Origin of the sequence: Mesorhizobium kowhaii (assembly GCF_003253745.1) — a bacterium.
GTDB lineage: Bacteria > Pseudomonadota > Alphaproteobacteria > Rhizobiales > Rhizobiaceae > Mesorhizobium > Mesorhizobium kowhaii.
This window is the reverse complement of the sequence record NZ_MZXV01000080.1, coordinates 1-57242: the sequence shown is the minus strand read 5'-3', so window position 1 is coordinate 57242 and position 57242 is coordinate 1. Positions and strand designations below refer to the sequence as shown.

At 63.4% G+C, this 57242-nt stretch carries 51 protein-coding genes (1 of these 51 running past the window's edge); 20 read left to right on the top strand and 31 right to left on the bottom strand.

The annotated features are described in order from the left end of the window. Window positions 1-1236, top strand: partial view of a glutamate synthase subunit beta gene (locus tag B5V02_RS35760; protein ID WP_111548672.1) — the 3' portion only. Its footprint begins 219 nt before the window's first position; 1236 of the gene's 1455 nt are visible here — the last part of the coding sequence; its start codon lies beyond the left edge, outside the window; its stop codon occupies window positions 1234-1236. Window positions 1237-1258: 22 nt separating this feature from the next. Here B5V02_RS35760 and B5V02_RS35755 read toward each other — a convergent pair whose 3' ends face one another. Together B5V02_RS35755 and B5V02_RS35750 are read right to left on the bottom strand one after the other, a co-directional pair. Next, window positions 1259-2479 (bottom strand): SGNH/GDSL hydrolase family protein, encoded by a 1221-nt coding sequence (locus B5V02_RS35755; RefSeq protein ID WP_111548671.1) that lies wholly within the window; start codon window positions 2477-2479, stop codon window positions 1259-1261. Window positions 2480-2606: 127 nt separating this feature from the next. Then, a complete protein-coding gene (locus tag B5V02_RS35750) occupies window positions 2607-3830 on the bottom strand; it encodes a lytic murein transglycosylase (RefSeq protein WP_111548942.1) in 1224 nt (407 codons plus the stop codon). 212 nt (window positions 3831-4042) lie between these two features. On the opposite strand from B5V02_RS35750, the gene galU reads away from it, so the two are divergent. Next, window positions 4043-4948: a UTP--glucose-1-phosphate uridylyltransferase GalU gene (galU, locus tag B5V02_RS35745; protein ID WP_111548670.1), complete on the top strand. Its 906-nt coding sequence runs from the start codon at window positions 4043-4045 to the stop codon at window positions 4946-4948. A gap of 154 nt (window positions 4949-5102) precedes the next feature. Here galU and B5V02_RS35740 read toward each other — a convergent pair whose 3' ends face one another. Continuing rightward, the gene (locus tag B5V02_RS35740) at window positions 5103-6905 is read right to left on the bottom strand and encodes an outer membrane beta-barrel protein (protein ID WP_167458804.1); all 1803 of its coding nucleotides are present in this window, start codon (window positions 6903-6905) and stop codon (window positions 5103-5105) included. 239 nt (window positions 6906-7144) lie between these two features. Here B5V02_RS35740 and B5V02_RS35735 point away from each other — a divergent pair, with 239 nt between their 5' ends. Both B5V02_RS35735 and B5V02_RS35730 read left to right on the top strand, forming a co-directional pair. After that, window positions 7145-8146 carry a KpsF/GutQ family sugar-phosphate isomerase gene (locus tag B5V02_RS35735; protein WP_111548668.1) on the top strand — a complete coding sequence of 334 codons (1002 nt, stop codon included), beginning with the start codon at window positions 7145-7147 and terminating at the stop codon, window positions 8144-8146. 170 nt (window positions 8147-8316) lie between these two features. Further along, a complete protein-coding gene (locus B5V02_RS35730; protein ID WP_146606214.1) occupies window positions 8317-8925 on the top strand; it encodes a hypothetical protein in 609 nt (202 codons plus the stop codon). A 45-nt stretch (window positions 8926-8970) separates the two neighbouring features. Here B5V02_RS35730 and B5V02_RS35725 read toward each other — a convergent pair whose 3' ends face one another. From B5V02_RS35725 to B5V02_RS35665, 12 genes are all read right to left on the bottom strand, one after another. Further along, a complete protein-coding gene (locus B5V02_RS35725) occupies window positions 8971-9435 on the bottom strand; it encodes an NfeD family protein (protein WP_111548666.1) in 465 nt (154 codons plus the stop codon). Between the two features lie 13 nt (window positions 9436-9448). Further along, window positions 9449-10399, bottom strand: a complete 951-nt coding sequence (locus B5V02_RS35720) for an SPFH domain-containing protein (protein ID WP_111548665.1) — start codon at window positions 10397-10399, stop codon at window positions 9449-9451. Between the two features lie 282 nt (window positions 10400-10681). Then, the gene (gene hemH / locus B5V02_RS35710; RefSeq protein ID WP_111548663.1) at window positions 10682-11746 is read right to left on the bottom strand and encodes a ferrochelatase; all 1065 of its coding nucleotides are present in this window, start codon (window positions 11744-11746) and stop codon (window positions 10682-10684) included. A 137-nt stretch (window positions 11747-11883) separates the two neighbouring features. Next, window positions 11884-13959: a bifunctional metallophosphatase/5'-nucleotidase gene (locus B5V02_RS35705; protein WP_111548662.1), complete on the bottom strand. Its 2076-nt coding sequence runs from the start codon at window positions 13957-13959 to the stop codon at window positions 11884-11886. A gap of 188 nt (window positions 13960-14147) precedes the next feature. Continuing rightward, window positions 14148-14525 (bottom strand): outer membrane lipoprotein Omp10, encoded by a 378-nt coding sequence (gene omp10, locus B5V02_RS35700; RefSeq protein ID WP_111548661.1) that lies wholly within the window; start codon window positions 14523-14525, stop codon window positions 14148-14150. A gap of 85 nt (window positions 14526-14610) precedes the next feature. Beyond that, entirely contained in the window at window positions 14611-16056 is a 1446-nt protein-coding gene (locus tag B5V02_RS35695; RefSeq protein ID WP_111548660.1) for a homospermidine synthase, read from the bottom strand. A 128-nt stretch (window positions 16057-16184) separates the two neighbouring features. Beyond that, a complete protein-coding gene (locus tag B5V02_RS35690) occupies window positions 16185-17123 on the bottom strand; it encodes a heme-dependent oxidative N-demethylase family protein (RefSeq protein ID WP_111548659.1) in 939 nt (312 codons plus the stop codon). Next, window positions 17120-17407, bottom strand: a complete 288-nt coding sequence (locus B5V02_RS35685) for a YciI family protein (RefSeq protein ID WP_111548658.1) — start codon at window positions 17405-17407, stop codon at window positions 17120-17122. The genes B5V02_RS35690 and B5V02_RS35685 overlap by 4 nt, the downstream gene beginning before the upstream one ends. Before the next feature lie 13 nt (window positions 17408-17420). Beyond that, window positions 17421-18083 carry an aminotransferase class IV family protein gene (locus tag B5V02_RS35680; protein WP_111548941.1) on the bottom strand — a complete coding sequence of 221 codons (663 nt, stop codon included), beginning with the start codon at window positions 18081-18083 and terminating at the stop codon, window positions 17421-17423. Then, complete coding sequence (locus B5V02_RS35675; RefSeq protein ID WP_111548657.1) at window positions 18032-19177, bottom strand: aminodeoxychorismate synthase component I; 1146 nt, start codon at window positions 19175-19177, stop codon at window positions 18032-18034. Before B5V02_RS35675 ends, B5V02_RS35680 begins: the two co-directional genes overlap by 52 nt. A 201-nt stretch (window positions 19178-19378) precedes the next feature. Beyond that, a complete protein-coding gene (locus tag B5V02_RS35670) occupies window positions 19379-20104 on the bottom strand; it encodes a proton-conducting membrane transporter (protein WP_111548656.1) in 726 nt (241 codons plus the stop codon). 372 nt (window positions 20105-20476) lie between these two features. Then, a complete protein-coding gene (locus B5V02_RS35665) occupies window positions 20477-22309 on the bottom strand; it encodes a M3 family oligoendopeptidase (protein WP_111548655.1) in 1833 nt (610 codons plus the stop codon). Between the two features lie 177 nt (window positions 22310-22486). Between B5V02_RS35665 and B5V02_RS35660 the strand changes: the two genes are divergently transcribed. The 3 genes from B5V02_RS35660 (at window position 22487) to B5V02_RS35650 (ending at window position 26752) form a co-directional block, all read left to right on the top strand. Beyond that, window positions 22487-24046, top strand: a complete 1560-nt coding sequence (locus B5V02_RS35660; RefSeq protein WP_111548654.1) for a sigma-54-dependent transcriptional regulator — start codon at window positions 22487-22489, stop codon at window positions 24044-24046. A gap of 472 nt (window positions 24047-24518) precedes the next feature. Next, the gene (locus B5V02_RS35655) at window positions 24519-26381 is read left to right on the top strand and encodes a peptidoglycan L,D-endopeptidase MepK (RefSeq protein WP_111548653.1); all 1863 of its coding nucleotides are present in this window, start codon (window positions 24519-24521) and stop codon (window positions 26379-26381) included. Window positions 26382-26560: 179 nt separating this feature from the next. Then, on the top strand, window positions 26561-26752 hold the full coding sequence (locus B5V02_RS35650) for a hypothetical protein (protein WP_111548652.1): 192 nt from the start codon (window positions 26561-26563) through the stop codon (window positions 26750-26752). Between the two features lie 71 nt (window positions 26753-26823). Here the strand turns inward: B5V02_RS35650 and B5V02_RS35645 are convergent, their stop codons facing one another. Then, a complete protein-coding gene (locus B5V02_RS35645) occupies window positions 26824-27462 on the bottom strand; it encodes a 2-dehydro-3-deoxy-phosphogluconate aldolase (RefSeq protein ID WP_111548651.1) in 639 nt (212 codons plus the stop codon). A 191-nt stretch (window positions 27463-27653) separates the two neighbouring features. Between B5V02_RS35645 and trhO the strand changes: the two genes are divergently transcribed. The 4 genes from trhO to B5V02_RS35625 all read left to right on the top strand — a co-directional run bounded on the left by trhO (window position 27654) and on the right by B5V02_RS35625 (window position 30772). Next, the gene (trhO, locus tag B5V02_RS35640) at window positions 27654-28583 is read left to right on the top strand and encodes an oxygen-dependent tRNA uridine(34) hydroxylase TrhO (protein ID WP_111548650.1); all 930 of its coding nucleotides are present in this window, start codon (window positions 27654-27656) and stop codon (window positions 28581-28583) included. A gap of 130 nt (window positions 28584-28713) precedes the next feature. Next, window positions 28714-29445, top strand: coding sequence for a tellurite resistance TerB family protein (locus B5V02_RS35635; RefSeq protein WP_111548649.1), 732 nt, complete (start codon window positions 28714-28716; stop codon window positions 29443-29445). 195 nt (window positions 29446-29640) lie between these two features. Then, entirely contained in the window at window positions 29641-29997 is a 357-nt protein-coding gene (locus B5V02_RS35630) for a hypothetical protein (RefSeq protein WP_208647191.1), read from the top strand. Window positions 29998-30016: 19 nt separating this feature from the next. Next, the gene (locus B5V02_RS35625) at window positions 30017-30772 is read left to right on the top strand and encodes an SDR family oxidoreductase (protein WP_111548648.1); all 756 of its coding nucleotides are present in this window, start codon (window positions 30017-30019) and stop codon (window positions 30770-30772) included. Here the strand turns inward: B5V02_RS35625 and B5V02_RS35620 are convergent, their stop codons facing one another. Together B5V02_RS35620 and B5V02_RS35615 are read right to left on the bottom strand one after the other, a co-directional pair. Beyond that, window positions 30773-31147: a YciI family protein gene (locus B5V02_RS35620; protein WP_111548647.1), complete on the bottom strand. Its 375-nt coding sequence runs from the start codon at window positions 31145-31147 to the stop codon at window positions 30773-30775. A 51-nt stretch (window positions 31148-31198) separates the two neighbouring features. After that, the gene (locus tag B5V02_RS35615) at window positions 31199-32383 is read right to left on the bottom strand and encodes a pyridoxal phosphate-dependent aminotransferase (protein ID WP_111548646.1); all 1185 of its coding nucleotides are present in this window, start codon (window positions 32381-32383) and stop codon (window positions 31199-31201) included. A gap of 83 nt (window positions 32384-32466) precedes the next feature. Between B5V02_RS35615 and B5V02_RS35610 the strand changes: the two genes are divergently transcribed. From B5V02_RS35610 to denD, 4 genes are all read left to right on the top strand, one after another. Further along, entirely contained in the window at window positions 32467-33153 is a 687-nt protein-coding gene (locus B5V02_RS35610; protein WP_111548940.1) for a GNAT family N-acetyltransferase, read from the top strand. A gap of 30 nt (window positions 33154-33183) precedes the next feature. Then, a complete protein-coding gene (locus B5V02_RS35605) occupies window positions 33184-34170 on the top strand; it encodes a cation diffusion facilitator family transporter (RefSeq protein ID WP_111548645.1) in 987 nt (328 codons plus the stop codon). An 83-nt stretch (window positions 34171-34253) separates the two neighbouring features. Continuing rightward, window positions 34254-34466 carry a hypothetical protein gene (locus B5V02_RS35600; protein WP_111548644.1) on the top strand — a complete coding sequence of 71 codons (213 nt, stop codon included), beginning with the start codon at window positions 34254-34256 and terminating at the stop codon, window positions 34464-34466. A gap of 12 nt (window positions 34467-34478) precedes the next feature. Then, window positions 34479-35456: a D-erythronate dehydrogenase gene (denD, locus tag B5V02_RS35595; protein WP_111548643.1), complete on the top strand. Its 978-nt coding sequence runs from the start codon at window positions 34479-34481 to the stop codon at window positions 35454-35456. Between the two features lie 25 nt (window positions 35457-35481). Here the strand turns inward: denD and B5V02_RS35590 are convergent, their stop codons facing one another. From B5V02_RS35590 to B5V02_RS35575, 4 genes are all read right to left on the bottom strand, one after another. After that, the gene (locus B5V02_RS35590) at window positions 35482-36681 is read right to left on the bottom strand and encodes a nickel/cobalt transporter (RefSeq protein WP_111548642.1); all 1200 of its coding nucleotides are present in this window, start codon (window positions 36679-36681) and stop codon (window positions 35482-35484) included. Further along, window positions 36678-37346 (bottom strand): DUF1007 family protein, encoded by a 669-nt coding sequence (locus tag B5V02_RS35585; protein WP_111548641.1) that lies wholly within the window; start codon window positions 37344-37346, stop codon window positions 36678-36680. Before B5V02_RS35585 ends, B5V02_RS35590 begins: the two co-directional genes overlap by 4 nt. A 174-nt stretch (window positions 37347-37520) precedes the next feature. Further along, window positions 37521-38420 (bottom strand): LysR family transcriptional regulator, encoded by a 900-nt coding sequence (locus B5V02_RS35580; RefSeq protein ID WP_111548640.1) that lies wholly within the window; start codon window positions 38418-38420, stop codon window positions 37521-37523. Between the two features lie 2 nt (window positions 38421-38422). Next, window positions 38423-39619, bottom strand: a complete 1197-nt coding sequence (locus B5V02_RS35575) for an amidase (protein ID WP_111548639.1) — start codon at window positions 39617-39619, stop codon at window positions 38423-38425. A gap of 540 nt (window positions 39620-40159) precedes the next feature. Here B5V02_RS35575 and odc2 point away from each other — a divergent pair. Further along, window positions 40160-41293, top strand: coding sequence for an ornithine/lysine decarboxylase (odc2, locus tag B5V02_RS35570; protein WP_111548638.1), 1134 nt, complete (start codon window positions 40160-40162; stop codon window positions 41291-41293). Window positions 41294-41390: 97 nt separating this feature from the next. Further along, window positions 41391-41993, top strand: a complete 603-nt coding sequence (locus B5V02_RS35565) for a GNAT family N-acetyltransferase (RefSeq protein WP_378922139.1) — start codon at window positions 41391-41393, stop codon at window positions 41991-41993. 91 nt (window positions 41994-42084) lie between these two features. Here B5V02_RS35565 and B5V02_RS35560 read toward each other — a convergent pair whose 3' ends face one another. The 6 genes from B5V02_RS35560 to B5V02_RS35535 form a co-directional block, all read right to left on the bottom strand. After that, window positions 42085-42369 carry an SCP2 sterol-binding domain-containing protein gene (locus B5V02_RS35560; RefSeq protein WP_111548938.1) on the bottom strand — a complete coding sequence of 95 codons (285 nt, stop codon included), beginning with the start codon at window positions 42367-42369 and terminating at the stop codon, window positions 42085-42087. Window positions 42370-42573: 204 nt separating this feature from the next. Continuing rightward, window positions 42574-43089, bottom strand: a complete 516-nt coding sequence (locus B5V02_RS35555) for a hypothetical protein (protein WP_111548637.1) — start codon at window positions 43087-43089, stop codon at window positions 42574-42576. A 67-nt stretch (window positions 43090-43156) separates the two neighbouring features. Further along, entirely contained in the window at window positions 43157-43582 is a 426-nt protein-coding gene (locus B5V02_RS35550; RefSeq protein ID WP_111548636.1) for a hypothetical protein, read from the bottom strand. Between the two features lie 97 nt (window positions 43583-43679). Next, complete coding sequence (locus tag B5V02_RS35545; protein WP_111548635.1) at window positions 43680-44222, bottom strand: rod-binding protein; 543 nt, start codon at window positions 44220-44222, stop codon at window positions 43680-43682. A gap of 293 nt (window positions 44223-44515) precedes the next feature. Beyond that, the gene (locus B5V02_RS35540) at window positions 44516-44956 is read right to left on the bottom strand and encodes a lipid-binding SYLF domain-containing protein (RefSeq protein WP_111548634.1); all 441 of its coding nucleotides are present in this window, start codon (window positions 44954-44956) and stop codon (window positions 44516-44518) included. A gap of 324 nt (window positions 44957-45280) precedes the next feature. Continuing rightward, window positions 45281-50110 carry an nSTAND1 domain-containing NTPase gene (locus B5V02_RS35535; protein WP_245446369.1) on the bottom strand — a complete coding sequence of 1610 codons (4830 nt, stop codon included), beginning with the start codon at window positions 50108-50110 and terminating at the stop codon, window positions 45281-45283. A 109-nt stretch (window positions 50111-50219) separates the two neighbouring features. On the opposite strand from B5V02_RS35535, the gene B5V02_RS35530 reads away from it, so the two are divergent. Next, window positions 50220-51134, top strand: a complete 915-nt coding sequence (locus B5V02_RS35530) for a DUF1194 domain-containing protein (RefSeq protein ID WP_111548632.1) — start codon at window positions 50220-50222, stop codon at window positions 51132-51134. Between the two features lie 331 nt (window positions 51135-51465). Here B5V02_RS35530 and B5V02_RS35525 read toward each other — a convergent pair whose 3' ends face one another. From B5V02_RS35525 to flhA, 3 genes are read right to left on the bottom strand one after another with little or no spacing between them, the layout of a single operon-like run. Continuing rightward, window positions 51466-51849, bottom strand: coding sequence for a hypothetical protein (locus tag B5V02_RS35525; protein WP_111548631.1), 384 nt, complete (start codon window positions 51847-51849; stop codon window positions 51466-51468). 2 nt (window positions 51850-51851) lie between these two features. Then, the gene (fliR, locus tag B5V02_RS35520) at window positions 51852-52604 is read right to left on the bottom strand and encodes a flagellar biosynthetic protein FliR (protein WP_095084533.1); all 753 of its coding nucleotides are present in this window, start codon (window positions 52602-52604) and stop codon (window positions 51852-51854) included. Further along, window positions 52601-54688, bottom strand: a complete 2088-nt coding sequence (gene flhA / locus B5V02_RS35515) for a flagellar biosynthesis protein FlhA (protein WP_111548630.1) — start codon at window positions 54686-54688, stop codon at window positions 52601-52603. Before flhA ends, fliR begins: the two co-directional genes overlap by 4 nt. 120 nt (window positions 54689-54808) lie before the next feature. Here flhA and B5V02_RS35510 point away from each other — a divergent pair, with 120 nt between their 5' ends. Beyond that, window positions 54809-55108, top strand: a complete 300-nt coding sequence (locus B5V02_RS35510) for a putative quinol monooxygenase (RefSeq protein ID WP_111548629.1) — start codon at window positions 54809-54811, stop codon at window positions 55106-55108. 191 nt (window positions 55109-55299) lie between these two features. Further along, a complete protein-coding gene (locus B5V02_RS35505; protein ID WP_111548628.1) occupies window positions 55300-57081 on the top strand; it encodes a chloride channel protein in 1782 nt (593 codons plus the stop codon). Window positions 57082-57242: the final 161 nt, after the last annotated feature.

The following is a 57242-nucleotide window of genomic DNA, read 5'->3' as shown; positions in this document are numbered from 1 at the left end:
TACAATGGCGACTGGGACAACGCGATCCGCAACCTGCATTCGACCAACAACTTCCCGGAGTTCACCGGCCGCATCTGCCCCGCGCCCTGCGAGGAAGCCTGCACGCTGAACCTCGAGGACATTCCCGTCGCCATCAAGACGGTCGAGCAGGCGATCGCCGACAAGGCCTATGAGACCGGCCATATCAGGCCCTATCCGCCGGAGAAGAAGACCGGCAAGCGCGTCGCCGTCATCGGCTCCGGCCCGGCCGGCATGGCGGCTGCCCAGCAGCTTGGCCGCGCCGGCCACGACGTCCATGTCTATGAGCGCGAAAGCCGGCCGGGCGGGCTGATGCGCTACGGCATTCCCGACTTCAAGATCGAGAAGCACTATATCGACCGGCGCATCGAGCAGATGCAGGGCGAGGGCGTGACCTTCCATTGCGGCGTCAATGTCGGTGTCGACAAGAAGGTCAGCGAGCTGCTCGCCGAACATGATGCCGTGCTCTATTGCGGCGGTTCCGAAACGCCGCGCGCGGCCGGCATTCCCGGCGACGATCTCGGCGGCGTGCATGATGCGATGCCCTATCTGGTGCAGCAGAACAGACGCGTCGGCGGCGAGCCGATCCAGTCGGTCGCCTGGCCGTCGCATCCGATCATCGCCGGCGGCCAGCATGTCGTCGTCGTCGGCGGCGGCGATACCGCGTCCGACTGCGTCGGTACTGCCTTCCGCCAGGGTGCGGTGCGCGTCACCCAGCTCGACATCCGCCCGCAGCCGCCGGAGAAGGAAGACAAGCTTTCGGTCTGGCCCTACTGGGCGACCAAGATGCGCACCTCGTCCTCGCAGGCCGAAGGGGCGGAGCGTGAATTCCAGGTGGCGACACTCGAATTCATCGGCGAGGAAGGCCAGCTGACCGGCGTCAAGTGCTGCGAGGTCGACGAGAAGCGCAAGCCGATCCTCGGCACCGAATTCGTCATCCGCGCCGATCTCGCTTTCATCGCCATCGGCTTTGCCGGCCCGACGACCGCCGGCCTGGTTAAGGAATTGGACGGCCAGATGAAGATCGTCACCGACAGCCGCCGTTCCAGGAATGTCGAAGCCAATGACCGCGACTACAGGACCAGCGTCGACAGGCTCTATGCGGCGGGCGACGTGCGTCGCGGCCAGTCGCTGGTCGTCTGGGCGATCCGCGAGGGCCGCCAGGCAGCGCGTTCGATCGACGAGGCGTTGATGGGGTCGACCGTACTGCCCAGCTGAGCCTCAGAGCGCTCTGCGATACCTAAGGGTTGATCGCTGTTGTCGTGTCGGGTGCGGCTGCCGCCGCAGCAGGCTGCGTCCGGGGTGGCCAGGAGAAATCGTCAGCGCGACCGGGCGAGGCATTCGGTGCCTTGCCCTCGACCACCAGTTTTTCGCCGGGCAGATCCGGATTGGCCTTTGCCGGCGGTGCTGCGCCCAGAAGTTCGGAACCGCCATCGAGCGCCGGATCGCTGAGCAGCATCGGCGCGGTGCGGTCGATGACGATGGGCGCGGCAGCCGGCCCCGGCGCCTCGACGGGCGCGCCCGCCGGCGCGGTCGCCGGAGCCACGCCTCCGGGCGCGGCGAGGCCTAGGATCTTCATCAGCGGCTTTTCGGTATAGAAGGCGAGTTTGCGCTTGCCGGCCTTCGACACGTTGATGCCGTCATCGGCACGCAGCCGCACCGGCTGACCGTTCATGTCGGGACCGCTGGTGACGAAGGCGCCGTTCTCGTCGACAAAGCCGTCCCAGACGTCGACGAATTCGCCGCCATGGCTTTCGGCGGCCTGATGGTAGATGTCGTTGAAGGCGAGCATGTCGGAGGTCATCTTCGGCACCCGAAAGGCCGGCATGCCAACCCACAGGAAGGGCACCTTGGCGTCGGCGATGGCCTTGCCGAGTGCATCGGTGCGGCGCTCATATTCCTTGGTCCAGTTCTCGGACCGGGGCTGCTCGCGCACATCCCCCACCTTCATCTGCTGACGGTCGTTGGAACCCAGCATGACGACCACGGCGGCTGGTTTCTCGGTCTCGATCAGCGTCTTGATTTGTTCGGGCCAGTTGTAGAAATCATCGCGCACGAAGCCGGACGAGCCATTGCTGCGAGCCACGATCCTGATGCCGGTGTTTTCGGCAAAGGCGGTGTCTAGGCCTTCGGCGAGCCCGGACGCCATGAAATCGCCGACCACCAGGACGGTGCGGGCATCAGGGACTTTCTCGGCGATCGGCATTTGCGGCTCGGCCGGCGCACGCGGGACGCGGGGTTTGCGCGGCTTTGGCTTCGCCTTCTGGATGTTCAGCGGCGGCTCGATCCGCTCGCTGCGGCGTGGGAACAAAAGGTCGCGCAACGACCAGCGGTATTGTTGCTCCTGCGCCATGGCCGGCGCATGGAAGGCGCCAGCCACGCCGACGGCGAGCACGACGACGGCCAGAATCAGAACCGGCATGCGACGAACAAGCCCTGCGATGCGCGCAGCCGAAGCCAATCGTTTCCTCCATCCCGTGGCACACTGCTTTGAAAAGTCGCGTCGACTTTTCAAAGGTCATTGCACCAAACAGATTGCTACAGTGTCCTTTGCGCGTCCGAAAGGCCGCGCGGCACCGCAGGTGGCTCTATTTCTGCCGGAGCCACTTCAGCACTTCCATGCTCGGATAGCCGTCCTGGGTCAATCCGGCCTTGGCCTGGAAGGCCATGATGGCGGTCTTCGAGCCGTCGCCGATCTTGCCATCGAATTTGCCGTCGTAGAGGCCGTGCTGGGAAAGCCGTTTCTGCAGCTCCTGCCTTTCCTCGAAGGTGAGCTTGGTGAAAGGCCGCTTCCAGTCCTGCACGAGACCGCTGGAACCGGCGATTTCGTCGGCAAGAAGACCGACGGCAAGCGCATATTTGTCGGCATTGTTGTAGGCCTTGATGACCGAGAAATTCTTGATCATCAGGAAAGCTGGCCCGCCGCGGCCATCCGGCACTTTCAGCGTCGCCTTGTCGCCGCCGTTCTTGAACGGCTTGCCGTTGGCCCTGACGACGCCGAGCGCCTGCCATTGCGACAGCGTCTTCGAGCCGCCGGGAAGTTTGCCGGCAGGCAGAGTGACCTCATAGCCCCAGGTCTTGCCGGCCTGCCAGCCATTCTTCTTCAACAAATTGGCGGCGGTGGCCAGCGCATCGGGGATCGAATTCCAGATGTCGCGCTTGCCGTTGCCGTCCATGTCGACGGCATAGTGCAGATAGCTGGTCGGGATGAACTGGGTGTGGCCCATGGCGCCGGCCCAGGATCCACTCAGATGGCTTTCGTCGATGTCGCCGGTCTGCAGAATCTTCAGTGCGGCGATCAGCTGGGTACGGGCGAATTTCGCCCGTTTCGGATCGGCATAGGCCAGGGTCGCCAGCGAGCGCACGACATTGCGCATGATGTCGTCGCGCTTGAGGATCTCGCCATAGCTCGATTCCATCGACCAGATGGCGAGCAGAATGTAGCGGTCGACGCCGAACCTCGCCTCGATCCTGTCCAGCCACGGCTTCCATTTCTTGGCCATCTGCTGGCCGACGGCGACAGACTGGTCATGGACGCGGTTGTCGAAATAGTCCCAGGCAGGTGCGGTGAATTCAGGCTGCGTACGTGCCTTTTCCAGCACCACCGGGTCGATATTCTTGATGTCCCTGAAGGCCTGGTCGTAGAGGGCACCGGAAACGCCGCTCTGCACGGCGGTGGCGCGGAAGCCGGCGACCCACTGCCGGAAACCGGCATCGGCGAAAGCGGGGCCGGCAGGCATCAGCAGGGCGAGCGAGAGGCTGGCTGCCGCGATGACGCTGGTAAAACGTTTTGCGGCACTGCGAACGGACATCTTTTCCTCCTTCTCTGTGTCAGGAAAGACCATTCATCGCCGAACCAGGTTAGGAATTAGTTTACCATAGGTGCCGCTGGGAACGAAAAGACGCCTCAAAGCTTTACCGGTGAACGTTCCCCCCTCACTCGTCCAGTAATCCTCAATTCCGGCGTGAAAATGTCTTGAAAAGGGGGATTGCGGAGCAGGCCATCAAACGGATAATTGACAGCATGAAGAGAGTTCGCAAGGCAGTCTTCCCGGTCGCCGGTCTCGGCACACGGTTTCTCCCGGCCACCAAGGCCATCCCCAAGGAAATGCTGACCGTTGTCGACCGGCCAGTCATCCAGTATGTGGTGGATGAGGCGCGCGAGGCCGGCATCGAGCATTTCATCTTCGTCACCGGCCGCAACAAGGCCGTCATCGAGGACCATTTCGACGTCCAGTTCGAGCTCTATGACACGCTGGCCCAACGCGGCAAGGACGACCAGCTCGCCCGCCTGCAGCGCCTGCAGCCGGCGCCGGGGCAGACCAGCTTCACCCGTCAGCAGGTGCCGATGGGGCTCGGCCATGCCGTCTGGTGCGCGCGCGAACTGGTCGGCGACGAACCCTTCGCCCTTTTGTTGCCCGACATGATCATGCAGTCGGAAAAGAGCTGCATGAAGGAGATGGTCGAGCTTTACCAGGAAACCGGCAACAACATCATCGCGGTGCAGGAATGCGACCCGGCCGAAGCCCACAAATATGGCATCGTCGGCCGCGGCGAGGACACGCATCATGGTTTCCGCATCACCGAGATGGTGGAAAAGCCGAAGACCGGCACGGCGCCATCCAATCTCTACATCAACGGCCGCTATATCCTGCAGCCCGAGATCTTCAAGATCCTCGAAGGCCAGGAAAAGGGCGCCGGCAACGAGATCCAGCTCACCGACGCGATGCTGAAGCTGGAAAAGCAGCAGCCCTTCTATGGCTACCACTATCAGGGCCGTACCTTCGATTGCGGATCGCCGGAAGGGTTCGTCGAGGCCAATGTCGCCTTCGCGCTGTGGCGCAGCGACATGAACGAGAACATGGCCGGCGTCATCCGCACGCTTCTCGACGAGCTGAAGCCGTCAGAGCGCCGCAGCTCCGCCTTCTAGAGGCTATGTCGACATTCAGGTGCCGGCCTGCGAGCGACGGTTTCCTGCGCTTCCCTGCTCACCTACCCAAACGTACGCTCCGCTCCGGTTCTCGAAATCCATCGCTCTCGGCGCGGCCTGATCTGAATCTCAACCTATCCTTGGCGTGCAGGCCTTAGCGCTGCACCTTCACGCCGAGGAAGATGCTGTTGGCGGTGTAGTCGCGGCCCGGCAGGTTGCTGGTCAGCTTCTCGGTCCTCACCCGGGTGGTCAGGCCGGCATAGCGGTTCAGCCACCAGGTCAGGCCGGCCTCGGCGCTCAAGGTCATGTCATGGCCGTCGACGCCGATATAGTCGCGCCAGTCCAGGCCAAGAGCCGCATTTCCGGTGAGGTTGGCGCGGATCTGCCGCTCGCCCGTCAAGCGGCCTGAATAAAGGATATCGCCGCTTTGGTCGGCGGTGGTGGTGGGCTCGACGGTGGTCTGGCCGGTCAGGCCGATCGTGGTGCCGCGTTCCGGCGACCATTTGAGGTCGGCGTTGACTGTCGCACCTGAGATCGCCTCCAGGCTGTTGTCGTCGATCGCCTCCCTCAGCCAGCCGGCGGAGAACTCGCCCGCCAGCTTCTCGCCCATGTCGAGCTCAAGGCCGGCGCGTGCGCCGAGCCGCGTCGAGGAGCGCTCGAAGCCTTCATTGTCGATGCGTTGATCATAGGTCCGGCGGCCGACCTCGATTTCGGTGAAGGGGGTGAGTGCGGGAGAAATCTCGTAGCCGGTGCGCAAGGTCGCCGTGTAGAGCGTGGAGTCGCGATCCTTCTGCGACAATGAGGTGCCGTCCGAGAGCTCGGCGTCGCCAAAGAAGTCGTGCGTGACCGCGCCGGTCAACGCATAGTGCATCTTGCCGGCTTCCTTCTCGATGCCGAGGCTGCCGTCGACGGTCTGCCGCAGCGGCTGCGTGTTGACGCCCGCAATGGCGTCCGGCGAGGAGGCCGATTCCGGCACGGCCTCGTAGCCGAGCTTGGCGATGGCGCGCAGCTCGTTGTCGAGGTCGACGTTGAGCTGGCCTTCGATGCGGCCCTGCTCATTGTGAACCGAATAGCCCGATACGGTCTCGCGAAAAAGGCCATAGCCGTCGATCGTCGCCGAGTTCTCGCGCCAGTCGGAGATGGCGGAAAAGCGCAGCGCCGTCTCCGACAGCAGCGCCGACGTGCCGGCACTGCTCGCATCGCCGTTCGAGGTGGCGGTCAGGCCCTGTTCGATCGTCGGCCGAATGACGAAAGAGCCCCATTTGACGCCGGTGGCAGCAAACGGATCGTCGTCGGCCTTCTTGTCCTGGCCTTCGATGGAGGCGGTGCGTTCGGCGCCCGGGTCGAGCTTCTGCCGGTCGACGCTGTCGATGGTGACGGCGCGGCGGTTGGCCGCCTCCTGATCCGCTTCGGTGGTGTCGGCGTCATCCGTGGTAGACGCAGTGGTGTCCGTGGTCGCGGCGCCCGTAGTCGCGGTGGCGCCCGTGGTGGAAGTCGACTTTTTCTTCTTCGACTTGTCGGCCGCCTTGTCCTTGGCCTGATCCGCCGCATTTTGGCGGGCAGTCGATGGTCGGCGACGAGGCTTTGGCGGTGCCGGAGTGTCGGCGGAGGTATCGTCGGTGGCAGAAGGCGGATCGAACACGCTGCCTGTCGCGGCGTCGGTGTCCGTGTCGTCAGGCACCGCGCCGGCGCTGGCCGGCAGGTAGGTTCGTGCCGGTGCATTGTCTTGCGCGGCGCTGGTCGGCGCCTGCTGGCCTTGGGCTGCCAGAGCCAGCTGTCTCGCCTTGCGCTGCTGGTCGGTCAGGATCGCCGTTTCGGAGACCTCGCCGCGCAGCTCCGTTTCCTGGGCATGGAGCGCCGTCGGGCGCAGCAAGGCAAGCATGCTGGTCGCCAGCAGCAAGGCGCAGGCAGCCTTGCCCTTTCGTCCTCTTGATTTTTCTGGCTGGCCCCCGGACATCGTCACCACTGCTTGCGCGGCGCACGCGCGCCATACTTACCGAACCGTAAACGGGGATGGTTAACGGAGGGTTGAGGTGGCCGCCCGTCAGCGGCCTCAAGCGCCGATTTGCAAAGGGTTTCATGCGGCGTGCGTTAAGCGTTTTGTTTGCATGCTTGTCGTTGTCTCGAACCACCGGTGACAAGCGTGGGGCCATTTCTGTTGGACAGGCGGGCGGCAACGCGCTAATCGCATCAGCCATGCATGCGGGATCCCTGGATAAGAAGCCTTTGGACAGGCAAGCGTCGATCGCTTCGGCGCTGAGAACGGTGGCAACGGAGCAGGCTGGTGTCGCAGCCCTTGCCGAGGCGCTCGAGAACGGGCTGGCCGGGCCTTTCGCCCAGGCCGTCGAGATGATCTCCAAGATCGAGGGCCGGCTGATCGTCACCGGCGTCGGCAAAAGCGGCCATATCGGTTCGAAGATCGCGGCGACGCTGGCCTCGACCGGCACGCCGGCCTTTTTTGTCCATCCCGCCGAAGCCAATCACGGCGATCTCGGTATGATTGCCAGGGACGATGCCATCATCGCCATGTCATGGTCGGGCGAGAGCAGGGAATTGATGGGCATTGTCGCCTATTCCAGACGCTTCTCCATTCCGCTTATCGCCATCACCGCCGGAGAGACCTCGGCGCTGGCGCGGGCAGCAGACGTCGTGCTGCTGCTGCCGCGCGCAGCGGAGGCCTGCCCGCACGGCCTGGCGCCGACGACCTCGACGCTGCTGCAACTGGTCGTCGGCGATGCGCTGGCGATCGCCCTGCTTGAAGCGCGCGGCTTCACGCCAGACCATTTCCGCACCTTTCACCCGGGCGGCCAGCTTGGCGCCAACCTGACGCAGATCCGCGAGATCATGCATGTCGGCGACAGGCTGCCACTGGTGGTCACGGGCACCGGCATGCAGGATGCTATCCTGGAACTGTCGCGCAAGGGATTTGGTTGCGTGGCGATCACCGACGCCGACGGCGCGCTGGTCGGCATCATCACCGATGGTGACATCCGCCGCCACATCGGCAGCAATCTGCTGGCGATGACGGTGGATCAGGTAATGACAAAACGGCCGAAGACGGCAACGCCGGACACGTTGGTGGCGACGGCGCTGCAGACGATCAACGATTCAGCCATCACCAGTCTGATGGTGGTGGAAGGCAGACGGCCGGTCGGATTGATCCACCTGCACGACCTGCTGCGCATCGGCGCGGCCTAGTCTAACTCAAGCCGCTCTGGACGACTTGATACAGCCTATTGCGATCGGCAATGATTGCTTGCAAAGCCTTAGCTCACGATTGCCGTTGAAGAGGTCAGATGTTCTCCAGCCTAATCGAAAGGTTTCGTCGGCGGCCGGACTTCAGTCGTCCGCCCCAACGTGGAAAAGTGTTGGGCGACATCGTCGCTGGAGCATTGGAAGGCAGCTTGGCGCCTGATTTTCAACGAGTGGGCGATCTGTCCTGGGTTGGAAGCTCGACAGATCATATCCGTTATCTGCTGAAATTTCAGGCGATGAAAGGGATGACCTTCTCTGCCTGCTGGGGCCTCTCAGTCGACTTTGTTCCAATTTTCAGAGGCGGAAGCTTACGGTGGAAAAGGACAGCGAAGTCGGCAAACTTTGATCTCTGCATCGACCCCATTGACTTATCAGGCCGGATCCCTAGCTGGTGCTCGTTTTACAGCAATGATCTCGACAATCGAGTTGCACACGCCGCCTTGAAGGTGCTCGATGCGGCACGACAAGACTGGTCCGGAATCACTGCGCTAAACGACGTTGCTGATAGTTTCGAACGACGATCGAAGATGGAGTCTCGACGCTTTTCGTTGGAAAATTATGTGCAAACGGACCTTGCGTGGGGCTTGGTCCTCATCGCCATCGGAGAGGCGGAAAGGGGCCAGAACCACCTCGATGCGTATTGTGACAGGTTTGCAGTTGCGCGGGACGATGCCGTCCTGACAAAAGCGAGGAACGAAGCGGCCACAATCGCGACTGGATGACATTTTCCAGCCACGCTCGGATTTCCCAAAACCGATGCTTCGATATCAGACCCGCTCCACGGTCAGTTCCAGATCCGTGTCGGCCGCAGCCGTCACCCGCACTTGCGTGCCGGCCGGCAGGTCCGGGCCGGAGACACGCCAAAGCGTATCGCCCAGCTTGATGCGTCCACGCCCGTCCCGGATCGGTTCGGCTAGCGTTGCCATCTTGCCGACCATCTGCGCGCCGCGCCGGTTGAGCAGCGGCTGGTCGGTCGGGTCATTGCGACCACCGACCAGTTTCTTGCCGACATAGGCCGAGACCAGCGACAGTGCCAGGAAGGCGAGGACCTGGACCTGCCAGGACCAGAAACCGGCATCCCAGATCAGCAGCGACACGGCGCCGATGATCAGGGCGGCGATGCCGATCCACAGCATGAAGATGCCCGGCGCGATGATTTCCATCACCAGAAGGACGAAGCCCAGAACCATCCAGTTCCACGGGCCGAGTTCGGAAATGATGCGGTCCAACATGGGAGTGTGTCCCTCAGTTCTCGCTCGGGCGAACCACGGGCGGGCGGGCGGCTTGCCGGGCGGCACCGGCCGTGCCTTCGCTGCGGAAGACTTCCTTGGCGATTTCGCCGATACCGCCAAGCGTGCCGATCAGCGACGAGGCTTCCATCGGCATCAGCACGATCTTGCTGTTGGTGGCCGTGCCGATCTTGCCAAGCGCTTCGGTGTATTTCAGCGCCACGAAGTAGTTCAGCGCTTGCACATCGCCCTTGGAGATCGCTTCCGACACCACCTGCGTGGCGCGGGCTTCGGCTTCAGCCGAGCGTTCGCGCGCCTCGGCGTCGCGGAAGGCGGCTTCCTTGCGGCCCTCGGCCTCGAGGATCTGCGACTGCTTGAGGCCTTCGGCGGCGAGAATCTGCGCGCGCTTGTTGCGCTCGGCCGTCATCTGCCGGCCCATCGATTCGATGAGGTTGGCCGGCGGGTTGATGTCCTTGATCTCGACGCGGGTAATCTTGATGCCCCACGGATGCGCCGCTTCGTCGACGACGCGCAGCAGGCGCTCATTGATGGCGTCGCGGTTCGACAACAGCTCGTCGAGGTCCATCGAGCCCATGACGGTACGGATGTTGGTCATCGTCAGGTTGAGGATGGCGTTCTGCAGGCCGGCAACCTGGTAGGCGGCCTGTGCCGCATTGAGGATCTGATAGAAGGCGATGCCGTCGACGCCGACGATGGCGTTGTCGCGGGTGATGATTTCCTGGCTCGGAACGTCGAGCACCTGCTCCATCATGTTCATCTTGGCGCCGATGCGGTCGACGAAAGGCGTGATGAGATTGAGGCCTGGGCTCAGTGTCTTGGTGTAACGGCCAAAACGTTCCACCGTATAATTGTAACCTTGCGGGATTGTCCTGATGCCTTTGATCAGAAGCACCAATACCAGAAGGGCAAGCGCACCAATTGCAATGCCGAAACCACTGAAATCCATTTGGCTCTCCCTCAGACGCAGGCCGCGAAAGCCATTCTCGCGCGGCCGGCTTCACCAAAGACTTAAGTCTGTTTCAGATGCGTTACAATCAGGTGACGAGGGATTGTTTGTGGGTTTGCGATCAGCGGTTGAAGGCAAACAGCCTTGCATCCGTGTCGTCCAGCCCATTGATCGAAGCCGACACAATCTCGGAAGCGATCTGCGAGAAGGCGAAGCCGTTACCGCCATAACCATGACTCCGGAAGTGCTGCTCAACGCCCCGGAGCTTGTGTTGTTCCGGTCTCAGACCCAGCCGGACAGTTCGCGCCGCACCATTGCCTCGATCACCGCCATGCCCTCGGCGCTGTCGTTGAGGCAAGGAATGTGGGCGAAGTTCTTGCCGCCAGCATGGTGAAAGGTCTCGGCCGCCTCGCGACCGATCTCGTCCAGCGTCTCGATGCAGTCGACCGAAAAGCCGGGATTGACGATGGCGATCGACGTGACGCCGTCCCTGCCCAGTTTCTCCACGGTCTTGTCGGTGTAGGGCTGCAGCCATTCCTGCGCGCCGAAGCGCGACTGGAAGGTGATGATCAGCCTGTTCTCGCTCCAGCCGAGCTTTTCGCGCAGTAGCCGCGTCGTCTCGAGGCAATGTGCCTGGTAGGGATCGCCCTTGTCGGAATAGGGTTTCGGGATGCCGTGATAGGAGGTGATGACCACTTCCGGCTCGAAATCCAGCGTCGCCAGATGCCGCTCGATCGAACGGGCGAGCGCTTCGATGTAAACGGGCTCGGCATAGTAAGGCGGCACGCTGCGGATGGCGGGTGCTGCCCGCATTGTCATCAAGGCGCGAAACAGCTGGTCGTTGGCGGTGGCCGTCGTCGTCGCCGAATATTGCGGATAGAGAGGGAACGAAAGAATGCGGTCGCAGCCCTTTTCGACCAGCCCCTGGGCGACGCTCGCGGTTGAAGGATTGCCGTAGCGCATCGCCCAGTCGACGACGACATCGGGCAGGTCGCGCAGCGCCTCGGCCAGCTTTTCGCCCTGGGCGCGGGTGTAGGTGCGCAACGGCGACTCGTTCCTCTCCCGGTTCCATATCCGGGCGTAGTTCGCGCCCGACGTCTTCGGCCGCCTGGTGAGCACCAGCCCATAGAGGATCGGATACCAGATCGCCCTGTTGAGCTCGATGACGCGCGGATCGGACAGGAATTCCCGGAGATAGCGCCACATTGGCTTGAAATCGGTGCCGTCCGGCGTGCCGAGATTGACCAGCATGACGCCGATCTTGCCAGCCTTGACCGGCGGATGCCCGGCGGGCAACAAGCCGCCGGCCTTCGCGGCTTTGGGATCGGCAGGGGTGGAAAGCGTCATACCTGGTCTCCGGACACGGCGCGAAACTAGCGATGCCACGCCAGTTTTCAATGCCGCGTCTGGCCGCACCTTAGCAAAGAACGAAAAGCCCGCCCGGTTTCCCGGGCGGGCGCGTCGTTGAAAGGGGCGAAGCGACGTTACTTTGCCGGGATGGTCAGGGTTGCGCCAAGCGCAAGCCGGTGAGGCCTTTGGCCCTTGTTGGCCTCATAGATCAGTTTCCATTTGGTCGCGTCGCCATAGGCCTTCTTTGCCAGGTCCCAATAGGTGTCTCCGGCAACGATGACATGGCTGCTTTCGGCCGGCGCGGCCTCGGCAGGCTTTGCCGGTTCGGCGGGGGCAGGTGCTGCTGGGGCAGACGCAGCTTCGGCCGGCTTTGCAGGCTCGGCCGGCGCGGCAGGCGGCGCGGGCGGGGCTGGTGCTGTCTCTGTCGATATGGCCGGCGGCGTGTTGGCGATATCGCCCGAGTTGGCCGGCAATTCAGGCATTGCCGGCGCCGCCTCCGCAGGCTCCGCCACCGGTGCAGGGGTGGCCGCGGCGGGCTTTGCCGGTTCGGCAGGCTTGGCTGGCTCAGCTGCGGGGGCTGCCGGCGCCGCAGCGACGGTCGCGGCGATCTCCGTGATGCGGCCGTCGAGCTTCGGTGTGTAGGGTCGGTGCGCGCCGAGATAGTCGGCAACCACCTGTTCGAGGCCCGGACCGTAGTCATAGGCGTTCTTGGCCTTGTCGGCGAAGATCTTGTAGCCGTCGCCGCCCTGGCGGACATAGTTGTTGGTGGCGACGAGATAGTCCTTGTCCGGATTGATCGGCGTCCAGGCGCCGCCTTCCATCACTTCGACCGACTTGACGCGGCCGGCATTGGGCGCAGCCGACTTGTCGAAGGAATATTTCAGGCCGGCGACCTGCGGGAAGCGGCCGGCGCCGTCCTCGATCTGGCTGAGGCCGTTCTCGAGGCCGGCCACCAGGTCCTTGCCGGAAATCTGGAAGGTGGCCAGCGTGTTCTGGAACGGCAGCACGGTCAGCACCTCGCCCATAGTGACGGTGCCTTTGTCGATCGAGGCTCGCAGGCCGCCGCCATTGGAGATGACGATTTCGACGCCCTGTCCCTTGACGCGGTCGAGGATGGCGTCGGAGACGAGGTTGCCCATCGCGCATTCACGGGTGCGGCAGTTCTCGCGGCTGCCGTCGATCACGTCGGTGGTCTCGGCCACCTCCTTGTTCTTCAAAGCCTCGATCGGCGCGCCAAGCTCCTTGATGCGGGCGAGCACGGCCGGGTCGGGGGTGATCGACTTGTCGAGATAGATCGGGTCGCCGCTGGCCGATTTGACAACGCCATTGTCGTCGAACACCACCTTGAACTCGCCAAGATATTTGGAATAGGACGCCGCCTGCACGACCGGCACCTTGTAGCCGTCAGGATTGTCGACCATCGTCGGATAGGGGCCTTCCGCCTTCGGGTCGGTGTTCGACAGCAGCGAATGGCTGTGACCGCCGACAACCACATCGATGCCCGGGATCTTGGCAATGACGTCGCGCTCGCGCCTGTAGCCGATATGGGTCACGGCGATGATCTTGTTGACGCCTTCGCCTTTCAGCTTCTCGACCTCGGCGGTGATCGACTTGACGTCGTCCTCAATGGTGATGTTGGGGCCGGGGGAAGCGAGTTCGGGCGTGTCGTTGGTCACCGCGCCGATGATGCCGATCTTCTGGCCGCCGACCTCGACGACGATCGACGGCTTGACGCGATCGCCGAGTTTGGATTGCGCGTTGGCCTTCACATTGGCGCCGAGCACCGGGAACTTGATCATGTCGAGGAACGGCGCCAACGCCGTCTCGCCATCGTCGAATTCATGGTTGCCGAGCGCCATGGCGTCGAACTTCATCTCGTTGAGGAATTCGCCTTCGACCTTGCCTTTGTAGGTCGTGTAGAACAGCGATCCCTGGAAGTTGTCGCCGGCGCTGAGCAGCAGCACGTTCTGGCCTTCCAGCTTCTTGCGTTCCTGGGCAATCGCGGTGATCAGCCGGCCCGCGCCGCCGATGCACTCGCCCTTGGTCTCCTCGTCGGCCGAGCAGGTCGATTCATATTTGTTGTTGCCTTCGATGCGGCTGTGCCAGTCGTTGATGTGCAGGATGTTCAGAGTGTAGTCGGCAAAGGATGCGCCGGCTGACAGACCGAGCGTGGAGGCAGAGAGGGCGGCAATGGCAGCAAGTTTCTTCATCTTCGTCTCCCGGAAAGCTGATCAGAGGCGTTTAGCGCTCTTGCTTGACTGGAACATAACAGTCGGCGTTTTGGCCATGTTCCCATCGCGCTCCAGATGACGCAAGCGGAAATCCGGGGACTTTTGCCGGCATAAAAAAGGACGGCGGCCATTGGCCGCCGTCCCTGGGGAAGCGAATGATCGCCGGTTCAGGTGCGCCGTGTCAGCACGAAGTTCTGCCCGCTGGAGCTGGTGCAGTTGAGCTGGCTTGTCGACACCATCAGGCAGTTGAAGCTGACCGCGGTCTGGCGGATCAGCGACGTGCCATTGATCTGCACCGACGTGGCGCCGGTCATGGTGTAGCTGCCATCGGCAAGCTTCTGGCCGGTGTCGGTGGCGACGGTCGTGAAGGTGCCGCTGGCGAAGGTCGAAAGGCCGGTGCCCTTGGCATCGATCCAGGAGCCTTCGACGCCTTTCGGCGAAGCCGCCATCGGCGGTTCGTCGGGGCCGCTGGTCGCACAGGCAGCAAGCATCGTCGCAATGGCACCCGCCACACTCATCGAAAGAACTTTGCGCGCAATAGTCATATGAAAATCCTCTCCTCAGTCCGCACCCCTTCAATCGCCCGATTTCCAGGCGATTGCAAGGCAATGGAGTATCCCGAGCAGGCCGCTATCGGACGAGGATGTTGCGGAATTGCCACGGATCGCTGCGGTCGAGGTCTTCCGCGAACAGGCCGGGCCGATTGTCGAGGGGCGTCCAGTCGGTGTAGTGGCCCTTGACCGGTCCCAGATATTGGGACTGCACTTCGAGGCAGCGCCTGTAGTCCATCTCGTCGGCCTCGACGATGCCGGCCTCGGGGTTTTCCAGAGCCCAGACCATGCCGGCGAGAACCGCCGATGTGACCTGCATGCCAGTGGCGTTCTGATAGGGCGCCAGCTTGCGCGCGTCGGCCAGCGACAGATGCGAGCCGTACCAGTAGGCGTTCTTGTCGTGGCCGTAGAGCAGAACGCCAAGCTCGTCGACGCCGTCAACCAGCTCGTTCTCGTCGAGCACGTGATAAGCCGCCTGTGCCTTGCCGGCGGCGCCGAAGATCTCGTGCATCGACAGTACGGCGTCGTTGCAGGGATGGTAGGCATAGTGGCAGGTCGGGCGGTAATGCACCTTGCCCTTCTTGGAGCGCACGGTGAAGAAATCGGCGATCGAGATCGCCTCGTTGTGCGTCACCAGGAAGCCGTATTGCGGTCCGGGCGTCGGGCACCATGAGCGCACACGCGTGTTGGCGCCGGGCTGCTCCAGGTAGATGGCGGCCTTCGAGCCATGCTTGTGCTTCCTGGCGTTCTTCGGCATCCATTTCTCATGCGTGCCCCAGCCGAGCTCGGCCGGCTGCATACCTTCCGAAACAAAACCTTCGACCGACCAGGTGTTCCAGAATACATCCATCGGCTTCGGCTTCTTGGTGCGCTGGGTGTCGCGCTCGGCAATGTGGATGCCCTTGACCCCGGCCTTCTTCATCAGCTTGGCCCAGCCCTCGCGGTCGTCCTGCGTGGGCTCCGAAAACTCGAGGCCGAGATCGGTGGCGAGGTTGACCAGCGCTTGCTTGACGAACCACGAGACCATGCCGGGATTGGCGCCGCAGGTGGAGACCGCCGTCGCGCCGCCGGGCTTGTCGTGCTTTTCCTTGATCATCGCTTCGCGCAGCGCATAGTTGGTGCGGCTGGCATTGTCGGCCTTGGCATCGAAATAGAACCCAAGCCATGGTTCGATGACAGTGTCGATGTACAGCACGCCGAGCTTGCGGCACAGCCGCATCAGATCCACCGAGCCGGTATCGACCGACAGGTTGATGCAAAAGCCCTGGCCGCCGCCACCGGTCAGAAGCGGCGTCAAAAGCTTCTTGTAGTTCTTCTCGGTCACCGCTTCCTGGACGAAGGCGATGCCGCGCTCGTCGAGCAGCTTGCGATCGGTGTCGCGCGGGTCGATGACCGTCATGCGCGACTTGTCGAACTTGAAATGGCGTTCGATCAGCGGCAGCGTTCCCCGGCCGATCGAGCCGAAGCCGATCATCACGACAGGGCCGGTGATCTCGCCGTAAACGGGCCAGTTTTCGGTCGCCATTTTTTCGAGCACTCCTTCAAAACCCAGGAAACTGGGAAAACACACACAAAACCGGGCATTTTTGCCCGGCGGCCATGCGCTACATCACAGATCATTGTCACAAACCAGCGAAAAGCGCCAACCGGAGGCTACGCGTCATTGGCCATGTGGTTAAGGACGGCGATCAGCCGGTCGCGGTCCGATGTCAGGCCCTTGTAGTCGAGCTGGGCGAGATCGAGCGCTTCGAGCTGCGCGGCGAAAGACGCTGCGAGCTTCGCCCGATCCGGATGCCGCGCGAGCACGGCGAGCGGGTCGAGATGGATGCGAATGGTGAACAGGATATCGCACGAGACCGGCAGTTTGCGCAGCGTCTGCCGTTCGACGCGGATGAAGGCATGGGCGCCGACGTCGCCATCCGGAAACCGCGACGGGCGGTTGGTGGCGCGGTCGGTGCGCTGCAGATCGGAGAGCGGATGGTAGAGCGCGTTATCAGACTGGATCGACCAGTTGTTGCGCTCGACCGCCTGGCCCTGAAGACCGTCGAACATGCGGTTGATCAGTTCGGCCGGGCGGGTGCCCGGACCGAAACCCGGCACCGGCGCGTGGATATCCTGCAGCGGCCGACCGAATTTCTCGACCAGCAGCCAGGATGAGGGAAAGCACAGCGAGCCGGCGACGAGCCGCCAGCCGCTGTCGTTGCGGCGCATCAGGATCAGGTCTTCCTGGATGAGCAGGGAGGCGGCGACGAGCGGTGCGTCGCCGAGACCGGAAGGGATGGTGAAATGGCTCTCCGCGCCCACGGCCTCGACTCCCGCGGCGGTGCGCCGATAGGTGTCGGGAAATCTTTCCGGCAGATGCGCGCCGAGCAATTCGAGCACTTCCTGCTGGGCGTCCCGCGTGCCGTCCTCCTCGACGAAAACCCGCTCGGGGATTTCGGCATAGAGCCGGCGCTTCTCGGCGAGATACGGCAGCAGATGGTCGTCGACCTCGATCCAGTCTGCCGGATCGAGCGGCTTCAGCCCGATGCTGAACAGTTTTGACGAGCCGTCATAGGGCGTGTGAGTGGGCAGCGCCTCGGCCAAGCTCATGCTTCCCTGAATGTGTCCAGGCCGGCGGTGGTCATCCGCGCCAGGAACTCGATGACTTCATAGTCGGCCGCGTTTGCCATGGCGAAGGGATCCGCTGCCAGCCTGGCGTCGAGGACTTCGCGCGGGCATTGCGCGATGATGATGCCGCCGGTTCTCGGTTTCTTCGGCCCGGAGGCGACGAAGATGCCGTCCGCGTAGCAGGCCTTCAGCCATTCGACATGCGCCGCTTGCAAGCGATCGATCTCGGTCAGCGGCACCTTGTAGTTCAGCGAAACGACGAACATAGCATTCTCCCGGTCATGCCAACTTTGCGGGGATCAAGCCGCGCAGCGAATTGCCGACGAACAGCGCCTTGGCCGACTGCAGATCGCCGTAGCTGTAGATCGCTTCGCGGGCGCGGCCTTCATCCAGAAGCTCGGCGCGCAATACGCCAGCCAGCAAGCCGCAGTCGAGCCGCGGCGTCGCCAGCATGCCGTCGCCTAAATCGGCGAAGACATTGGTGATGGTGCCTTCGCAGATCTCGCCGCGCTCATTGGCCAGCAACACCTCGTCGGCCTGGGTGATGAGATATTCGGAGCGGGCGTGGCTGTAGAGCTGGCGCCGGCTGGTCTTGTGGCGCAGCAGCGTGTCGTGCGAATCGAGCCTTGTCCGCGCCAGCCGCAGCGTCCAGACCTTGTCGGCGGCGAGCGGTTCATAGGGCTGTGCCGAGGCGGTCGCTTCGCCGTCGCGCGATAAAGCGAGACGCGTGCGCAACGCGATGCCGGATCCGCTGACCGCATTTCCGAGCACCTCGCCGATCCTTTGCGGGTCGCAGGCAAAGCCGAGTTCCGCTGCCGAGCCATAGAGGCGGGCAAGGTGGCGATCGAAGCGCAGGAAGCCCGAGCCGGGTTCCCAGCGCATGGTCTCGATCAGTTGGAAGTCGGCGGTGTTCCCGTCGCGAAGCGCGCTTTCAGCAGACACTCCTGATACTCCTCCTCAGCCGTCGAATCGAAGACGACGCCGCCGCCGACATTGTAGACGGCCTCGCCGCCGGAAAAGAGCGAGATGGTGCGGATCGCCACGGAAAAGCGCATCGTGCCGCCGGGCGCGATCCAGCCGATGGCGCCGCAATAGGTGTCGCGCGGCGTGCCTTCCAGATCGTGCAGGATTTCCATGGCACGGATTTTTGGCGCGCCGGTGATCGAGCCGCACGGAAACAGCGCCGCGAAGATCTGACGGATGCTGAGACCCGGCAGCAACTTCGCCCTGACGTCGCTCACCATCTGGTGGACGGTCGGATAGGTCTCGATGCGGAACAGCGCCGGCACCTCCAGCGTACCGACCTCGCTGATCAGCGAGATATCGTTGCGCAGGAGATCGACGATCATCCGGTTTTCGGCCTGGTTCTTCTCGTCGTTGCGCAGGAAGATCTTCTGCCGCTCGTCCTCGACCTTGGTGGCGCCGCGCGGTGCGGTACCCTTCATCGGATGCGTCTCGATCATGCCTGAGGCGTCGATCTCGAAGAACAGTTCGGGCGAGCGCGACAGCACGATGGGATCACCGAGCGCGACCAGCGCGCCATATTTCACCGGCTGGCGTTCGGTCAGCGCATCGAAGGCGGCGAGCGGGTCACCCGACCATTGCGCATGAATGGGAAAGGTCAGGTTGCCCTGGTAGCAATCGCCTTGCCTGATGTGCTGGTGCAGCCGCGAGAACCGCTTCTCGTAGTCCTCGAGCGACCATGTCGCCCGGGCATCGAAGATCGGGCCATTGGTCGCCGCTGCGTTGCGGGGCGGCACCGCCTCTTCGACCGGCGCATCGAAAACCCCCAGGCAGACCAGCGGGGCACGGCGTTCGCCCGGCAGCAAGGGAACAAGCTTGGGTTCGAGCAGGTAGCCCGCTTCATAGGAGAAATAGCCGGCCAGCCATTTGCCGGCGTCGTGCGCGGCTTGCGCCGCCGCCAGCGCCGGCAGGAAATCCTTTGCCTCATGCGCCACGATGATGTCGGCCGGCCGGTCGAAAACGAGCTGGTGCGCGCTTTCGTCGTTGCGGAAAATTGCGGCGGGCAGGGACATGGGACTCGGATGCTGCGGTCAATGAAGCCGTCGACCGCTCTATATGGGGGGCCGCTCGCGCGCAATCGAGGGAACGGCACGCTGCCACTCAAAGCCGACCTTTGGGCCGACCTCCGGACCAACCTTGGGGTCGATATCGCGGCCAAGAACAAACGGCGGCGCCTTGGGCGCCGCCGTTTGTAATAATCTTGCTTCCGCCACTCAGGTGTTGCTGGCGGTTCCCGCTGTCGGAAACTGCTTGGCGAACTCTGTTTCGTCGCCGGCGGCAAGCAGCTTGGCCTGTTCGATCCAGCGTTCGCGCGCGATGCGGCCGTCGAAGTTCATGACATCCTCAATCCGCTTGATATCGGCGGCTGTCCAGGCGGCGATCTGGGCGAAACTGGTGACGCCTTGTGCCTTGAGCAGCTTCTCGTTGACCGGACCGATGCCGATCAGCCGGCGCAGATTGTCCGGCTTGCCAGATGCTGGTTTGGCCGCCGTGGCTTTTGCCGGTGCTGCCGTTTTTGGCGCGGCGGTCGCCTTTGGGACGCTGGCTTTGGGTGCGCTGGTCTTCGCGGCGGGCGCTGCCTTGGCCGCCGCCGGCTTCTTTGGCGCCGGTTTGGCCGCTGCCGGTGCCGATTTGGCCGCGGCTGGCGTTGACATCAGGGCAGCCGGCGCCTGGCTCGCGGCCTTTGCCGCACCGGTTCCGGCAGCGGGCGTTGCCTGCGCTTCGCGCAGCCGGCGCTCAAGGTCGGCGCGGGTCTTGCCGCATGCATCGAGTTCACCGGTCAGGCGGTCGCTGTCGGCGCGCAGCCTGTCGCGCTCGCTGCGCGTGCGGTCGAGGTCGCCGCGCAAGCTGTCGAGTTCACCGCGCAGGCGTCCCCAGAGGAACCAGCCCACCAACACGCCTGCCAGGAATGCCAGGAGCATGTAGAAAAAAGTGCCCATTGTCTCTCTCCAGTCAGATCCGTCTGCCGTGGCATGGGTCCATGACCTTCGGCGAAGGACTACTCGATGGTATTCCGCGGTTCGCAGAACAGCCGGCTTCGGTTCGAGCTGTCGGCGATCGGCTTTGCCTGCCATGGCCAACGGCCGTTGTCGCGTTCGCCAAAGCGTCGCAGTCGGCTGAGACTTTCCCTCGCCGATCCGCATGCGCTCCGGCTGAGCTTGGAACGAAGGCTATCATAGAGCTTGTGGAAAGCTATCGGAAAACTTCCATGGAGAGTACTTCAAGAACAGATATTTAGGCCAGAATAAGCCGTTCCCAATATGCATCCCGGCTAAACTGTTCTGCGAGCAGATGAGACCTACGGGCGCGTTTCAAGCGTCGAGTGTTTCCAGCTCGTCGATCAGGCCGCTGATGACGCCAAGCCCGATCTGCCAGAAGGCGGGATCGGTAGCATCAAGGCCGAAGGGCGCCAGAAGCTCGGAATGATGTTTGGTGCCGCCGGCGCGCAGCATTTCGAAATACTTGTCCTGGAAGCCGCGCTCGGCATTCTGGTAGACCGCGTAAAGCGAGTTCACCAGGCAGTCGCCGAAAGCATAGGCATAGACGTAGAAGGGCGAATGGATGAAGTGCGGGATGTAGGTCCAGAACACCTCGTAGCCTTCGCGCAGCTTGATCGCCGGCCCGAGGCTTTCGGCCTGCACTTCCAGCCAGAACTGGCCGAGCCTGTCGGAGGTCAGTTCGCCATTCTTGCGCTCGGCATGCACCTTGCGCTCGAATTCGTAGAAGGCGATCTGGCGCACGACCGTGTTGATCATGTCCTCGACCTTCTGGGCGAGCATGGCCTTGCGCTCGCGCCTGTCGGTGGTCTGGTCGAGCAGCGAGCGGAAGGTCAGCATCTCGCCGAAGACGGATGCCGTCTCGGCCAGCGTCAGCGGCGTCGAGGCCATCAGCGCGCCCTGGCCGCTGGCCAGCACCTGATGCACGCCGTGGCCAAGCTCGTGCGCCAGCGTCATTACATCGCGCGGCTTGCCCATGTAGTTGAGCAGGACATAGGGGTGCGCCGACGGCACGGTCGGATGCGAGAAGGCGCCGGGCGACTTGCCCGGACGCACCGGCGCGTCGATCCAGTTGCGGTCGAAGAAGGTCCGCGCGATCTCCGCCATGTCGGGCGAAAAGCGCTGATAGGCGGACAGGACGGTGTTCCTGGCCTCGTCCCAACCGATGATCGCCTGGGGCGTGTCCGGCAATGGCGCGTTGCGGTCCCAGTGGTTCATCACCTCCATGCCCAGCCAGCGCGCCTTCATCGCATAATAGCGGTGCGACAGGCGCGGATAGGCGTCGCGAACGGCGGATGCGAGGGCATCGACCACACCGCGCTCGACGCGGTTGGCGAGATGGCGTGAATCGGCGATGTCCTCGAAGCCACGCCAGCGGTCGGAAATCTCCTTGTCCTTGGCCAGCGTGTTGGTGATCAGCGTGAAGGTGCGCAAATTCTTGCGGAAGGTCGCTGCCAGCGCCTCGGCGGCCCGGCGGCGCACCTCGCCGTCGGCATCCTGCAAGCGGTTCAGCGCTGGCTCCAGCGTCAGCTCCTCGCCGTCAATGTCGAAGCGAAGGTCGGTCATCGTCTCGTCGAACAACCGGTTCCAGGCGCCGCGTCCAGTGATCGATTTTTCATGGAAAAGCTGCTCGACGCGGTCCTCGAGCTGGTAGGGCTTGTCCTTGCGCAGATCGAGCACCCAGGGCCGGTAGTGGCCGAACGCGGGATCGGCGGCAAGCGCGCCTTCGATCGCGCCGTCGTCGATCAGGTTGAGTTCGAGCGCAAAGAACAGAAGGTGCGCGCTGGCGTCGGTCATCTTCTCCTGGATGTCGCCATAGAGCTTGGCGCGCTGCGGATCGGCGGTGTTTCCGGCATAGACCAGCCCAGCATAGGAGACGATGCGGCCGATCAGTTCCTCCAGTGCCTCGTAGGCGACAAGCGCCTCGCCCAGCCTGCCGGCGCTGCCGCGCTCGGCCTCGGCGGCCAGCGTACCCTTCCATCGGGTCTCGAAGCTGATCGCATCGGCGGCGGCCTTGACGATGTCGCGCTTCAGTTCCGGCGCATCCATGCCGGCATAGAGATCGGCAAGGTTCCACTCCGGCAGGTCGCCAAGCTCGGCCGCGCCCTGACCGGACGCTGGCGCCGTCAGCCGCCGAGCAGAAACCATGTGCCCAGAAACCATGTGCATCGCCGATACCTTCCGTGGCCGAGGTTCAGGGGGAAACGAGAAGCCGGTCAAATCCTAAGGAATTCATTCACCGGGTTTTTTGAAACCTTATTTAGAACCCTGTGCCAAGATGGTCCACAGGGCAGAATTCCTCGGGCGGGCACAGTCGTATCAGTCATGACAGGTTCCATACTCATAGTCGATGACGATCCCGTGCAGCGCCGGCTGCTCGAAGCAGCCGTGACGCGGTTCGGTTATACGGCAACCGTCGTCGATGGCGGCGCGGCCGCGCTCGATGTTCTCGACGGGCCAAGCGCCCGCGAGGTTTCGGTGGTCATCCTCGATCTGGTCATGCCCGGTCTCGACGGCATCGGCGTGCTGAAGGCGATGCGCGAGCGCGACATAAATGTCCCGACGATCGTGCAGACCGCCCAGGGCGGCATCGAGACCGTGGTTTCGGCAATGCGTCACGGCGCCTTCGATTTCGTCGTCAAGCCGGCCTCTCCTGACAGGCTGCAGGCATCGATTGCCAATGCGCTCAAGGTCGAGGCCGTCGAGGGCGAGGTCAAGCGTACGTCGCGCCGGCGTGGCGGGCTTCTGACCTTCAAGGACATGGTCACGCACAGCCCGGCCATGGACAGGGTGATCCGCCTTGGCCAGAAGGCGGCGGCATCCAACATCCCGATCCTGATCGAGGGCGAGTCCGGCGTCGGCAAGGAACTGGTGGCGCGTGCCATCCAGGGCAGCGGCGACCGTCGCTCGAAACCCTTCGTCACTGTCAATTGCGGCGCCATTCCCGACAATCTCGTCGAATCGATCCTGTTCGGCCACGAGAAGGGCTCGTTCACCGGCGCCACCGATAAGCACACCGGCAAGTTCGTCGAGGCGCATTCGGGAACGCTGTTTCTCGACGAGATTGGCGATCTGCCGCTCGACGTGCAGGTCAAGCTGCTGCGCGCCGTGCAGGACGGCGAGGTCGACCCGGTCGGCGGACGCTCGACCGTCAGGGTCGACATCAGGCTGATTTCGGCGACGCACCGCAACCTCCTGCAGCAGGTCAAGGACGGCAAGTTCCGCGAGGATTTGTTCTATCGGCTGAACGTCTACCCGATCTTCGTGCCGCCGCTGCGCGACCGCCGCGACGACATCCCCTATCTGGTCACGCATTTCATGGAGAAGGTGGCGCCAGCCGACCCGCGTCATCGCCTGCAAGGCATTTCGGCCGCTGCCCTTGCCGTGCTGCAGGCCTATGACTGGCCGGGAAACATCCGGCAGCTCGAAAATGCCGTCTTTCGGGCCTCGGTGCTTTGCGAAGGCGATGTGCTGACCACGGAGGACTTCCCGCAGATCCGGGCGCAGGTGGAAGGCACCGTCAATCTCGACGCCAATGGCGTTTTGCCGTCTGCGTCCGCGCCGCTGGACACGGAGCCGCGCGACGAGGAAGCCTTGCACGGCGAGGGTGGCTTGCGAGGTGAAGGTGTCTTGGCGACCGAGCCCGATCCGCCGGCCAGGCTGCAGCCCCGCTTCGGCACGTTGCGGGCACTCGACGAACGCGGCAATGTGCGTGCGCTGGCCGATGTCGAACTCGAGATGATCAAGCTTGCCATCGATCACTACAACGGCCAGATGAGCGAAGTCGCCCGCCGCCTCGGCATCGGCCGCTCGACGCTTTATCGCAAGCTCAAGGAATACGGCATCGACCCGGAGACCGGCCGCGTCGATCGGCTCGCCTCCTAGGGTGTGTTGACCTGATTCTCAACACACCTTGGAGCGCATAATCTCTTCCGAAAACCAGTTCCCGCCATTGCTTTGCCGACCTTCGGTTCGGGATTCATGCTTCGGCCGCAAGGCCGGAGCCAGCTTGCGATGCCAGAATGCGCCCTGTATCGGGTTTCGGCGGGAATGTGGCGGGCCTATGGACAGGCCTGTTCACGCATTAAGGCTGGCGGTAACAGATCGTGTTTCGGAAAAAGGCGGAAACATGATCTAAACCAGCGGTTTACCAAGAAACCCGGTGAACAATTTTTGACGGGATATCGCCACGGTGTTACCGCATTTTGGCTTCAATAAGCGATGATTAACCATTAGGATCGATATTCGGATGTGAAAACGACACATCCGTTTGGGCAAATCCGGGGACAAACGGCAGCCTGCAGGGCCTTTTGATTTGAACAGAATCGAACGACACACAAACGGGCGGCACCATCACGTGAGCGTCTGGCCGAAATGGCTGGCGGCGTTGATTGTCGCATTTGGTTTTGTTGCCGCGGCTGCGACTGGCGCCAGCGCCGAAACACGTTCGCTGAAGCTCTATCACCTCCACACCCACGAGAAGGCCGAGATCGTCTACAAGCGCAATGGCCGCTACGTTCCGGAGGGTCTCAGGAAGATCAACATCATTCTGCGCGACTGGCGCCGCAACGAGCCGACCAAGATGGATCCGCGCCTGCTGGATCTGGTCTGGGAAGCATATCGGGAAAGCGGTGCCACGGACTACATCCAGGTCGTCTGCGGCTATCGCTCGCCGTCGACGAACTCGATGCTGCGCAGCCGCAGCAGGGGCGTCGCCGAGAAGAGCCAGCACATGCTCGGCAAGGCGATGGACTTCTACATTCCCGGCGTGCCGCTGAAGAAGCTGCGCAACATCGGACTCAAGATGCAGGGTGGCGGCGTCGGCTACTACCCGACATCCGGTTCGCCGTTCGTCCATATGGATGTCGGCAATGTGCGCCATTGGCCCGGCATCAGCCGCCAGGAACTGGTCAGCCTGTTCCCCAATGGCAAGACGCTGCATGTGCCGAGCGACGGCAGGCCGCTGCCCGGCTTTGAGCAGGCGCTCGCCTCCTACAAGGCGCGCAAGGGTTCAGGCGCGCCGGCCATCGAGCTGGCCAGTGCCGGCGGCAGCAGCAAGAAATCAGGTGGGTTCCTGTCGGCTTTCTTTGGCGGCGGCGACGACGAGGCCGACGACAGCGCCGATGTCGAGACCGCTTCGGCGGCACCCCCGCCCAAGGCTAGAAACCTGAAGCCGGCTGCGGCGGCCAAGACCAGCAACCTCCCGGGCATCGCCATCGTGGCGCCGGAGAATGCACAGCGTGCCGAGGTTCCGCAGGTTGCCGAGGAGCAGGCTCCGGAGCCGGAAAAAGATACGCCGGAGACGATCATCGCGGCGCTGCCAGCCCGCAGCATTCCGCTGCCTGATTTTGCACCGCGGCCGAAAGCCGATGTCGGCGCCCAGCCGCCTGAGAATGCTCCTTTTGCCATGGCGGATGCGACAGCGGCTGCGGATGCGACAGCCACCGCCGAGCAGGCCGTGGCGACCGCACATGCGCCGGCGAGCGTGCCTTTCGGCATGGCCGATCCGTCGGCCGCACCGGATCCGGCCGCCCCGGACCCGGCCCAGGTCGCTGTCAACAATATACCGTTGCCGACTTGGCGCCCCGACAATTCGCTGCCGGCGGCTCTGGCTCCGCCGCCCAGCAAGGACGTGCTGATGGCGCTGGCGGATACGGCTGAGCGCGGCAGCGCCGCGGCCGACGCCTTCTCGGTGCTGCCCAGCGCGCGGCCCGATAGCAAGCCGGATGCGGTCAAGGCCGTGCTCGACGAAGCCAATGCCCAGGTCGGTAGTGCGGCCGACGCGTACCATGTCGCGTCCTTGACCTTGTCCGAGCCGCGTTCGGCCTTCAACGATCCGTCGGGCGCCGATGCCGCATCGCCGCGCGAGGCTGTCGTTGCCCGCCCGGCCGGTTCCGATCCGGCCGCCGCGATCGGCGCTGGCGTGAAGACGACGCGCAAGGAATCGAGAGCCACCGCCCGCGACCTGAAGCCCGGCCCCAAAGCCATGGTGATTGCCGCAGCGCCGCAGGCCGCCCGCTGGGCGCTGACCAGTGGCGAGCATGTCGCCACCGTTTCAAGCGCCACGACAGCACCGGGCTACGCCTACAGCATCGTGCATACCCCGCCGAGCGAGGTCTATACGGCCGGCTTCCAGTCCGGCGACCAGATGGCCGATGCCAACCGCTTCACCGGCAACGCCGTCAAGTTCTTGTCGGTCGCCCGCTTCCAGACCAAGTAAGCGACCAGTCAATCGACAAAGCCGCGCCGGGCAACCTGCGCGGCTTTTTGTTGCGTAGCTGGAGCCAATGGCGCCGCCGCCATTGGCCGCGATCACGCCGGTCTGACATTGCGGTGATCGTGGAACGGCCCAGTCCTTCAAGGGTTTCTCCCCTGTTCGTTCAAACCCGGGGATAATCCATGAAGAACATTCTACTGGCATCGGTCATTGCATTGGCAACCGCTTCGGCGGCCATCGCTCCCACGCAGGCAGCGACCGTTGTCATCAAGACCAACGACCATATGCACATGAAAAAGCACTGCCGGACCAGGGTGGTCACGCATTGGGCTCACCACCGCAGGGTCGTGGAAAAGATCAGGGTCTGCAACTGATCGGCTCGAACTGATTCAGCAGAACCCGGTCGGCGCAAGTCGGCCGGGTTTTTTCGTGCCGTGCCGAAAGCCTACTTCGCCAGCTTGCTCGCCGCGCGCGCCAGGGCTTCGATCTCATCCCATTTGCCGGCCTTGACCATGTCGTCCGGCGCCACCCAGGAGCCGCCGACGCAGACGACGTTGGGCAGGCTGAGATACTCGGCCGCGTTCTTGCCGGTGATGCCGCCGGTCGGGCAGAATTTCACATCGGCGAGCGGCGAGGCGAAGGCCTTCAGCGAAGCGATGCCGCCCGACTGCTCGGCCGGGAAGAATTTGAGGAAACGCAAGCCGGCTTCCCGCGCGGCCATGATCTCGCCAGGCGTGATGGCGCCGGGCAGCAGCGGAACGTCGCTGCCGGCGGCTGCCGCCAGAAGCTCGCGGGTGATGCCGGGGCTGACGATGAAGCGCGAGCCCGCGGCCGCCGCCTCTTCAAATTGACGCGCATCGAGAATGGTACCGGCGCCGACGATGGCGTCCTCGACCTCAGCCGCCACCCGCCGGATCGCTTCCAGCGCGTCGGCGGTTCTGAGCGTGATCTCGATCGCCAGCAGACCGCCACGCGCCAGAGCGCGTGCCAGCGGCACGGCATCACTGACATTGGCGATCTTCAGCACCGGGATGACCGGCTGGCCGTTGAGGAGCGACAGGAGTTTTTCGGTCTTGCTGGGCATCTGTCTTTCCGTATCGTGGGACAATTCAACCGATTAGCAGACGGGTGTTTTTCTGTCCATGAAACGAAGCGTGTCGCGATGTCACGCGCCGTGGGGCGGTCATACCGGCCACTGTTATCAAACGCGATTGACGGGTTGATGAACCTGCTCCGCCTTGAATCGGCTGCGACGAGCGTCTAGTTGCCTTGGCAATGACATTGTCCACGCCAACAGACCCCATCCGCGTCGCCGCGCTCTACCGGTTTGCCCGGCTCGACGCCTTCGACGAATTGCGCGCGCCGCTCGCCGCTTTCTGTTGCGGGCGCGGCATCAAGGGCACGCTGCTTCTGGCGCATGAGGGCATCAACGGCACCGTCGCCGGCCGCGAGACGGCGATTGCCGAACTGATCGATTATCTCGAATCCATAGACGGGCTCGCCGGCCTCGAGATCAAATACAGCAGTGCAGCGGAAATGCCGTTCCACCGCATGAAGGTGCGGCTGAAGCGCGAGATCGTCACCATGGGCGTCGGCGATATCGACCCGGCGACGAGCGCCGGCACCTATGTCGCGCCGGCCGACTGGAACGCGCTGATTTCCGAGCCCGATACGATCGTCATCGACACGCGCAACGCCTATGAGGTGTCGATCGGCACCTTCAAGGGCGCGGTCGATCCGGCAACGGCAAGATTTCGCGAGTTCCCGGCCTGGGTGCAAGCACACAGGGCGGAACTCGAGGGCCGCAAGGTGGCGATGTTCTGCACCGGCGGCATACGCTGCGAAAAGGCGACCGCCTACGTCAAGTCGCTCGGTTTCGAGGATGTCTTCCACCTCAAGGGCGGCATCCTCAAATACCTGGAGGAGATTCCCTCCGAACAGAGCCTGTGGCAAGGCGAGTGCTTCGTCTTCGACGAACGCGTTTCCGTGTCGCACGGCCTCGCCGAGGGCGACGCCGAACTCTGCCGCGCCTGCCGTCATCCGCTGACGCCGGGCGACCTGACATCACCGAAATTCGCCACCGGCGTGTCTTGTCCGCATTGCTTCGATGCGCGTTCCGACGAGGACCGCCAGCGTTATGCCGAGCGCCAGCGCCAGGTTGAACTCGCGCAAGTACGGGGCAGGGGCCGGCATATCGGATCCTGATCCCGGCATCGGCCGCTCGCCGCCAAGGGTCTGCCCCGAAGGGTCCGTCATTGTAATGTCAAGGTGCGGGACCTACCTCTCCGACGTTCGAAACCTGCCCGTTCGGCCGGGCAAATCCTGGAGGCATTGAATGTTCGATCCCAAGAAGCTTCTCGACGATCTGCTCGGCTCGCAAATCCCCGGCACCAGCGGGACCGTCCGCGACAAGGCGGGTCAGGCCGTGCAGATGGCCAAGGACAACCCCCTGGCCGCCGGCGCGCTGGCTGCCGTGCTGCTCGGGACCGGTGCCGGCCGCGAGGTGACAGGTGCCGCGGTGAAGCTTGGCGGACTGGCCGCGATCGGCGGCCTCGCTTACAAGGCCTACCAGAACTACAAGGCCGGCAACGCGCCGGCGGAAGCGCCCGCGGCCGGCGAACCGGAATTGCTGCCGCCGCCCAAGGACACCGCTTTCCACCCGTCGCAGGCGCCGCAAGGCGAGGACGAATTCACCCTGACCCTGGTTCGGGCGATGATCTCGGCCGCCAAGGCCGATGGCCATATCGATGATGACGAACGCCAGAAGATTGCCGGCAAGCTCAGCCTGGCGGGGATCGGCTCCGATGCCGAGAAATTCCTGATGTCTGAGCTGGAGAGCCCGCTCGACCTCGACACGCTGGTGGCCGGTGCCAAGACCGATGCACAGAAGCTCGAACTCTATACCGCGTCGCGCCTTACCATCGACCCTGACACGCGCGCCGAGCGCGGCTATCTCGACCTGCTTGCCGGCCGGCTTGGCCTGCCGGACGCGCTGGTCGACCATGTCGAGGCGACGGTTTCGGCAGCGAAAGTGCCGGCCGGGACCTCACCCAACCCGCGCTGGTAGCCCAAATCGGCACAGGCGACCTTTCCACGGTTAACGTTTGGTTAACTCAGGAAGCGCATGATTCTATACAGTCGGACCGGTTTTCCTCCTCCCAAGCCCGGTTCAGATCAGGGCGGTCGCCAATGACCGCCCTTTTTGTCGAAGGGCCGCCTCCGTATCTTGCGCATCATCGATGTCGCATAGGATCATGCCGGCATGCCAAAATCGCGCATCATGTATATCGAAAACAAGTCCGCATCGCTGAATGGACCGGCGTGGGTTGGCCGCGTCATGTTTTCACAAACTTGCAAATCGATGAGCTATCGAGGACGGACCTTTCAAAGCCTGAAAGGCAGCGGATTCAAAGCAAACTACTTCGACATCGAGACAGGCGAGAGGTTTGGATTTCTGGTCCTCGGAAGGACGGCAAAGATCGGCTCTATCCAGAAAGTTCTGCATCCGTGCAAATTGATGCTGACGTCGCAGAGGAATACTGGCGTGAGATCCGGGAAACGTCGCCCAACTGAGTCTGATCCCAGGCTTGTCACGGTCACCATCATTTGCGATGGCTGAGGCGTCACGGAGGACAGTTATGACCGCGCAAAGAACCGCCATCGTCACCGGCGCCGGCACGGGCATCGGCAAGAGCGTCGCCACGGCGTTGCTCAAGGCCGGCTGGAACACCGTGTTCTGCGGACGCCGCAAATCCGTGCTGGATACCGCCGTCGCCGAAGCCGGGCCGACCGAGGCCAAGGCATTGGCGGTTGCCTGCGACATCAGCAAGGCCGGCGAGGTCGATGATCTGTTCGAGACGGTGGCGGAGGCTTTCGGCCGCGTCGACCTGCTCTTCAACAATGCCGGCATGGGCTACAAATCGACGCCGATCGACGAGATCCCGGTCGAGGTGTGGAACGATATCGTCGGCGTCAATCTCACCGGTTCGTTCCTGTGCGCCCGCGCCGCCTTCGGCGCCATGCGCAAGCAGCGGCCGATGGGTGGCCGCATCATCAACAACGGCTCGGTGTCGGCCTATGCGCCGCGTCCGGGCTCGGTGCCTTACACGGCGACCAAGCATGCCATCACCGGACTGACCAAGACGCTGGCGCTCGACGGCCGGCCCTATGACATTGCCTGCGGCCAGATCGACATCGGCAATGCGCTGACCGACATGGCGCAGGCGATGACGGTCGGCGTGCCGCAGGCCAACGGCTCGATCGCCGCTGAAGCGGTGATGGACGTCCAGCGCGTTGCCGACGCCGTCGTCCACATGGCCAGCCTGCCGCTCGACGCCAATGTGCTGTTCATGACGGTGATGGCCACCAAGATGCCGTTTGTCGGGCGTGGGTAGTCATTTCCCTGCCAACGGCACGCCGGGGAGATAGAGCGCGATCGGACGGATTTCGTAAACGGCGGTCGGATTGACGCGGCGAAGGTCGCGCGCGATGGCGATCGCATCGTCGCGGGTGGCGCAGTCGACGACATAGAGGCCGAGAAGCTGTTCCTTGGTCTCGGCGAACGGCCCGTCAATGACGGTCCCGTCGCCCGGCCCGCGCAGAGTGAAGGCCGATTGTGTCGCGCCCAGCCGCGCCGACGGCCCGAGGCTGCCGTCGGCGTGGAGCCTGTCGTTGATCTGCAGCAGGTCGGCCATCAGCGCCGCATCTTCTTGCGGCGTCAGCGCCTTGATCGCATCTTCCACGTGATAGGCGAGGATTGCATAGAACATCTGATGTCATCTCTCTCTGGTCGTGAATCCCTGGACAGCGCGCGCTGAGCCTCACTTCGCCAGGAACGTTCCGATCCGCTCCAGCGCCCGCAAAATGTTCTCCTCGGAGTTGGCGTAGGAGAGCCTGATATAGCCTTCGCCGAGAATGCCGAAATCGGGACCGCCGATCAGCGCCACGCCGGCCTCGTCAAGCAAGGCCGAGGCGAGCTTCTTCGCCTTCCAGCCGGTCTTCGACACGTTGGGGAAGGCGTAGAACGCGCCCTTGGGCGTGATGCAGGAAATGTTGGGCAGAGCGTTCAGCCCCTCGACCACGATCTTCCGGCGGCGGTCGAAGGCGTGCATCATCTTGTCGACATCGTCCTGCGGGCCGTCTATTGCCGCGATGCCGGCAAACTGGCTCGGTGCGTTCACGCAGGACCAGCAATTGACCGCCAGCTTGCGCACCTTGTCGTAGAGGTGGGCGCCCTTGTCGCCATTCGGCCAGATCGACCAGCCCATGCGCCAGCCGGTCATCGCCCAGGTCTTCGACCAGCCGTTGAGCACGATCAGCCGGTCGCGGATCTCGGGAAAGCCAAGCAGCGAGCAATGCGTCTCGCCGTCATAGGTCATGACGTCGTAGATCTCGTCGGAGAGGATGGCGACCTGTGGATGCTTCTCCAGTCCCCTGACCAGCTTCTCGATCTCGGCCCGTGGCGTAACACCGCCGGTCGGGTTGGCCGGCGAATTGAGGATCAACAGCCTGGTCTTCGAGGTGATCAGCGCCAGCGTCTCATCGGCCGAGAAGGCAAAGCCGTTTTCCTCGCGCATCGGCACCGGGATCGGTGCGGCGCCGGTGAACTCGATCATCGAGCGGTAGATGGGAAAGCCGGGATCGGGATAGAGGATCTCGGCGCCCGGCTCGCCGAACATCAGGATCGCGGCGAACATGGTCGGCTTGCCGCCGGGCAGGATCATCACCGTTTCAGGCGATATCTCGACGCCGGTGGTGGTCAGCGTGCGCCGCACCACCGCTTCGCGCGTCGCCAGCAGGCCATTGGCCGGCGTGTAGCCGTGGTGGCCGTCACGCAGCGCCTTGATCGCCGCCTCGACGATGTGCTGCGGCGTCTTGAAGTCGGGCTGGCCGATGCCGAGATTGACGATGTCGCGGCCTTGGCTCGCCAGTGCTGTCGCCCGCGCCAGCACGGCGAAGGCGTTTTCTTCGCCGAGACGGTCGAAGGCCGAAATCGTGTGGAGCATTTTTCCCGTCCGTGTGGTTCTTGCTGTTGGCGTGCGTTTTTGTGAGCTTCGGCTGGCAAAAGTCAAACGGATTGGAGTTTTTGGTGTCGGAAAATCTCAAAGACTGGCAACCGCGTCCGCGGCCCGAGCGCAAGGCCATCGACGGTCACACCGTCCGGCTCGAACCGCTGAGCGCCGCAAAACATGGCGACGGCCTCTATGAAGCGTCCTCCGTATCCGACGTCGATGGCCGCTTCGCCTGGCTGCCCGATTATCCGCCGGAGACCCGTGCCGCCTTCCAGCCATGGCTGGACAAGGTGGAAGCCAGCGAGGATCCGTTGTTCTTCACCGTCATCGACAAGGCCAGCGGCAAGGTCGCCGGACGCCAGACGCTGATGCGCATCGATCCTGCCTATGGCGTCATCGAGATCGGCAACATCTATTGGGGACCGCTCATCTCGCGCAAGCCGGGAGCGACGGAAGCGCAGTTCCTGTTCATGAAATACATCTTCGACGAGCTCGGCTATCGCCGCTACGAATGGAAATGCAACAACCGCAACGAGCCATCGAAGCGGGCGGCCGAACGCTTCGGCTTCAAGTTCGAGGGCATTTTCCGCCAGCATCTCATCGTCAAGGGTGAAAACCGCGATACGGCGTGGTATTCGATCATCGACAAGGAGTGGCCTGATCTGCGCAAAGCCTATGAAGCGTGGCTCGATCCGGCCAATTTCGATGGCGACGGCCAACAGAAGCGACGGCTTGAGGATTTCCGCGCGGCGTTCGGCGCGTGAACTGAATTCGGCGCGCAACGGGAGTTGCCATTGGCACATACCCATTCCGACGATCATAGCGGACACGATCACGGCGCCGGCCATGTGCATGGCTCGACCGATAAGAAACGCGTCCTGATCGCAGCCTGCCTGACCGCCGGTTTCATGGTCGCCGAAGCGCTCGGCGGCCTTCTTACCGGGTCGCTGGCACTGCTGGCCGATGCCGGCCACATGCTGGCCGATTCGATCGCGCTCGGCCTTGCCTGGTATGCATTTCATCTTGCCGGGCGGCCGGCGACCGGACGTCTCACCTATGGCTTCGGCCGGGTCAAGACGCTGGTGGCCTATACCAACGGCATTGCCATCTTTGTCATTGCGCTGTGGATCGTCTACGAGGCCTGGGGACGCCTGCAGGCGCCGGTGCCGGTGCTTGGTGGACCGATGCTGGTGGTGGCGATCCTCGGCCTGCTGGTCAATATCAGTTCCTTCTTCGTGCTGCATGGCGGCGACCGCGAGAGCCTGAACATGCGCGGCGCCATCCTGCATGTGCTCGGCGACCTGCTCGGCTCGGCGGCGGCGATCGTTGCCGCACTGGTCATCCTGGCGACCGGCTGGACGCCGATCGACCCGATCCTGTCGGTCCTGGTCTCGCTGCTGATCCTGTCCACGGCATGGTCGCTGATGCGCGCCGCCGCCCAAGTCCTGCTCGAGGGCGTGCCGCCCAGCCTCGACCGCGATCTGATCGCCAGGGATATCGAGGCGACGGTCCAGGGGGTGCGCGAAGTGCACCACATGCATGTCTGGTCGCTCGACGGAACAAGCAACATGGCGACGCTGCATGCCTGTCTCGACGAAGGCGTCGATGCCTATCAGGCGGTCAGCACCATCAAGAAGCGGCTTGCCAGCGAGCACGGCATCAGCCATGCCACCGTGGAATCGGAATTCGGACAGTGCGCCGACGATGGCGACAATCATGATCACGCGCACGACCACGAACATGACACGGCCGCGCATCACGACCATCATCACCAGGCCTGATCGATTGATATCGATTGGTCCTGCCTCAGGAGTCCCAAAGCCTTGAAAACCAGCTTGATGAACACCCGCTGCCCGGGTGCAGCATGATGGACCGAGACACCAGGAATGCGGCCATCGCGGCAGCGTGGATCATGCTTCTGTTCGGTATCGCCGCCTTCTATCTGCCGACCGTGATGCTGGCACTTGGCAGTTTCTCGACCGTGCTGGCCGGTGCATTTGGGATCGTCTTCGTGCTGGCGTTTTTCTCGGTGTTCTGGCTGCGGGCCCGCAACCAGCGCAAAAACCAGGGTAAGTAAAGGTTCTTTGACATGCGCATTCTGATCACTGGCGCGGCAGGCATGGTCGGCCGCAAGCTCATTGCCCGGCTGGCCAAGGACGGTACGCTGCGCGGCCGCAAGGTCGAAGCACTCGACCTGCACGACATCGTGCCGCCGCAGGCACCTAGCATGGACGGCGTCAGCGTCACCATCCACACCGGCGATCTCGCCGAGGCGGGTGCCGCCGAAAGCCTGGTCGCATCGCGCCCCGATGTCGTCTTTCATCTCGCCGGCATCGTGTCCGGCGAGGCGGAGGCGAATTTCGATCTCGGTTACCGCGTCAATCTCGACGGCACACGGGCGCTGTTCGACGCCATCCGCCTGGCGGGCTTTGCACCACGTGTCGTCTTCACCTCGTCGATCGCGGTGTTCGGCGCGCCGTTTCCGGATGTCATCCCGGATGAATTCCATCCGACGCCGCTGACCTCCTACGGCACGCAGAAGCAGATGAGCGAAGCGCTGCTCGCCGATTATTCCAGGCGCGGCTTCTTCGATGGCATTGGCATCCGGCTGCCGACCATCTGCGTGCGGCCAGGCAAGCCGAACAAGGCGGCCTCCGGCTTCTTCTCCGGCATCATCCGCGAACCCTTGAGTGGCCACGAGGCGATCCTGCCGGTGCCGCGTTCCGTCGTGCACACCCATGCCAGCCCGCGTTCGGCGGTCAATTTCCTGATCCATGCGGCCGGGATCGACGGCAACGCTGTCGGGCCGCGCCGCAATCTGACGATGCCCGGCGTCGCCGTCACCGTCGGCGAGCAGATCGAGGCACTGGAACGCATCGCCGGCGCCAAGGCGGTGAAACTGATCCGCGAGGAGCCCGACGAGACGATCTGGGCGATCGTCAAGGGCTGGCCGACAAGGTTCGAGGCGCGGCGGTCAAGGGAGCTCGGCTTCAGCGCCGAAAAGAGTTTTGACGAAATCATCCGCGCGCATATCGAGGATGAGCTGGACGGCAAGATCGCGGGTTAAACCCGGAGCGTCGCGACGCGCAAAATCATCCGCCCGTCGCCAGGCTCGCCGACAGAAGCAGCAGCCCGAACAGGAACACGAAGGCGGCGCCGCCGATCTCGACGATCGAGTGGATGCGGTTGCCCATGCGGCCGTCGCCGGCGAAATACACCGCCCAGTTCTTGGCGGTCACCGCAAGCGTCGCCAGGGCCGAGACGGTGATGGCGGTGCCCAGCGACATCGCCAGCACCGACAGCAGGCCGCCGAGCCAGAGCCCGTTGAGAAGTGCGAAGCTCAGCACGATCAGCGCGCCGGAGCAGGGGCGGATGCCGACGGCCGCCACCGCCGACCAGGCCGTGCGCCAGTCGAAGCGATCGCCCGTCAGCAGCGCCGGGTCGGGCGCATGCGAGTGGCCGCAGGTGTCGCAGACCTCGCCCGCCGCATGATCGTGATGAGCATGGTCGTGTGCGGCGTGACCATGGTCGTGATCGTGCGCGCTGTGGTCGTGATGATCGTGCGAATGGTTATGCGCGTGGTCGTGATCGTCATGCACGTGCAGGGCGTGCGAATGGGCAGGCGCCGAATGGCTGTGAGCGGCATGCGAATGGCCGGCGTGCGAATGACCCGCATGAGAATGACCTGCGTGAGCTGCTGACAGGCTGTAGGCGGGGCCTTTGCCAAACAGGCGCAGGACGGAGGGGCCGAGCTTGCGCCACAGCAGCCAGGCGCCAAACAGGGTGACGAAGACAAAGCTCATGATTTCCATGAACCAGGCCGCATCGGTCATCGAGACGGCGGTGCCGCGCAGGACGAAATAAGCAACCGCCATCACCACGACCGCGGTCAGGCCCTGCAGCAGTGCCGAGACGAAGGACAACAGGATGCCGCGCCGCAGCGCCACTTCATTGGCCACCATGTAGGACGATATCACTGCCTTGCCGTGACCGGGGCCGGCGGCGTGGAAAATGCCGTAGGCGAAAGACAGGCCGATGAGCACCCACAGCTTGCTGCCGTCCTGGCGCATCGCCTTCATCGCCGTCGCCAGCGCGCGATAGAATTCCTGCTGCCTGAGATTGATCCACATCAGGATATGGGCGAACGGGCCGGTGGTGGGCGCCATGCCGTCATTGACGCCGATGCCGAGCGAACTCTGGGCATGGGCGGAATTGGCGAAATGCATCATGACAAAGGTGATGGCCAACAGGCCGAATGCCAAACGCAGGGACGGTTTCGTCACCGGGTTCATCCTTCTGGCTGACAGGTCAGTTCGAGCTTGGTGGCGAAGATCTTGCTCATGTCGGTGCCCGTCGGATCGTTGAAGAAGGCATCCGTCAGGGTCTTCTGGTTTTCTTTGATCGCTTCGTCCGGATCCGGACGGATCACCTTGCTGGTGCAATTCGACGGCAGGCCTTCAACCGTGATGTTGGAGTCCTCGGTAAAATCGATCGCCGTGTAGAAGGTCGGATCGTAGACGCCGATGTCGATCTTGCCGGCGAGCTTGATCGGCACCTTCGGCTCGGACTCGAACAGGATGATCAGCTGGTCATTGTCAAAATTGGCCATCAGATGCGGCGGCGGCGTCATCGCCACGTCCTTGCCGTCGACAGTGACGAGCTGGAAGTAGTTGAACTCGGCCAGCGAGGCGTGGACGGTGTCGGCGACCTCCTTCAGCTCCTTGTCGTCGAGCTTCAGGTCGGAGTTCTTGTCGAACTCCATCATCACCGTGCTGGAAAACAGATCGTCGAAGCGCCAGAGATGACGCAGCGCCTTCACACTTTGGTGATCCGGGGAGAGGATCACGTCGAGGCGAGCCTCGGCGAAGACATGTGGATGCACATAAGCCGGTCCAGTGGCGGCAAAGGTCGCCGCCAAGGCCGAAGCCAGCATGTTTGCGTGCCGTTTCAGGTGCATTCTCGGTCGCGATTCCATCGGCCTCGGAGATATGTCGAGAGTTACCAGAAAGGGGGCGAAATTGGGACCGCTGGTGCGTGTCGCCCAGAAGTGGGCAGCGGTTTGGACAACGACACGCACTCAACAAAACTCAAAGCGCGTCGCGGCGCGATGCGCTTTGACGGCCAAACCCGGTCAGGCAGCTTCACGTGTCTTGAACCACTGCACCAAAAAGTCGACGAAAACGCGAACTTTCGCCGGCAGATAGCGGCGGTGCGGGTAAACGGCAAAAATGCCGCCGCCCGACAGGATGCGGTCATCGAGCACCGTAACCAGCCGCCCGCTTTCGAGGTCGGGCGCCGCGATGAAATCCGGCAGGATGGAAAATCCGAGCGCCGCCACGGCTGCGGCCCGCGCGGCCATCGGGCTGTTGACCTCGATCGGACCCGACACCGCAACGCTCACCGGATCGCCATTGTCGCCCTTGAACGGCCAGTTGTTCAGTCCGCGGCCATTGGTGTCGACGATGCAAGGCATGCGGCCAAGGTCCTGCGGCCGTGTCGGCATGCCGTGCTTGGCGATCAGTTCGGGAGAGGCGCAGAGCTTTATCGAAAACGGCGCCAGCCGCCTGGCGATCAGCGACGAGTTCTCCAGCCGCGAGATGCGCACCGCGAGATCGAAGCCTTCCTCGACAAGGTCGACGAAGCGGTCGTCGAGCTGGATATCGAGCACGATGTCGGGATATTGCTTGGCGAAGTCGATCAGCGACTGGCCGATCGGCGCATCGGCGAAGGTGCGTGGCGCCGACAGCTTGATCCGGCCGCGTACGTCGCCCGACGATTCGCGCACCGCATCAGCCAGGCTGTCGACCTCGCGCACGATCTCGGAGGCGCGCCGGTAGTAGGTGTGGCCGGCCTCCGTCATCGAGAACTGCCTTGTGGTGCGGTTGAGCAGCAGCGCGCCGAGTTCATCCTCCAGCTCGCGCACATATTTCGACAGCAATGCCTTGGAGCGGCCGATCTTGCGCGCCGCCGCCGAAAAGCCCTCGGCCTCGACCACATCGATGAAAGCACGCATGCGGGTCAGTGTATCCATGGTCAGGCCTTTCGTGCGGCGTCGAGAAGTTTCCGGCCGAGCCGTATCAGGGCAATGTCGCTGCCGGAAGGGCCAAGCAGCGACAGGCCGAACGGGGCGCCGGCGACCGAGCCGACGGGCAAGGTGATTTGCGGAAAGCCCGACAGGCCGGCCAGGCACAGAAGCTGCAACGCCCGCTCGCGATAGGCCTTGAATTGCTCCGGCGTGCTGTCCGCGTAGGGTGCCGGGCCCGGCACCGTCGGCAGGACAAGAAAGCCGTCCTTGCCGAGCAGGGCGCCCAGTTCGCCGCGAAAGGTCAGCCGGCGCACCGTCTCGGCCTGTGCCGTGCGGTCGTCGACGGCACGGCCAAAGCCGAAACGCTCATCGACGCCGGGGCCGAGATCGCGCTCGCCACTGGTGATCCATGCGCCATGCACCGCCCAGGCCTCCTTGGCCTGCAGTTGGCGAAAGCACCAGTAAAGTTCGTCCGGAGACGAGGTGAAGGGCGCAGCCGGCGTCGCCGGCGTACCGAAAACCGCGCTCGCCAGCGCCTTCATTCCAGCATATTCGGCAAGCGCCGGGCGGGCGACCAGTTCGTCCAGCCAGTCCAGCGCCAGCGGGCGTTCCAACACGTGCTGGTGCGGGTCGCGGCCAAGCAGCAGCTTGCCCACGGTCTCGTAGGTCTCGATGTCGTCGGCGAACCAGCCGAACGTGTCGAAGCTTGGCGCCAGCTTCATCGTACCATCGAGCGAAATGCGGCCATGCGTGGTGCGCAGCCCGATCAGTCCGCAAAAGCTCGCCGGCGCGCGGATCGAGCCGCCGGTGTCCGAGCCCGTGGCGATATCGGCCAGCCTGCCCGCCACCGCCGCCGCCGACCCCGATGACGAGCCGCCGGTGACGCGGTCGGGCGCTGCCGGGTTCACCGGAAACGAAAAATGCGCATTCTGACCGAACAGCGCGAAGGCAAGCTCGTCGGTCTGGGTCTTGCCGACGAAGCGCGCGCCGGCATCGAGAATCATCTGCACGGCCGGCGCGGTGCGCGAGGCGGTGGGGCTTTCAGCGAACTTCTGCAAATTGCCGCAACCGGTGCGGTAGCCGGCCACGTCGTAGATGTCCTTGACGGCCAGCCGCAGGCCGGCCAGCGGTCCGAGCTCGGCATGTGCCACCGGCATCTGGCTGACATCGAGAAAGGCGTTGAGGGGGCCGTGTGTGCCTGGCATCGTTCGATATCCGGATACGATTGCACCAACATTGTTCGATGCCAGAAATTTTACAACCTTGGATGCGATTTTTATTGATTGTGAAAGCCTTCGCTCTTATATCGCGTTTGCCCAAAGTCGCACGTGCCTGTGGGTGTCCGCCGATCCTCGAATGGTGAGGGAAATCGGTAAGGTAACTGGAGCCAACCCCTCCAGTCGGTTTAGCGGCCAACCGCCAGACCGAGGACACCTTGAAGCAACGACGGTGCGGGCCTTTCTGGTGTTCTGCCGGTTGTCCAAAGACCGGGGTTACTGAAGAGGCACACCTTCATTGCCGGCAGTGCGGACGGGTCTCCCATCCAAGCCAAGGCAGACAAAGCGAACCGAGGCCGGGCAAGGCCAAGGTTCACCGCCGCGAGACGGCGTTTCATGGTTCCGGGGTCTCCACCGGCTGGTTCCATGGATTTCCGTCCCGCCTTTGTCCACCGCGTGTTCGCGAGGCTGACAGCCCGCGTCCCGCAGCCTTATTGCGCGCCGAAAGGCGCTGATGGAGAGACCCCGATGGCTACCCAGCGTATCCTTGACTTCCTCGCCACCCGACGTCCGACCGGCCCCTGCCTCGTCGTCGACCTCGATGTCGTGCGCGACAATTTCCGCGCCTTCGAGAAGGCGCTGCCCGATTCCAAGATCTACTATGCGGTGAAAGCAAACCCGGCGCCGGAAATCCTGCGCCTCCTTGCTGCGATGGGCTCGTCCTTCGACACCGCTTCCGTTGCAGAAGTCGAGATGGCGATGGACGCCGGTGCGCCGGCGGACCGCATCTCCTTCGGCAACACCATCAAGAAGGAGCGTGATATCGCACGCGCCTACCAGCTCGGCATCCGCCTGTTCGCGGTGGATTGCGTCGAAGAGGTCGAGAAGATCGCCCGCGTCGCTCCCGGCGCGCGCGTGTTCTGCCGTGTGCTGACCGATGGCGAGGGCGCCGAATGGCCGCTGTCGCGCAAGTTCGGCTGCGTGCCGGCGATGGCCGTCGACGTGCTGCGCCATGCCAAGGGGCTCGGCCTCGACGCCTATGGCGTGTCGTTCCATGTCGGCTCGCAGCAGACCGACCTGACCGCCTGGGACCGTGCTCTCGCCGACGCCAAGACGGTGTTCGCGACGCTCGCCGACGAAGGGATCGTGCTCAAGATGGTCAATATGGGCGGCGGTTTCCCGACGCGCTATCTGCGTGACGTGCCGGCGGCGCAGGCCTATGGCCAGGCGATCTTCTCGGCGCTGCGCAAGCATTTCGGCAATGCCATTCCGGAAACCATCATCGAGCCGGGCCGCGGCATGGTCGGCAATGCCGGTGTCATCAAGTCGGAAGTCGTGCTGATCTCGAAGAAGGCCGCCAACGACAATGTGCGCTGGGTGTTCCTCGACATCGGCAAGTTCGGCGGTCTGGCCGAGACGATGGACGAGGCGATCCGCTACCCGATCGTCACCGCGCATGACGGCACGGAGACCGCACCCTGCGTGCTCGCCGGCCCGACCTGCGATTCGGCCGACGTGATGTACGAGAAGACGCCGTATCCGCTGCCCTTGTCGCTGACCATCGGCGACGAGGTGCTGATCGAAGGCACCGGAGCATACACGACCACCTACTCGGCGGTCGCTTTCAACGGCTTCGAGCCTCTCCGATCCTACGTGATCTGACGGTTCGCAAGAACTGGTCAGATCATCCCAGGTGGGCGTCTTGCGTCCACCCGGGCTCGCCTGTGGAACAGATCTCCGCTCGCTAGGGATCGCGGAAATGGACATTGCAAATTTCATCGATGAGGGCGCCTGGGTGATCTCCCCCCTTGAGGGGAAGAGTGGCCGCGTCATTGCCATCGTCGCCGAAACCTCAGCCGACGTTGCAGCGCGTGAAGCGCTGCTCGACGACGCCATGGGGCCGAAGCGCAAGAAGAAATCGTCGGAGAAGCTGCGGCGTGGCCGCCGGCCTTCGGAAGGCCTGGCCTTTATCGCCCGCGATGCGTCGGGCGCCGTCGCTGGCACCGTGCGGCTGTGGGATGTCAGATTGGGCGAGGGCGGTCCGGCAGCGCTGCTGCTTGGTCCGCTCGCCGTCGACCCGTTGCTCAAGAGTGCCGGCATCGGCTCGGCGCTGATGCGTCATGCCATCGCCGAGGCGGCGCGGCTTGGCCATGCGGCGATCCTGCTGGTCGGCGACGCGCCCTATTACGGACGCTTCGGATTCTCGGCCGCCAGGACCGGTTCGCTCGCCATGCCCGGCCCCTATGAGCGGCACCGCCTTTTGGCGCTGGAACTGGTCGACGGCGCGCTTGATGGCGCGCAGGGCACACTGAAGGCGGCGGGACGCAAGCTGAAGGCGCAGCAGCTGACGTCGGCGGCCTGAGCTGCAAGGGCTGCGTGATGCGGCCACCCGGGTCCGGCCCCAAAACGAAAACGCCGCCCATCGGGCGGCGTTTTGCGCGTCTCACAAGCGGTCAGCCGATCAACTGGCTGAGTGCCATGGCGACGGTCATGTCGCCTTCGACCTTTATCTTGCCGGTCATGAACGCCATGGTCGGATTCAGGTCGCCAGAAATCAGCGAATCCAGATCGTCGAGCGAGAGTTTGATGGTGCAATCGGCTGGTCCGTCTGATGTCGAGATGGTTGCGCCGTCGATGACGATGACGCCGTCGGCGCCGGTGTCGAATTTCACGGAACGATCGAACCCGCTGCTCGCCACGCGCGACTTGATCTTCTCGGCAATCTCCTGAACGCTCACGCTGTTCTCCTTGTCTGGTTGGTCGCGCAACGGCGCTTCGACCCGGCTTAAGTCGCCATGCCGCGTTTTTTGCGATCACGGCCGCTGCCGCATATAGCTTTGGGTTGACGTTTACGTCAACGCGAATTCCGGTGGCTGGTTCCTATCGCCGCAGCGGATGACGTCCGATGTGATCGGGCTGCGGGCAACGGCACGCCGGGCAGATCAATGTTCCTTGAATGCCTTGGTCATTTCCGCCGCCGTCTCGCTTTTCTTGCGGCGCAGCCAGTTGTCGCGGATTTCGTCCTTGCTGAGGAAATTGACCTGATCGATCAGAACCTCATGCACCAAAGTGGCGCCGACACGGGTGTTGACAGTGTCGCGGATCGCGGCGCGGAAGGCATCGAGATCGATCGTCGCCTTCTTGGTGAAGTCGATCTGCGGATTGGAATAGAGGTAGGTATAGACTTGGTCGGTGATGAGCGCTTCGGCCGGAATGGACAGCTTCTTTATCTGCTCGGGCTCGACCGTGTAGACAAGCTTGGTCAGGAAATAGCCGCCGATCTCGGAATCGCGGATCAGCGGCACGGAGATGATATCGGTCTTGACGTAGTCGAGGCCGCCCAGCATCGGCTTCGGCGTCTCGCCGACACCACGCTCGCCGGCTGCCTGGAACGAATAGAACACGGCGCCGAGCGTGGCGGCGCAGATCCAGACGGCGATGGCGATGACCTTGATCATCAGACCTTGTCATTCCCTGGTGATGGGAACGCGGCACTATTTTTTTGCCTGGGCATTGTGTTCGGCATCATGCCTTCATCCAGCCGAACTCGCCGGCGGAATAGGTGCCGTCGGTTTCCGCGCGCTGGATGGCGTGCCGCAGCAGGCTGGCGACCTCGTTGACCGCGCTGAGGTGAGCCAGGATCGCCGCCTCGTTCTTCGCCAGCTTCTGGCGCAGCCGGGTCAGGCCTTCGCGGTGCTGTTCGAGGAATTCGGCTTCGCTGCCGCCCTTCATGGCGCGGGTCAACTCGTAGAGATAGCGGCTCTTGCGGGCGTTCGAGGCCTTGAGATCATAGTTGGTGGCGTTGCGGATGCCGGCCGTCTCTTCCTCGACCACTTCCTCGATGCGGCCGATGATGGCGGCGAGGTTGCCAGGCCGCGCGAACGGGATCGGCGCTTCCGACGCGGTCGTGCGTGCTGGCAGGTTGGCGGTGAATTCCGAAAAGTCGGCCATGAGAATCCCGGTCTGGTTAGATTGAACTCGGATACGCACTATCTCAGTGTTTTAGCGTGATCTTTCCCAAAACCGGTTCCCGGTTTTGGGGCATGCCCTAGATCTTGATGTCTGTCTTGATGGCGGTCTCGTCACCGGTGATCGACCGGGCCGCCTTGCGTTGCAATTCGTGGACCAGCGAGGTCGACAGGCTGTTCTGTTGATCGATCTCGGTCTTTTCCGGCCCGCCCGAAACCGGACCGACCGGCACGACGCGCTTGCCTTCGAGATAGTGGTCGGCGAGCATCGACTTGGCGATGCCGATGCCGCCGCGTTCGGCCATCACGTCGGCCACCCGCTCGGCAAGCTGCGATTTCCACATGTCACCGGCCAGGCCCTTGCCGTAGACGCCTTCGGTGTCCTTGGGCAGCATGTTCTGTATGAAGGTCTGCAGCACCATCGCCTCGAACTTCTTGAACTTCTTGGCCGGGTCGGTCGCTGCGGCGGCCTTGTCGGCGGTGGCGCGCGACAGGATCGAGCCGGCATCGACCGAGGCCGCGGTGTCGACCGAAAACGTCCCGGCAGCACCACCGGCGCGCCTGGTCAGCGCGGCGCGGGCGGCCTCGATGTCCGTCGGGTCGACGGCTCGGGCCACATCCATAACGATGTCGCTGGGTGGAGAAATCGCCAAGAAAGTCCGCCTGTTATCGGTTTTCCTAGCCAGACCATGCCTCAACAAGCTTGTGGCAGGCTTGCGCGGGTGGGAGAGGCGGAATGCAGGTGTGTGTCGTGGTCGGCCAAGCGCCAACTACGGACATCGCCAAGCCACTATTCGGACGTCGCGTTTTGGGCCGGGAGCGGAACGTCTGCTTCCGAGATGGTAGGGCTAGAAAGTCGACGTTTGTATTCAGCGTCGTGGGCCAACTGCAGGGACGACGAACGGAGCGACAGGCCTTACTTCACCGTGATGGCCATACCGCTGAGATCGGCGTTGACTTGCAGGCCTACCTGCTTGCCTGAGAGTTCGAGTTGGGCGCCCTTGTCATTGGTCATGACGATCACCTGGGCCCCTTTGCCGAGCGCGCCGCCACCGCCCGCCGCCCCGTAGACCCCCGTTACATCTCGGACGCGGCGAATGTGGCGAACGGTACCTTGGAAATAGGTCTTGGAAACCCCGAAGGCGAGGCCGCCCGAGATGCCGCCGACAGAGATGGGATAGCGGCGACCATGGAAGGTCAGCGTGCCCTCGCCTCCAGAGCCACCCACAAAGAAGGCAGCTTTGTAGACGGAGAAGCGGATCGTACCGCTCTCGGCATGCGCGGCGCTGGCAAGGCTTACCCCCGCAGCGGCGATGACGGCAAACGCGACTGAACGAAATGTGGACGAAATCTTCACGATGCGAACTCCTTAAGATCGCCGCTTACCACCGGCCGGGCACGGCAGCGTCGTATCAAAGCTATAGGTGAACAGTCTGGCCCGTCATTGGTTCCAAGCATGCGGATTGAATCCGGCTGCGGGAAGGCCGCCACGAAACGAGGCGGATGGCGAACATAGATGTGCTCGGAGGGCCGCTCATGTCGCGACGCCACCTACAGCGCGGTCTCAGGAGATGTCTGCTTCCGGGCCACGGCAATATCTACTTCTATGGCCGACATGCGGCGCTAAGTTGCCCGTTCCGGCGGCCGGCTCAAGCGGCAAGATCTGACCCCGTTGCCGACATCAGCCCGGACAAGTACCAGTTGCAGGGTCTTCAGGAAGGAAGAAGCTTCGCCGCTCGCAAGGGGTTAGTTCGCGGGGCACGGTGCGCCGGGCGAAGTCAATGAGGTCGTTGGGTGTCTGGAAGACGCGAACGATACGGACCCTTTCTTCACCGGAAATAATTGCGATCTGGGTGCCGTCGGAACTGAAGGCTGCGCGTGTAAGGCCCGGTCGAACGGTCGCTTCGTCCTGGCTGGCAAGGACAGCAATCTGGCGCCCCGATTGCGTCGCCCATAGCCTGACCGTGCGATCTTCGGACGACGCGGTCACGACATACAAACCACTGGGACTGAACTGGGCGCTGTCCACCGCGCCGCTGTGGCCCCTAAGAACGGCCCTTTCCAGTCCGCCAGAGACGCTCCAGATACGGACGGTTCCATCGCGTGAGGCAGTCAGCAGCGACTGACCGTCGGGGCTGAAAGCGACCACCGTCACCTCGTCGGTATGTCCCTCTAGCGTTACGACGTTTGCTCCGTCCGTGGTCGACCAAATTCGGGCCGTGTGGTCGAGTGAGCCCGTGGCGACCAGCTGACCGTTCGGGTTGAAGGCCGCTGCAGTGATGCGATCCTGATGCCCCACAAGAGCCTTAAGCTCAGCCCCGCCCGCCTTCAGGAGGTGGCCCGCATTGTCTTCCCTGGCCGCGAGGATCAGACGTCCGTCGGGGCTAAGAATGGCCTGCGGCAGCTTGCTGCTTGTTTTGATGACGGCCAGCTCGGTGCCGGTCGCCGCGTCCCACAGCTGCGCGGTACCGTCGATCGATGCGGAAACAAGCGATTTACCATCGCGACCAAACTGGATCTGGATCAGTCCGCCATGTGATCGGAACTGGGCGGTCTCGAATCCCCTGGCAACCTCCCAAATTCGGACCTGGCCCCCAAGAGATGCCGTCGCGACGCGCCTTCCATCGGGACTGAACGTCGCACGTTGAACGATCTCATGTGTATCGAGCCGGATTATTTCGCGCCCGCTCAGAACATCCCACAAATGCGCCGCGCTGTCGCCGCCACCGGTCAGCAGGTGGACATTGTCGGGACTGAAGACCGCGAAAGTCGGCCGATATTCATGAGAGAGCGTCGTCGTCAGTGCGCCGTCGACATCCCACAGCCGAGCTGTGCCATCGTGTGAAGCAGTGAGAAGAATGTTGCTGTCAACCGGGCTGAATTCCAGATGCTCAACCAAAGATTCATGACCGGCGATCGTCGTGACCAACGAGGCGCGTTCAACGTCCCAGATGCGGATCGGCCCATTGACCGAAGCGGTCGCCAGGAAGCGGTCGTCCGGGGTGAAAGCACCGTTCATCTCCTCATCGCGTTCATCCGCACCGATATCAGCCAGCTTCAAACCCGAAACCTCCTGGCCGAGCAGGTCATGCAGCGTTCCTAACGCTCCATCCCAAATCCGGGCAGCGCCGTCGAGTGATACCGTGGCGATTCGCTGACCCCCGTGACTGAAAATCACGCCGTTCAATTGCGTGTCGCTCTTCTGGCCTGCGAACTTTGCGATCTCCGTTCCTTTCGACACATCTAAGAGGCTGGAAGTGCCGCCGTATGAAAGCGGACCGCACGCGCCAGCCAGCAGCCGGCTTCCGTCCGGGCTGAACGCCAGGCTGTAGGGCCGGGAGTTTACCCGGATTGACCGCGTCAGTGCGCCATCTGCGGTATTCCAGATCGAAACAAAGTGCTTGCGTGCCGTCGCGAAGCTGCGACCGTCCGAACTGAAGCCAGCCCGTGCATATCCGTCGCTGCTTACACTCAGGACTTTTCTTCCGGTCCGAGCGTCCCAGAGCGCTGCATCGCTGTTCTCTCCCGCCGTCAGCACCTGGTTTCCGTTCGGGCTGAAGATTGCCGTTGGATAATTACCTACCGGCTGCAGGATGAAGAGCTGTTCTCCCGAGATGGCGTTCCAGACGCGCGCAGTGCCGTCCCTCGCTGCCGTCAGGATACGGCTCCCGTCCGGGCTGAATTCAGCCCTCTCCACGGCCCCTTCATGACCTTTTAGAACTGCAGTTTCGGCACCGCTGGAGATGTCCCAGATGCCTGCAGTTTTATCGTAGGATGCAGTGACGATGTGATCGCCGTTCGGATTGAACGCCGCATCCGCAACGCCGGCGGCATGCCGAAAGATTTTGATCTGGTGGTGCGCCAGCAGGGCCTTGTAGAGGGCTGCCTCTGCTTCAAAGAGATATGGCCGCTCGGACTGGTCTTTCGAGGGCAGTGCTTCGAGCGCCAAGAGGATCGCAGCCTCGGTGTTGCCCGTCGCCGTGGACTGCTGTGAAAGAAAGGAGAGCGAAAGAGACTGGTTGCGCAGCGCCTGGTCGCGTTGCCACCTTGCTTCCTCCTGCGCCCTGAAGGCGACCAGTGCGCCTGCGCCCGCTATGAGAGCGAGCATTATCGCCACAATCGCGGCATTGCGCGTACGTCCGGCAAGCCGGTTTGCGGCAGTAGCCGCGAGGCTCCGGCGCTCGGCCTCGCGCTCCAGGCGCTCGCGTTTTGCCTCTTCGGCGGCCTCGATCAGCGCCAGCTCTGCCTGCCGGTCCTTCTCCTCTCTCTGCTGATGGGCGCGCAAAGATGCCTCGATGTATTCAAGGACGTCATCGTCAACCTCCTCCCGTCTTGACAGCAGCAGCTCTTCGCCCTCCGCGAGACGTTTGCCGGACGGAAGGAGAAGCTCTCGATTCCTGCTCTCCAGGTGCCAACGGTGGGCGTCGGCCCTGAGGCGGTCGCGCGTCTCGAGGAAGTTCCGGTTGGCATTCACAATGTCACCGGCGCGCGGCCAACGGCTCAACAGTGCTTCATGTGCAACGCGGACGAAGACATGCCCTCCGGCGTCCTCATCGCTGACGAGTAGCCGTGCGTCGATCAGGGCCCTGACGAGAGCCGATCGCGCGGGGGTGCCTGCAACTTCGGTGAGCAGGGCCGGACGTGCCGTCACCGTTCCATCGCTTGGACTTGCTGTGGTGAGGGCGCCCAGCACCGGGGGTAAGGCCTCCTGGATCTCGGGCGCGAGTAAGTCTACGACTTCATCGGCGCGGCGCGCGATTGCGCCTTCGAGCCCGCCGAGCGCGCGATAATGCGCAAAGGTTAGAACTCGGCGCTCGCAGCCGGCTTGGTACAACGCGTCGAGCACAAACTCGAGAAGCGGCAATGATCCGGGATCGGCAGCTGCTGCCTTCTGCAGCACATCATCGAGCCGCCCCAACTCGGCACTCTCCTCAAAGCGGAGCCCGGCAACGCCCGCCGGTTCGCGGATGATCTGCGCGATCTCTGGGCCGGTCGGCGGCAGGAGTTCGTAGCTGGAGAGGCCGTCCTTGAGTGCCGAGAAACCCGGGACCTCACCGCAGCGGTGAAAAAAGTCCGAACGGATCGCCGCGATCACCCAGACCAGTCCGCTCGCGGCTAGCACCGCCATGAGCCGCACAAGGGCCTCGCGCGTCGCCGGCTGCTTCTCCGTCGTGAACAGCTCCTCCAGCTGATCGATGGCGACAAGCAATCTGATCTGCGAGTGGGCCGACCCGGCCGCCTTGCCAAGTGCCTGTCGGACCATCGCCAGCGCCCGATCCGGCGCGCTCCTGCAGAGCAGAGCAAACTCCGCGACTGTTACTTCGCAGGACAACTCCGGCACAGCAGCTTCGCTAAGCAGTGCCGCAGCCAGCACAGCGAATGCATCCGGTCCTTCGGAGAGGCGGATCAGGCAGCGGCGCCACAAGGATATGCCCGCCACGGCTCCAGGCTGGGTCAATGACGGCAGCAGGCCAGCACGCAGGAGGGAAGACTTGCCGCAACCGCTCATTCCGTAGATAAGCAGGAATGCCGTACCGCTGGCTGCCTGCTGCTCCAGTCTTGCAGTGCAGGCAGCAATCGCCCGTGCTCGGCCGAAGAAGAGGTCGGCATCTTCGAATTCGAAGGCATCGAGACCGCGAAATGGCGACCTGACCGGTTCCTCCGAAGCAAGGGGTACGCGGTAGATGCGCAAGACGCGTGCGACGTTCTTCAGCTTATGCTCGCCGAGATCGACGAATTCCAGCGAGAGTCGGTCTTGAGCCTGGGCGTGGACCGCTTCCGTGACGCAAATCCCGCCCGGTCGTGACAACGTTTGCAGATGAGCGGCGACCTCGACTGCCTCGCCCGCGAGGTGGTCGCCCTCGGCGACGACATAACCCAGGTGAACGCCGATGCGGAAGAGCAGGCGCTTTGTCTGGGGAACTTCGCAGTTCCGCCTATCGACGTCATGCTGGATCTCGCTCGCACACCGCATCGCCTCGACAGGGCCGGTGAACTCGGCGACGACGCTCTCTTCGGCGCTCCAGAACACGCGACCCGCATGTTGAACCAGCAGCCGATCGATGATCTGCCTGTACGCCCGGAAAGTTGCAGCAGAGATCCGCTCATCCTTGCCTGTCGGCCGGCCCTCAGCGGCCACTTCGGCGGCCAGGATGGTGGCCATTCTCGGTCCGGCATTTGAGGGAAGGACCAGCCTGTAACCGCGCCTCGGCACTGTCTGCACGACGGCCTGCCGGCTGTCGTTGAGCGCCCCACGGATCTCGTGAATGCACTGCACCAGGCTGTCATCGGTCACGGCTATCCCGTTCCAGACCGCCTTCATCAGGTCGTCCTTGGTGATGACGCGATCAGCGTTCTCCAGAAGGTGACGAAGCACCGCGAAGGCCTGGTGGCGAAGTGCGATTGTCCTGTTGGACTTGTCGCGCAAGGTCTCGCTGCTCAGATCGGCGGTAACGCCGTTGAGTACGAACGTCGTGGGAGGCGAGCTATTCAAGCCGGTTCCCTCAAGCACGAAGCCGCAGTCCAATTCTTCGATCTTAGCACGGTTTCGCACTGCGAAGAGTGTTCACCATCCAGACCGGCGGGGAGCGCAGATTTCGGCGAATGATCGGAAGCCGTTCGTGACCCAGGAGACGCCTCGGACCGACAATTGCATTGTCAGCGAGAGGCTCGCCATGGACTACTTGGTGCAGATTGCTCGAAGTGCGGGCGCAAGACCGGTGCTACGGCTCATGGGCGTCTGCCTGCTCACTCTGTCCTTCGCGATGGCGTCACAGGCTCACTCTACCGACCGTCCCGCGGACGACCTGGCCGAAGTCGATCTGCAACTGATCCTTGCCGTCGACGTCTCGCCCTCGATGAGCAAAGTTGAGCAAAGAGTGCAACGCGACGGCTATGTCGGTGCCTTCCGCCACGCGGACATCGCGAGGGCAATCAAGTCGGGAGAGCGGGGCAGAATCGCAGTACTCTATCTGGAGTGGGCAGGGCCACGTCAGCAAACAGTCATTATCCCGTGGACAATTGTCGAAAGCCTCGACGACGCTCTGATTTTGGCAGACAGGCTCGCGGCGCTGCCGTTGACTGAAGGCCGCGGAACGTCGATTTCCGGCGCATTGTCGGCCGCGAATGATCTGTTCGCGAAGAGTGGCTTGCGCAGCCCGCGCAGGGTTATTGACGTATCCGGCGACGGACCCAACAATGCCGGAGCGCTCCTTGACCCCATCCGGCAGGTTCTTCTCGCGGAACGCGTGACGATCAACGGGCTGCCTATCGCACTGCCCCGCATTGGCGGGGCCGACGGGTTTGCGATGTACGACCCTTCCAACCTGCAATCCTATTTCGAGCGCTGCGTCATTGGCGGACCAGACGCATTTGCAATCGGCGTCACCGAGGCCGCTATGTTCGCCATCGCAGTCCGTCGAAAGCTCGTGCGTGAAATCTCCATGAACACGGGTCAGATGATCTACGCGGCCTACACCGCGCGTTCAGACCGCACGGTCGATTGCAACGTGATCGCTCAGTTACCGGGCCGGTAACGATAGGCGATGGGGTGACCGCGATATAGAGGGTGGGCGGCAACGGAATGCCTTTCGCGAACCGCTGCCTACAGTCAAATTGAATCTGCTTGCGGATCCCAAGGCAGCCATTGCCCTCAGCAGCGGTGAACGCCGTCGAAGGGTCGAGACGAGACGTTAGCGCTTGTCCCTGCGTAGGTCTGGCGTGACCACGACCTCCACAATGATCCCCGCGATGTCTGCTTCCGGGCACCAGCAAGATCTGTCGATATGACCGAGATGAGGCGCAAACCTGCCGTTCGCAATGTGGACAATAAAACTCGCCGTTAGCTCAATCGCAGAGTTCCCTTGGCTACTCCCCGCTCCGCTTCTGCGCGATCAGGTCGAGGCGCTCGCGGTCGGAGCGTTCGCGCTCGTCGCGGTTGCGCACGTCCTTGTAGGCGCGCTCGACCATGTTGGTGCGCGCGGTAGCCGCTGCGATGAGGCTGGCCTCCTGCCTGGCGCTTTCGAGGCTCGCCTCCTGGCGTCCGACCGCACTGGCGATGCGGCGATGGTAGAGATCGGGAAACAGGCCGGAAAGGGAATCGGCCTGGTCGAAATGCCCGACCAGGTCCCGGGCTTCGGTCTCGGCGGCGGCGGCGGCGGCAAGGAGGGTGGCGTGACGGGTTTCGTGCAGCGCCTTCAGTTGTTCCTGCACCTTGACCAGTTTCTTCAAGCGGTCCCTGCGTGTGCTCATGGCTATCTTGCCAATGTCAGGTCGACAAAGCCGGCGACGAACAGCGACAGCATGGTGCCGACGGCGAAATAGAAGATGATCATGCCGCCGGCGATGATGAAGGGCTGGGAGATAAAATAGATCGGGATCTGCGGGGTCAGCTTGTTGACGAAGCCGATCGTCAGGTTGACGAGAATGGCATAGGCGACAAACGGGCTGCCGAGGCGGATGACCAGGAAGAATGTGTCCGACACCGTGTCGGTGACATCGACGAGTGCGGCCTGCGGGTTGAAGAAGATGTTGACCGGCGCGACAGTGTAGGAGGTCACCAGCGCGCGTATGATCTCATGGTCGAAATCGAAGACGAAGAGCATCAACAGCGCCGAGAACGAGATGATGGCGGCAAGCGCCGCCTGCGGCTCCGGCTCCTCGATCGCCGGTCCGCCGGTGCCGCCATAGCCGATCAGCATGGCGATGGCCGAGCCCATGAAGCGCAAGGCTTCCATGTAGAGCCTGGTCATGGCGCCGATCAGCCCGCCGACCAGAAGTTCCGAGATGATCATCGGCACCAGGATTTGCGGGCGCGGGTCGACGAAGGGAAAGATGCGGTCCCACAGGAAGGCGAGCAGGCCGCCGGTGGCGGCGACCGCCACGAACAGCCTGACCTGGACCGGGACGCGGGCGCTGGACAGGCCGGGCATCAGCATGAAGCAGGCGCCGATGCGGCAGAAGGCGAGGAACGCCGCGATGACGACGCCTTGCGAAAGCACGCTCACGATATGGTTCCGAGCACCCTGATCTCGACGCCCTTGGCGATTTCGACGTGGCTGAGCACCGGCAGCGTGGTGAACAGCCGCTCGATGATCATGCGCACATAGGGACGGGCGTCGGGCGCGGTGACCAGCACGAAACGCTCGCCGGCCTCCAGATATTTCTTGATCGCCTTGGTCGCGTCCTGGCCGAATTCTTCCAGCTGGCGCGGATCGATGTCGAATTCGCGCACCTCGCCCTTGGCGTCGCGCTTGAGGCTCTGGTGAAAGGCCAGATCCCAACGGTTGCCGAGACGCAGCACCTTGAGTACGCCTCCCTCGGAGAGGTCGCCGCAGATCTGCTGGGCCATGCGGATGCGGACATGTTCGACGATCTGCTCGGTGCGGCGCACATGCGGCGCGATCTCGGCGATCGCCTCGATAATCAGATGCAGATTGCGGATCGAGACCCGCTCGGCGAGTAGCAGCTTCAGCACCGCCTGCAGGCCGGGATAGGAGATGTGCGTGGTGCAGATCTCGTCGGCGAGCTTGCGATATTCCTGGTCCTGCCGTTCGAGCAGCGCCTTCATGTCCTTGTAGGACAGAAGCTGCGGCAGGTTGTTGCGGATGACCTCGGAAAGATGGGTGAGCAGCACCGACATGTTGTCGGCGAAGGTGTAGTTCTCGCGCTTCAGATCTTCGGCGAAGGTTTCGACCACGGAATAGGCGCGCATGCCGAAGGCCGGCTCGCGGATTTCCTCACCCGGTATTTCGGGTATGTCGCGATTGCCGAGCAGCACCATGATCTCGCCGACGCGCATCTGGTATTCGGCCACCACGGTGCCGTGCACCTTGATCTGGTAACTCTTTGGAGGGATGGCGAAATCGTCGGCGACCCGCACTTCCGGCACGACGAAGCCGTATTGGGTGGCGAATTTCTTGCGCATCTTGGCCATGCGGAAAACCAGTTCCTGATGCGACACCAGCAGCCGGGTCGACAGCTGCTTGCCGATCAGGAGCTCGATCTCGGCGGTGGCGAGCGACGCCTTGACCGAGTTCTTTTCCTCTTCGACCTTGGTCGCCTTCTCCTGGTCCTTGATCGCTTCGGCGGCGGCGACGGCGCGGTTGTGGCGCATCGGAATGACGTAGCCGAGGCCAGCCATGCCACCGGCCAGCGCAAAGAACGGAAACAGCGGCAGGCCGGGCATCAGGCCGAGCAGCACCAGCAGCGATGCCGCCACGTAAAGCGCGCGCGGATGGGCGCCGAGCTGGCCGAACACCGCCTGGTTGGTCGAACCGCGCGTACCGCCCTTGGACACCAGCAGGCCGGCGGCCAATGAGACGATCAGCGCCGGGATCTGGGTGACGAGGCCGTCGCCGACCGACAGCTTGATGAACACGTCGGCGGCTTCGCCCATGCCCATGCCATGCCTGATATAGCCGATGGCGATGCCGCCGACGATGTTGATGGCGGTGATGATGAGGCCGGCGATGGCGTCGCCGCGGACGAATTTCGAGGCGCCGTCCATCGAGCCGAAGAAGGAGGATTCCTCTTCCAGCTCGCGGCGGCGCAGCTGCGCCGTCTTGTCGTCGATCATGCCGGCGGAGAGGTCGGCGTCGATCGACATCTGCTTGCCGGGGATGGCGTCGAGGGTGAAGCGGGCGCCGACCTCGGCGATACGGGTGGCGCCCTTGGTGATGACGATGAAGTTCACCACGATGAGGATCATGAAGACGATGAGGCCGATGACGAAATCGCTGGCCATCACCAGCTTGGAGAAGCCGGCGATGACATAGCCGGCCGCGTGCGTGCCTTCATTGCCATGCGACAGGATCATGCGCGTGGTGGCGATGTTGAGCGACAGCCGCAGCATGGTGGCGATGAGCAGCACGGTCGGGAATGACGAGAAATCGAGCGGCCGCTGGATCCACAGCGCCACCATCAGGATCAGCACCGAAAGCGCGATCGAGAAGGCAAGGCCGATGTCGATGAGAAAGGCCGGGATCGGCAGGAACAGCACGGCCAGGATGATGACGATGCCGATGGCGAAGAAGACGTCGCGGCCGTTCTTGGCCACTGCGCCGGGCTGGATGCTTTCGCTGATCGCCATGTCGTCCCCAAAATGCCAAGCCTGCCCGCGCGGCAGCCTTGTGAGCCTAACCGGCCAAGCTTGCGCGAGGGTGGGAGACTGGCTACTGGCTCTCGGTCGCCGCTTCCAAAAGGAAATCCCATGCTCCTGATCATCGGCACCATCCGCCTGCCGCCGGAAAGGCTCGGGGAGGCGAAGCCAGCGATGGAGCGCATGATGTCGGCCAGCCGCGCAGAGCCCGGTTGCCTCGAATATTCCTACGCGCAGGACGTGCTCGATGCCGGGCTCATCCGGGTCACGGAAGTCTGGAGCGACAGGACAGCGCTAGATGCACATTTCCGCTCGCTGCACCTTGCGGACTGGCGTGCAAGCTGGCCGGCACTTGGCATCGGCGAGCGCAATCTCGTGCTCTATGAGGCCGGCGATCCCAAGCCGACCTGATCGGTCCGCCAGCCGGCTGCTCTTCGGCCGGCGAGCGCCGTTCGCGGTCCAACAGAGGCAGCCGCGGCCCGCAACCGGACGGCCATGCCACAATGGCGCCTTGTCTGTCGCCATTGTGGTTGCCATGCCGTGTCGCCGGGCGTATCAGGCGGGCTTTCCACTGCCTTTTCTGATGTCGGCGAGCCGCCCCGGTGCTTTCCAGAAACCAACCGCAAGTCTATGCACGCCGGCTGCGCGCGGTGCTGACCAGATCGCTGCCGCTGCTCGAGGCGCGCGGCGTCGCGGTGGTCATTTTGGCCGGTGTCGTCGGGGTGATGGCGGGTATCCTGGTCACGGCGATGAGCCAGATCGTGCAGGACCTGCACGGGCTGCTGTTCGGCGTCCAGCCCGGCGGCCGGCTGTCCGGCATGTTCTCGCTCGCCAATCCGCTACAGGCGCTGATACCGGCGATCGGCGGCATCCTGCTTGGGCTGACCGTGATCTGGTTGAGACTGCGGAAATTCCGCACGCCGATCGACCCGATCGAAGCCAACGCACTCTATGGCGGGAGCATGTCGCTCACCGACACCTTCATCATCGCGGGCCAGACGATGATCTCCAGCGGTTTTGGCGCCTCGGTCGGGCTGGAAGCCGGCTACACGCAGGTCGGGTCCGGCCTGGCATCACGGCTGGCGCGCATCTTCCGGCTGCGCCGCAACGATGTCCGCATCCTGGTCGGCTGTGGTGCCGCCGGCGCCATCGCCGCCGCCTTCGACGCACCGCTGACCGGCGCCTTCTATGGCTTCGAACTGGTCATCGGCATCTATTCGCTCGCCAATGTCGCGCCGGTCATGACTGCCGCGATCTCGGCCTCTCTGACCGCCGAGATGTTTGGCGGCGTGCCGTTTCCACTCGAGCTTGCGGGCCTGCCGGCGCTGACCGCCAGCCAGTACGTGCCGTTCCTGCTGCTCGGCCTGCTCGGCGGCGCGGCTTCGATCGCCATCATGCATCTGGTGACACTGATCGAACGCGGTTTTAACAGGCTGTCGATCGATGCGTCGCTGCGCCCCGTCATCGGCGGCGTCATCGTCGGATTGCTGGGGCTGGTCACGCCGCAGGTCCTGTCCAGCGGCCATGGCGCGCTGCATCGCGAATTCGCGATGAACTATGGGCTGGCCGTGGTGGCCAGCGTCTTCGTGTTGAAACTGGCGGCGTCTGCCATCTCCCTGGGCTCGGGCTTTCGAGGCGGGCTGTTCTTCGCCTCGTTGTTCCTTGGCGCATTGCTCGGCAAGGCGTTTGCCGGTGTGATGGCGCTCGTCTCGCCGGCAACCGGCATCGACCCCGCCGTTGCCGCCGTCGTCGGCATGACGTCGCTCGCCGTCGGCGTCGTCGGCGGCCCGCTGACGATGACCTTCCTGGCGCTGGAATCGACCCGCGACCTGACGCTGACCGGTGTTGTGCTGGCGGCCTCGATCATGTCGGCGATCCTGGTGCGCGAGACGTTCGGCTACTCCTTCTCGACATGGCGCTTCCATCTGCGCGGCGAGACCATCCGCAGTGCTCACGACGTCGGCTGGATGCGCAGCCTCACCGTCGGCTCGATGATGCGCAAGGACATCAAGACCATCTATGCCTCGACGACGCTGGCGGCCTTCCGCAGGCAAGTGCCGCTCGGTTCGGCCCAGCGCGTCATCGCCGTCGACCCGGGCGATCACTATGTCGGCGTGCTGATCGTGGCCGAACTGCACAGCGATCCGTCCGATGGCGAGGTGGCTGTGCGCGATCTTGCCAAATACACGGACGCCGTGCTGGTGCCCAGCATGAACGTGCAGTCCGCCGCCGAGACCTTCCAGCGTGCCGGCGCTGAAGAGCTCGCCGTGGTCGAGGATTTCACCGACCGCATCGTGCTGGGGCTGCTGACCGAAGGCCATTTGATGCGGCGCTATGCCGAGGAACTCGACAAGGCGCGCAGGGACCTGTCGGGCGAAGGTTAATGACATTCACAAGAAGAGGCGCAACACCTCCTGCTAGAGCGGGATGAATTTAGGTTGGTACATACCCGGCCTCGGTGAAGTAATTTCTGCATTCGGTTGAAGTGACGGTGCCGAGGATCTGACCGATGGCTTCGCAGACGGTCTCGACTGTTCGTCTGGCA

What these genes read in the sequence shown, in the direction of transcription:
- B5V02_RS35550 (WP_111548636.1), bottom strand. Translation starts at nt 43,582, where the DNA reads ATGGCCGACTTTTCGGAATTCACCGCCAACCTGCCAGCACGCACGACC.
- B5V02_RS35725 (WP_111548666.1), bottom strand. Translation starts at nt 9,435, where the DNA reads ATGTTGGACCGCATCATTTCCGAACTCGGCCCGTGGAACTGGATGGTT.
- B5V02_RS35545 (WP_111548635.1), bottom strand. Translation starts at nt 44,222, where the DNA reads ATGGATGTGGCCCGAGCCGTCGACCCGACGGACATCGAGGCCGCCCGC.
- B5V02_RS35625 (WP_111548648.1), top strand. Translation starts at nt 30,017, where the DNA reads ATGACCGCGCAAAGAACCGCCATCGTCACCGGCGCCGGCACGGGCATC.
- B5V02_RS35525 (WP_111548631.1), bottom strand. Translation starts at nt 51,849, where the DNA reads ATGAGCACACGCAGGGACCGCTTGAAGAAACTGGTCAAGGTGCAGGAA.
- B5V02_RS35575 (WP_111548639.1), bottom strand. Translation starts at nt 39,619, where the DNA reads ATGCCAGGCACACACGGCCCCCTCAACGCCTTTCTCGATGTCAGCCAG.
- trhO (WP_111548650.1), top strand. Translation starts at nt 27,654, where the DNA reads ATGACATTGTCCACGCCAACAGACCCCATCCGCGTCGCCGCGCTCTAC.
- B5V02_RS35660 (WP_111548654.1), top strand. Translation starts at nt 22,487, where the DNA reads ATGACAGGTTCCATACTCATAGTCGATGACGATCCCGTGCAGCGCCGG.
- B5V02_RS35555 (WP_111548637.1), bottom strand. Translation starts at nt 43,089, where the DNA reads ATGATCAAGGTCATCGCCATCGCCGTCTGGATCTGCGCCGCCACGCTC.
- B5V02_RS35690 (WP_111548659.1), bottom strand. Translation starts at nt 17,123, where the DNA reads ATGAGCTTGGCCGAGGCGCTGCCCACTCACACGCCCTATGACGGCTCG.
- B5V02_RS35565 (WP_378922139.1), top strand. Translation starts at nt 41,391, where the DNA reads ATGGACATTGCAAATTTCATCGATGAGGGCGCCTGGGTGATCTCCCCC.
- B5V02_RS35645 (WP_111548651.1), bottom strand. Translation starts at nt 27,462, where the DNA reads ATGCCCAGCAAGACCGAAAAACTCCTGTCGCTCCTCAACGGCCAGCCG.
- B5V02_RS35585 (WP_111548641.1), bottom strand. Translation starts at nt 37,346, where the DNA reads ATGCACCTGAAACGGCACGCAAACATGCTGGCTTCGGCCTTGGCGGCG.
- omp10 (WP_111548661.1), bottom strand. Translation starts at nt 14,525, where the DNA reads ATGACTATTGCGCGCAAAGTTCTTTCGATGAGTGTGGCGGGTGCCATT.
- B5V02_RS35740 (WP_167458804.1), bottom strand. Translation starts at nt 6,905, where the DNA reads ATGTCCGGGGGCCAGCCAGAAAAATCAAGAGGACGAAAGGGCAAGGCT.
- B5V02_RS35670 (WP_111548656.1), bottom strand. Translation starts at nt 20,104, where the DNA reads ATGGGCACTTTTTTCTACATGCTCCTGGCATTCCTGGCAGGCGTGTTG.
- denD (WP_111548643.1), top strand. Translation starts at nt 34,479, where the DNA reads ATGCGCATTCTGATCACTGGCGCGGCAGGCATGGTCGGCCGCAAGCTC.
- B5V02_RS35630 (WP_208647191.1), top strand. Translation starts at nt 29,641, where the DNA reads ATGCCAAAATCGCGCATCATGTATATCGAAAACAAGTCCGCATCGCTG.
- B5V02_RS35620 (WP_111548647.1), bottom strand. Translation starts at nt 31,147, where the DNA reads ATGTTCTATGCAATCCTCGCCTATCACGTGGAAGATGCGATCAAGGCG.
- B5V02_RS35590 (WP_111548642.1), bottom strand. Translation starts at nt 36,681, where the DNA reads ATGAACCCGGTGACGAAACCGTCCCTGCGTTTGGCATTCGGCCTGTTG.
- B5V02_RS35650 (WP_111548652.1), top strand. Translation starts at nt 26,561, where the DNA reads ATGAAGAACATTCTACTGGCATCGGTCATTGCATTGGCAACCGCTTCG.
- B5V02_RS35695 (WP_111548660.1), bottom strand. Translation starts at nt 16,056, where the DNA reads ATGGCGACCGAAAACTGGCCCGTTTACGGCGAGATCACCGGCCCTGTC.
- hemH (WP_111548663.1), bottom strand. Translation starts at nt 11,746, where the DNA reads ATGACGCTTTCCACCCCTGCCGATCCCAAAGCCGCGAAGGCCGGCGGC.
- B5V02_RS35510 (WP_111548629.1), top strand. Translation starts at nt 54,809, where the DNA reads ATGCTCCTGATCATCGGCACCATCCGCCTGCCGCCGGAAAGGCTCGGG.
- B5V02_RS35735 (WP_111548668.1), top strand. Translation starts at nt 7,145, where the DNA reads ATGCATGCGGGATCCCTGGATAAGAAGCCTTTGGACAGGCAAGCGTCG.
- galU (WP_111548670.1), top strand. Translation starts at nt 4,043, where the DNA reads ATGAAGAGAGTTCGCAAGGCAGTCTTCCCGGTCGCCGGTCTCGGCACA.
- B5V02_RS35665 (WP_111548655.1), bottom strand. Translation starts at nt 22,309, where the DNA reads ATGGTTTCTGCTCGGCGGCTGACGGCGCCAGCGTCCGGTCAGGGCGCG.
- B5V02_RS35615 (WP_111548646.1), bottom strand. Translation starts at nt 32,383, where the DNA reads ATGCTCCACACGATTTCGGCCTTCGACCGTCTCGGCGAAGAAAACGCC.
- odc2 (WP_111548638.1), top strand. Translation starts at nt 40,160, where the DNA reads ATGGCTACCCAGCGTATCCTTGACTTCCTCGCCACCCGACGTCCGACC.
- B5V02_RS35720 (WP_111548665.1), bottom strand. Translation starts at nt 10,399, where the DNA reads ATGGATTTCAGTGGTTTCGGCATTGCAATTGGTGCGCTTGCCCTTCTG.
- B5V02_RS35675 (WP_111548657.1), bottom strand. Translation starts at nt 19,177, where the DNA reads ATGTCCCTGCCCGCCGCAATTTTCCGCAACGACGAAAGCGCGCACCAG.
- B5V02_RS35635 (WP_111548649.1), top strand. Translation starts at nt 28,714, where the DNA reads ATGTTCGATCCCAAGAAGCTTCTCGACGATCTGCTCGGCTCGCAAATC.
- B5V02_RS35685 (WP_111548658.1), bottom strand. Translation starts at nt 17,407, where the DNA reads ATGTTCGTCGTTTCGCTGAACTACAAGGTGCCGCTGACCGAGATCGAT.
- B5V02_RS35750 (WP_111548942.1), bottom strand. Translation starts at nt 3,830, where the DNA reads ATGTCCGTTCGCAGTGCCGCAAAACGTTTTACCAGCGTCATCGCGGCA.
- B5V02_RS35580 (WP_111548640.1), bottom strand. Translation starts at nt 38,420, where the DNA reads ATGGATACACTGACCCGCATGCGTGCTTTCATCGATGTGGTCGAGGCC.
- flhA (WP_111548630.1), bottom strand. Translation starts at nt 54,688, where the DNA reads ATGGCGATCAGCGAAAGCATCCAGCCCGGCGCAGTGGCCAAGAACGGC.
- B5V02_RS35705 (WP_111548662.1), bottom strand. Translation starts at nt 13,959, where the DNA reads ATGAAGAAACTTGCTGCCATTGCCGCCCTCTCTGCCTCCACGCTCGGT.
- B5V02_RS35600 (WP_111548644.1), top strand. Translation starts at nt 34,254, where the DNA reads ATGATGGACCGAGACACCAGGAATGCGGCCATCGCGGCAGCGTGGATC.